This window comes from Betaproteobacteria bacterium (assembly GCA_009377585.1).
GTDB lineage: Bacteria > Pseudomonadota > Gammaproteobacteria > Burkholderiales > WYBJ01 > WYBJ01.
Map to the genome: position 1 here is coordinate 1 of WHTS01000018.1, position 45,342 is coordinate 45,342.

The window sequence follows — 45,342 nt, forward strand, 5'->3', positions numbered from 1 at the left end:
CACGTTGTGCCGCCGCAGCCAGACCCACCATCTGAGCTGGACCCGTATGCGCCGGCTCATCGCGCACTGGTTGCCTCCCGCACGCATCTGCCACCCTTACCCCAACCAGCGTCTGATCGTCACGACCCAAGGCAGGAGCCGTATGCGGTAATCCCGCTCGTACGGATCTGTGGAGGGGGTGATGGGTGACCGTCATTCCTACTCCGACTTACTCGGTCGCCGATCGGGCGATGTCCCCATAGTTGACCACCACGCTGCCGCGAGCCTTCGCGAGGAGGGTGGCGAACGGGTCCTGGACGCGGAACAAGCGTGGCGTCGCCGAATCGCAATCGAATGCGGCGTAAAGCCAATACTTCTCGCGCAGAATGCAGGCACGTGCCCATTCGTTCTCCAACAATTCGATGTGCGTGGCGCCAGTCCGGCCCTTGACCTCGATCATTCGGATCTTCCCATCGGGACGTTTCGAATGCAGGTCGAATCCCGGATAGTCCGAAAGCCCGACGACACGGGCCTTTTCGGGCGTGGATACATCGCGGACATCCGCGCCAAGGCTGGCTTCATGCGCGATTGCCAGCTCCATCGCGATCCGCTCGACCTGCGCATCGCGGGCCTTGATATCTTCGATGGCATTCGAGGGCTGTACCAGCGCGGTCGCGATGATCTCGACCCTGCCAGAGCCGATGAGCTCGACTTCGCGTCGAGCTTGCGCGATGGCAAGCTCGCGTCGATCCGATAGTCCGCGCTGCTGCAGCTTGATCCGATCCAGTTCTTCATCGGCCTTCTTGTCTCCGCCCCGAGACCGATCGGTATAGCGCTTGCGGGCCGAGGCGAGCTCGGATTCCTGGTAATCATAGGCGCGGCGCAGATACGCTTCCGTCTGCTCGAGTCGGCTGCGAGCGCTCAGCGTCTGCAGCTCGCATAGCTGCGCGAGCAGCGCATCGCGCGCGTATTGGTATGCGGCCTCCCGATACGCGTCCCCTTGTGCCAGGAACGGCACGGCCGCCGGATCGACCTTCGTCCCCGGCTTCAGCAGTAGCAGTTGTTCGACCGGCGCCTCTACCATCCGGTTGTCCGCGAACTGGCGGATGCCGATCAATCGCTCGTCCATCACTTCGTCTCGATGCAACGATGCAAAGTCGTGGTCGGCACTACGCACAACGCTCACGCGCGCGACATGAAAGAGATACGGCTGGGTCGCGGACGGATCGGTGAACACCGCGCCCTGCCGGCCTGCCGAGCGGCAGCGCTCGATGGCCAGAACGGACAGGCGATCGAACACGGGTTCGCCGGGGTGGAGAAATATGGCATCGCGCTTGTCGTCGGGCCGATAAACGGTCAGACGGCTGCGTGCCGAGTCGGGGTAGCTCTCGATCAGCGGCAATACGCCATCGAGGGCGCCGCGCGTGCGGGCGCGGAGAAAGAATTCCGAATCGAGATCGCCGATCAGGTCCACTCCGATCTCCGGCGCCGCGTGCTCCAGGTAACGGCGGACGTAACCAGGCAGGAGCCGGCGCATCTCTTCGATATTCAGGGCTTCTTTGAGCCGCGCAAGCTGAGCCACGACCTCGCCGCCCTTACCGTAGATTGCCTCCTCACGCGCTGCGATCGCGCGAACCTGCTCGATCGTCAACTGGCCTGCGAGCTCGATCGCCTCTCGATCCGCCGCGTCATCCGAGAGAATCGCCTTCTGCAAATAGTCGGTGAGAGGAAAATCTTCGAACACCCGTCCGATCACGTCGAAGACTTTGTCGGACCCGAGTGCGACGCGGATATCCTCGAGTTTGTCGAGCAGCGTCTTGACGACCCGGCCTTCGCGCGTTCTGCCCGCGACCAGATTCAGCACGACGACACGGTCCTTCTTTTGGCCATAGCGGTGGATACGGCCCATGCGCTGTTCGAGCCGGGCGGGGTTCCAGGGCACGTCGTAATTGACCAGCACCCAGCAGAACTGGAGATTGATGCCTTCGGCCGCGGCATCGGTCCCGACGAAGAATCGGGCACCGGCCTCCGCCCCGGACGATTCGTGCGGCCGCCGAAATCGCTCGACCTGCGCGTCGCGTTGCTGATAGTCGAGCCCGCCATGGATGAAGGCCACCTGGCCCGCGTGCCCCATGGCTTCCAGCCGGCGCACCAGGAATTCGAGCGTGTCCCGATGCTCGGTGTAGATGATGATCTTCTGATCGGCGAAGCGCGGATCGCGCAGCAGCTCGCGCATCTTCTCGAACTTCGACTCCTGGCTGCGATCGTTGACGCGCTCCGCCAGACGGATCAGCTCGCGGACTCGGCCGCGCTCGTCGATGAGCTCTGCACACGTGGTCGCGATGAACGCGCCCAGCGCCTCGGCTTCGTCCTTCTCGTGTTCCTCGATGCCGCCCTCGGTCGATTCCTCGTCCGCGGACTTGTCGTTCAGGGCATCGCGCAGCTGCCGATCGAGCTTGCGCTGGCGCTCGCGCAATTGCTCCTCGGGGATGCGGCCGGACTGGATGTCGTCGATGAGCGCATCCAGTCGCTCATGGCGTCTGCGGAACGAGCACAACAGCGCCCAGGTGCTGCTTGCCAGACGGCGCTGGAAGACCGTCATCGCGAAGCGCGCGGCGGAGCGATTCAGCAGCCGCGCCTGGTTGTAGTAGTGGCGGATGTACTTGGTGGTTTCGTCGTAGAGCGTCTGCTCGCTGACCGGACCTTGGCTCAAGTCGTAGCTATGGGTGTCGCAGATGCGCACCGGATAGAGCGGCTGGCCGCGCAGGTCGACCATCTCCTCCTTGACCCGGCGCATGAAGTAACGCGGCCGGGCGTCGGCCGGGAATAGCTTGAATGCGGTCTCGGTGCTGAACAGGTCCGGCTCGAGCAACCGCCACAGGCAGTAATAGGGATACTCCTTACCCATGTGCGGCGTTGCCGTGAGGAGCAGCAGATGATGCGCGCTCCAGGGCAGGCGCCAGTCTTCCGGCGTATCGCGCACGCCCGCGAGCGCCTCGGCGAGACGATAGCGGTCGGTCGGCCGAAACGTACCGTCGCTGTCGCGATTGGCCGAGAGCTTATGCGCTTCGTCGAACACGACCAGGTCGTACGGCGGCACGCTTGGCTCGCCAAGGGCCTTGAAGAGCGTGTCGGCGCGCAGGGAATCGACGCTCGCGATGACGAGGTCGCTGTCCGGACCGGCGAACGGATTGGCTCTGCGGGCATCCGCGCTGGTCGCAATGCGGAATCGCAACTGGAAGAGTTTGCGTAGCTCGCGCGCCCAGTTTCCCACCAGGCCGGCCGGGGGGACGATCAGGACGCGCCGAATGGTACGGCGGCTGAGGCTCTCGCGAACGTAGAGGCCCGTCATGATCGTCTTGCCGGCGCCCGCGTCGTCCGCCAGCAGGAAGCGCAGGCGCGGCTGCGGCAACATTCGTTCGTAAACGGCAATGCGCTGATGCGGCAGCGGATCGATCTCGCTGATTTCCGCGCCGAACGCCGGATTGAAGAGATGCCCGTAGCTCAGTCGCTCGCCCTCGACGAGGACCCTGAGCCGATTCGCATCGCCCATGAAGTCCAGTCGCGTCTCGGAGCGCGCGGCTTCGATGATTTTGAGCGGCGGATCAGTGGACGGTGGCGCTCCGTTCTTCTGCAGGGCCTGCAGTTTTCCCAGGGCGAGGCGGGACGGGTGCACCTGGCCGTTTTCCCACCGATTGAGGGTGGCAAACGAAACCCCGAGCAAGGCGGCGAGCGACTGTTGGGTAAGGCCCAGCGCTTTCCGGAGATTTCTTATTTCCGCAGGCATCATCACATGATCGCGTGGTTATTTGGTTTGCAATATAGCAAATGCTATACGCGATGATCAATCGCAAGGCGCCGGCCATAATTGAATGCTGTGGACGAACGGAGTTAGCGACCACTCTCCACAGATCGGAGTCCCATTCGTGCTCAGCGCGTCACCTTGGCACAAACGGCGCGACGACCTCACGTTCCTGGTTCGACGTTGAGGCGCGCTCGCGGAATCCGCATCCACGATCGACTCGCCCTCGTCAACCACGGCCCGGCCGGGCGACAAACTGCCGCGGCGGGCTGGTTCAATGTGGATTGTTTTCGGGCAGTATAGGCGCGGCGCGATGCGGACGATGGCTCGCCCGCGAACGATGGCTACCAAAAGGGGGTTCCGATGAAGGGATTGCTGTTCATCAGCTGGGCACTGTGCGCGCTCGCGCTCGCCCCATCGGCATGGGCCCAAACCAGCTGGAGACCGCAAAAGAACGTCGAGATCATCGTCGGCACTTCGCCCGGAGGCGGTCAGGATCGTTCCGCGCGGGCTGTTCATCGACTGATCGAAAGCAATCATCTCATCGAGGTCGCTTCCACGGTCGTGAACAAGCCCGGCGCCGGCAGCGCGCTCGGCTACGCGTACCTCAACCAGCATGTGGGCGACCCGCACTACATCATGCTGTCGACCACGCCGCTCATCACCAACCCGATCACGGGGCTGCAGAGGATCACTTACGAAGATCTCACCCCGCTTGCGATGTTGTTCGACGAATACATCGTGGCGAGCGTGGCTGCCGGCTCGCCCATCAAGGGCGGCAAGGAGTTGCTCGCGCGCCTCAAGGCCGACCCCGGCTCGCTCACGATCGGCATCCCCGGCGTCGGAGGTGGCGGGCACTTGGGCTTCGCGCTGGCCGCAAAGGCCGCGGGCATCGATCCGAAGCGTCTCAAGACGGTGGTTTTCAAGTCGGGCGGCGACTCTATTACGGCACTGCTGGGCGGGCATATCGATGTCATGAGCTCGACTACGGCTGCGCCGGTGCCGCAGCATCGCGCCGGCAAGGTGCGCATCGTCGCGATCGGCTCGCCTACGCGTCTGCCCGGAGATCTCGCGTCGGTCCCGACCTGGCGCGAACAAGGAGCGAACGCCCAGTTCGCGAACTGGCGTGGAATGGTCGGCCCGCGCGGCTTGACTGTGCCGCAGATCGCCTATTGGGAGAACGTCTTTGCCGCGGTGGTCGAGACATCGGAGTTCAAGCAGGATCTCGAGCGCAATCACTGGAGCGCCAACTTTGCCAAGAGCGCGGAGATGCGCAAGCGCCTGAAGGAAGAGCACGACGAGCTCAAGGCGCTGCTGACCGAGCTCGGCATGGCGAAATGACGTTCATTCGAGGAGAGCGCATCGTGGGATCACTGGACGGACAGGTGGCGATCATCACCGGCGGCACGCGCGGCATCGGGCGCGCGACGGCCGAGCTTTTCGCTGCGTCGGGCGCGAAGCTCGCGCTCTGCGCGCGTGATCAGAAGGCATTGGACGAGACCGCCGCGCAGATCGCAGGCAAGCACGGCACGGAAGTCGTCGGCATCGCGGCCGACATCCTCGATGCGGAAGCGATGAAGGCGTTCGTCGATCGCGTCGGCAACAACTTCGGGCGCATCGATATCCTCGTCAACAACGCCGGCGGCTCGGAGCAGCGCCAGGCTACCGGCTCGCGCCAGCAGGTCTACGCGGTCGATCCGCTCGGCGGCGCGCCGCTGCCGCCGGGCCGCTTCGAGGAGATGGCCGACGAGGAATTTCTGAACGCGTTCCAGCAGAAGGTGCTGGCGCTGGTGCGCACCATGCGCGCGGTGTTGCCGTGGATGCGGAAGCAACGTTACGGTTCGATCGTGAACGTCGTTTCGATGAAGGGCAAGCAGCAGCCGCCGCGCGTGGTGAGCTCGGGCGTTGCCGCTGCGGCTGCGATGAACTTGAGCAAGGCGCTATCGTTCGAGCTCGCCGGGGACGGCATCCGCGTGAACGTGGTCGCGCTCGAAAGCATCATCACCTCGCAAACGGAGAAGAGCCGCGCGCGCTGGGCGCCGGACAAGACGATGGATGAGTTCCTCGCGCCGCGCAACGTGCACATCCCGATGCATCGGCTCGGCACGCCGGAGGAAGTGGCGCATGCGATCCTCTGCTTCGCCGCGCCGCTCGGCGCTTACACCACCGGCCAGGTGCTATGCGTGGACGGCGGCGGTTTGCGCAGCTGGTAGCGGGAGCGGCGTGAGCTTGCGAGGATCGACCGCAAAGCGAACAACGCCGACACGACGCCTTTTTGATCTGACGCAAGGGTTCGGAGGTGCCCGTCAAGCCTTCAGCAGCGCGATACCGACGACGACCAGGCATGCGCCGACGATGCGATGACGCCCGAACGGCTCTTTCAGCAGCCATGCGCCGATGACGGCCGCGAAGATGACGGAGGTCTCGCGCAGTGCTGCCACCGCGGCGATCGGCGCCTGCGTCATCGCCCAAAGCGCGATGAGATAGGCCGCGATGCTCAGCGTGCCGCCGAGGAGCCCGCGCCACCAATGGCGCCGCAGGTGCGCACCGAGCGCCGCGCGCCGCGACCACAACGCGACGCCGGCATACGGCCAGGCGATGAGAAAAAAGAGCCACAGTCCATAGCTCACGGCACTGCCCGAGAGCCGCACGCCGATGCCGTCGATGAGCGTGTAGGCCGCGATGACAAAAGCATTGCCCACTGCGAATGCGGCTGGGCGCATTCGCGTCAGCAACTGCCGTGGATGCAGCCCACCGATCCAAAGCACGCCCAGACTGATCGCGGCGATGCCGCTCCAGAGCCACGCCGAGCGCGGATCGGGCAGGAGCACGATCCCGCCGAGCGCGACCAGCAGCGGCGGCAGCCCGCGCATGAGCGGATAGGCGAAGCTCAGGTCGCCGCGCCGATAGGCCGCGGCGAGCAGGGCGAAGTAGCCTTGATGCACGACCGCGGAGGCGGCGAGGTAGGGCCAGCTCGGGGTCGCAGGCGCCGCCAGCCACGGGAGCAGCAGCGCCGCAACCAGCGCCGCGCCGGCCACCACGAGCGCCGTATCGAAAACCACATCCTGGTTCGCCTTGATGAGCGCATTCCAGGTCGCGTGCAGCAACGCCGCAGCCAGCACCGCCGCCGTCACGCCCAGCGTCATCACGTGGGGGTCAGTTCTTGCTTATTGCGTTCCACTTGGTCCATGACTTTCGTCGAGAAGGCACCACCCGCCGTCGCCGCTGCAAGCGTCAAGAGCTGGTCCCACCGCTCAACTGCGCAAGGCATCGAGCGCGTCGTAACCGAGCGCCTCGGCGACTTCGCGGCAAGTCACTCGGCCCTTGTGCACGTTGAGCCCGGCGCGCAGGTGCGGATCGCGCATCAACGCTTCCCGGTAGCCCAGATCGGCGAGGGCGAGAACATGCGTGAGCGTGGCGTTGTTGAGCGCGTAGGTCGAGGTGCGCGGCACCGCGCCCGGCATGTTCGTAACGCAGTAGTGCACAACGCCGTCGACGACATACGTGGGGTCGGCGTGCGTGGTCGGGCGCGAGGTTTCCAGGCAGCCGCCCTGGTCGATCGACACGTCCACCACGACCGAGCCCGGCTTCATGCGGCGCACGAACTCGCGCGACACGAGCTTGGGCGCGGCCGCTCCGGGGATCAGGACCGCGCCGATGACGAGATCGGCGGCGCTGACCTGGCGCTCGATGTTGTCGCGGTTGGAGTAAACGGTGACGACGCGCGCGCCGAGCAACCGATCGAGCCGGCGCAGCGCCTCGATGTCGCGGTCGATCACCACCACCTGCGCGCCGGTTCCGATCGCGATCTGCGCGGCGTTGAAGCCGACTACGCCGCCGCCCAGCACGGCGATCCGCGCCGGCGGCACGCCCGGAACGCCGCCCAGGAGAATGCCCATGCCGCCGTTCTCGCGTTCGAGGCAGCGCGCGCCCGCCTGCACGCTCATGCGACCGGCGACTTCCGACATCGGTGCGAGCAGCGGCAATCCGCCGCCGAGCGCGGTCACCGTTTCGTACGCGATGGCCGTGATGCCGCTCGCAACGAGCTCCCGGGTCTGCTCGGCATCGGGAGCGAGGTGCAGGTAAGTGAAAAGCGCCTGGCCTTCGCGCAGACGCGCACGCTCGGCTGCCTGCGGCTCCTTGACCTTGACGATCAGCTCGGCGCGCGCGAACACTTCCTCGGCACTATCGACGATGACCGCGCCGGCACGCCGATAATCAGCGTCCGATGCGCTGATGCCCAGGCCGGCTGCATGCTCGACCAGCACCTCGTGGCCGTGACTGACGACTTCGCGGACACTCGAAGGCGTGAGCCCGACACGGTACTCGTGAGTCTTGGTTTCCTTGGGGACGCCGACACGCATCGGTCAGCACCGACCCTGGAGCAGGGTCGATTTCGAGGTCGGCGTAGCGCCCACGCGCGCGAGGCTTCGACCGATGCACATGCGTCCCTCGACGTGCAGCGGCTCGATCACGTGGTCCGCGCGGCTACGCCGTGTGGTCACCGCGGCGAGGCTTTCGAACGGCTTGCGTGCGAGGCTATCTGCATGATTTGATTGAAGCACCGGCTACCTGCCCTTGTCAACGAAAGTGCTTGCCAAGTCGTTCGGTTGGTAAATTCGGCAACGTAGGATGTCAGCTAACACTGGCAAATCCATTCGCTGCCCTATTTATGGAAACAGGGTACTGACGCGCAACAAAGCTTCATGTTTGTTTATCTGCACGGCTTCAACAGCTCGCCGCATTCGTTCAAGGCGCGCGCTCTGGCCCAGCGCCTGGCCGAGCGGGGCCGCAGCGACGATTTCGTCGCGCCCGCGCTTTCGCACTGGCCGCGACAAGCCGTTGCAACGGCCGAAGCGCTGATCGGCCAGCACGCCGCGCGCGACGTTACGCTGATCGGCAGCTCGTTGGGCGGCCATTACGCGACCTGGCTCGCCGAGCGCTACGGAGTGCGCGCGGTGCTGGTGAATCCGGCGATCCGTCCGGCCGATCTGCTGGCGACTGAGCTCGGGGCGCAGCGCAACCTCTATTCCGGCGCGCAATACGAGCTGACGGCGGCGCATCTGGAGGAATTGCGTGCGCTCGATGTCGACGCAATCACGCGGCCCGAGCGCTACCTGCTGGTGATCGCTAGCGAGGACGAGGTGCTCGACAGCCGGGTGGCGCTCGCGCGGTTCGCTCTGGCGCGCCGGATCGTCCATGCCGGCGGCGATCACGGTTTCGCCGAGTTCACCCGCTATCTCGACGCCGTGATCGACTTCGGTCTCGAATGATCGCGGCGCAGGTGCGATCGTCGATCTGCCGCGACAGTACGGCCATGAGGTGAGCAACTCTCGAACGATCGCGGTTTGATCTGCGCGCGCTGGCCGGCATCCGCGCTGAGCGCAACAAGGCGGCTGGTAGAATCTCGCGTCTTTGCGTCTTCGCGGCACCTGTTCCCGATTCCGGATCCCTCGCAGCCTGAATGAATCTCCTGTTCGAAGAGCAAGGCGACTTCAAGGTCGGCACGGTGCTGGCCGACAACGGCACCTCCTTGCAGGTCGAGACCGCATCGGGCAAGCGCACGAAGGCAAAGGCCGCAGCCGTGCTGTTGCGCTTCGAGGCGAGCCCGCTGGGCAATTTTCTCGCCCAGGCGCAGGAGCTGGCGGACGCGATCGACATCGATTTCGTCTGGCAGTGCTGCGGCGAGGACGAGTTCGGTTTCGAGAGCTTGGCCGAAGAATACTTCGGCCAGAAGCCCAGTGCCCTGCAAGCCACTGCGTTGCTGCTGAAGCTGCATTCGGCGCCAATGTACTTCTATCGGCGCGGCAAGGGCCGCTACAAGGCCGCACCCGAGGATGCCTTGAAGGCGGCACTGGCGGCGATCGAACGCAAGCAGCGCCAGGCCGAGCTGCAGCAAGGCTACGTCGACGCGCTGCTCGCCGGCCGCCTGCCGGCGGAGTTCGAGCCCGTGCGCGCGCGCCTGCTCTACAAGCCGGACCGCAACACGATCGAGGCGAAAGCGCTCGAATCGGCCTGCGCCGCGCTCAGACTCACGCCCGCAAAGCTGTTCGAACGCTGCGGCGCGCTGCCGTCCAGCGCGCACTACCACCTGGACCGCTTCCTGTTCGAGCACTTCCCGGAAGGGACCGAGCTCCCAGTCGCGCCGCTGCCGCCGCTTCCGGTCGATCTAGCGCGCGCGCAGGCGCCCGCTTACAGCATCGACGATGCGGACACGACCGAGATCGACGATGCCTTTTCGCTGGTCGAGCGCGCGGACGGGAGCGTGCGGGCTGGCGTGCACATCGCGGCGCCGGTGCTCGGAATCCCGATCGAATCCGAGCTCGACCGGATCGCCCGCCGGCGGCTTTCGACGGTCTATATGCCGGGCGACAAGATCACGATGCTGCCGCCGGAGGCGATCGAGCGCTATACGCTGGCGGCTGGCAAGGCGGTACCCGCGCTGTCGTTCTACGCGGAGCTTTCGCCCGCCCTCGACATCGTCGCGACCGAGTCGTGCGTCGAGCTGGTATGGATCGAGGCCAACCTGCGGCACGATACGCTCGAGCACGTCTTCAACGAAGGCGCGGTGCGCGCGCGCCGCGTCGAACACGCGTTCGGCGCGCAACTGCTCAAGCTGCACGATTGGGCGCAGCGCCTGGAGGCGGACCGTGGCAGGCCGGATGCGACCCGCGAGCCGCGCGCCGAGTACAGCTTCCGCGTCGGCGGCGAGCACGTCGAGATCGTCGAGCGCAAGCGCGGACTGCCGATCGACAAGGTCGTCTCGGAGCTCATGATCCTGGTCAACAGCCACTGGGGCAAGCTGCTCGACGAGCGCGACTGGCCCGGGGTGTTCCGCTCGCAGCAGGAGGGCCGGGTCAAGATGAGCACCGCGGCCGCGCCCCACCAGGGGCTGGGCGTCTCGCACTACGTGTGGGCCAGCTCGCCGCTGCGGCGCTACGTCGATCTCATGAACCAGCGCCAATTGGTCGCGCTCGTTCGGGGCGAGTCTTCGGTCTACGCGCGCAACAGCGAAGATTTGTTCGCCGCCATGCGGGACTTCGAGCTGGCATACGAAATCTATGCCGACTTCCAGCGCCAGATGGAGCGCTACTGGTGCCTGCGCTGGATCGTGCAGGAGGCAGCCGAGACGCTGACCGCGCGGGTCATCCGCGACAGCCTGGTGCGGCTGGAGCGGCTGCCGCTGGTCCTGCGCGTTGCCTCGGTGCCGGAGATGCCGGCTGGCACGCGGGTCGAGCTGGCGGTCGGCGCGGTGGATCTGATCGAGCTGTCGGTGGCATGCGAGTTCCGCCAGCGCCTGGCGGTGGGGAATGCCGCGCCGGTCGTTGCTTAAAAGTCGCCCCTTGCTCTCCTGTTTCGGAATTAAACCCCTGTTTGGCAAGTCATTTGTATGACGGTGAGGTCGAACATGCATACAATGGCAGCATGGGACACGTGGCCAACCGGGTGCCGCCGCCGCGCTTCGATCTGAGCATGCCGTCGCTTTCCGGCTGGTTCCATGCCTCTTCCCTGCGCGATCCGCAGACGCGGTTGCAGGTGGCGCTGCTCGTGTCGCTACTGGTGCACTCGCTGGTGGTGGCGTTGGTCGGCATCCGGCCGCCGAGCAAGCTCGATGCGGCCAGCACGCCGCTGATCGTCAGTCTTGTCAATGCGCGCACCGAGGCTGCGCCTAAAGCGCCCGACATTCTCGCCCAGGCGAACCTGGACGGCGGCGGCAACACCGACGCCGATCGGCGCGTGAAAAGTCCGCTGCCGGTAGTGAAACGGCCCGAGCCCCAGCCCGACGTTTCGATGCGCAGGGAGCGCGCCGAGCCACGCAAGCAGGAACCGCAGCCGGTGATGACCCAGGCGCACGAGCCTGCACCCGCGGTCGCGATGGCGCAACCGAAAGCGCCGAGCGAGGTGCGCCCGGAGCCGCCGACGCCGAGCGCGGCCGATATCCTGAACGCAAGCCGCGAAATGGTGCAGCTGGAGGCTCAAGTGAGCCGCAGCATGGAGGCTTACCAAAAGCGCCCGCGGCGCACGTTCATCGGTGCGCGCGCGAAGGAGTTCCGCTTCGCCCGTTACATCGAAGACTGGCGCAGCAAGATCGAGCGCGTGGGCGAGCTCAATTATCCCGCGGCGGCGCGCGGCATCTACGGCAACCTGCTGGTGTCGGTGGAGATCCGGTTCGACGGCAGCCTCGAGAATGTCGAGATCAGCCGCTCCTCGGGCAAGCAGGTCCTGGACGAAGCCGCCGTGCGGATCGTGCGCCTGGCCGCGCCGTTCGCGCCGTTCCCGCCCGACATCGCACGCGATACCGACATCCTCTCCATCACGCGCACCTGGAGCTTCACCCTGGCCGATCAATTCCAGGCAGAATAGCCGCACTGCCTGCCCGCAGGGCTTCATACAACAAGATCGCCTGATCGTCCCATGCCCGACCGATATGCCGTCATCGGCAACCCGGTGGCCCATAGCAAGTCGCCCCAGATCCACGCCGAATTCGCTCGCCAGACCGGGCAGGACATCGTGTACGTGCGGCTGGCGGCGCCGCGCAGCGGCTTTCGCACCGAGCTCAGCCGCTTCATCGCCCACGGCGGCAAGGGGATGAACGTCACCGTGCCGTTCAAGCAGGAAGCCGCAGCCGCTTGCCGGAGCGTGTCCGAGCGGGCCAAATTCGCGCAGGCGGTCAATACGCTCACCTTCACCGACGGCGCGGTCAGCGGCGAGAATACCGACGGCGCGGGGCTCCTGCGCGATCTCGAGCAAAACCTGCAATTGCGCCTGCAGGGTCTCAGGGTCCTGCTGCTGGGTGCGGGCGGCGCGGCGCGCGGTGTGATCATGCCCTTGATCGCACGCGGTGCGCGCCTTATCGTGATCGCCAACCGCGACATGGCAAGAGCGCAGGCGCTGCAGGAGCGCTTCGGACTTTTCGGCAACGTGCGCGCGCGCGGCTACGACGAGCTGAACGGCATGGGCTTCGAGCTGGTGATCAATTCGACCTCGGCCAGCCTGCAAGGGCTGGTGCCGCCCGTTCCAGGCAGCGTGTTCGCGCCCGAGTGCGCCGCTTACGACATGGTGTATGCGCCCGGCGGCAACACGCCGTTCCTCGACAAGGCGCGCGATTGCGGCGCCGCGATCGCGACCGACGGCCTGGGCATGCTGGTCGAGCAGGCGGCCGAATCGTTCCACGTCTGGCGCGGCATTCGCCCGGATACGCGCCCGGTGCTCGCTATGCTGCGTGCGGCTGCGCGCTGAGCGTCGGGCCAGGGCTGCACGCGCAAGTTCGATGTTCCGCTTGCTCTGGCGCTCGGCTCTGTTCCTGCTCGGGGTCGCACTGGGGATCGTGCTCGTCTACGAGCTGTGGGTGTTCGGTCACGTGTGGTGGTGGGTCGAGCACAATCCGGACACGACGGCGTTCATGCAGCAGCACCTGGAGCGGTTGCGCGAAAAGAACCCGAAAGCGGAGCTGCGCCACCGATGGGTGCCCTACGAGCGCATCTCGACGCATCTGAAGCGCGCGATCGTGGCGGCCGAAGACGCGAAATTCCTCGATCACGAGGGTTTCGACTGGGAGGCGATCCAGGAGGCGCACGCCAAGAACATGAAGCGCGGGCGGGTGGTGGCGGGCGGCTCCACCATCTCGCAGCAGCTCGCCAAGAATCTGTTCCTGTCCAGCGATCGCTCGGCGCTGCGCAAGGCGCAGGAGGCGATCGCTACCGTGATGCTGGAGACGATGATGGACAAGCGCCGCATCCTCGAGATTTATCTCAACGTGATCGAGTGGGGCAACGGCGTCTTCGGCGCCGAGGCGGCGGCGCGGCATTACTACGGCATTTCGGCCGCGCGCCTTTCCGCCCAGCAGGCGGCACGGCTCGCCTCGATGGTGCCCAACCCGCGCTTCTACGACAGCCATCGCCGCTCTTCGTGGCTGCATACCAAGACGCGGATCATCCTCGGCCGGATGGGCTCGGCACAGGTTCCGTAAGCCTGCAACCACCCCGTCCGCGACGTTGTCGCGTCCAGCCCCTCCTTGATGAGGAGGGGAGTCCGAAATCTTCCCCTCCTCGTCGAGGAGGGGTGCTGGCGAAGGAGGCGGGGTGGTCGCATCCAAACTATCGGAACGCCAGGCGCGCCGGCGAGATGAGCACGCCGAACTGCTCGCACCAGATCACCACGTGCGGATAGTCGGCGAGATTCACCCCGGCCGGCACAGGATAGTTCTGGCTGCCCTTGAAGGCCTTGAGCCGGCCGAGATCGACGAATTTCGTCTGTGCCACCGGGGTCGATGTCGTCACGGTCGCCTCGGGCACGAGGTAGACGTGGAATTTCGGTCCTGGGCCCACTTCGAAATCGGATTCCAGGTGCAGCAGGTCCCGGTAGACCGATACGCTGCCCTTGCCGTAGTGGATCGGGTCCGAAGGGTTGGCGTGGATGAACCGGCCCTGCGCCACGAGCGCGCCGGCGCTTTGCCGGTCGAGCGTCTCGGTGGCGACGATGTCGGCGAGAAAGAGATAGGGATAAACGAAGATGCCGAGGGCGAAGCCTGCCGCGACGCCCAGCAAGCCACCCGCGATGAATGCAATCCAGCCGCGCTTCATGAGTCACCTCCCCGTATTTGGTCGGGCGGTCGGCGCACAGCTTACGCGACAACGGCCGCCGATGACGCCGTAATTGGCCGCGCCGGTCGTTGGCCCGCGGGTAATTGGGACGCACACAATTTTCGACTAACGACTGTGTGAAGGACTACGTACGAGGGACGAAATGGTGTGCGTCCCAATTACATCCCCAATTACATCCCCAATTACATCCCAAGGATTCGAAGTCCGATGTTGCATCGACTTGCGGCCCGAGCGATGGCTCGACGGCTGCACCGTGCGCTGAAGCGGGAAGGCTTGCGACGCGGCCCTTCAGTGGCCGACCCGGACGGCCGTAACAAGGGGATCGAAATTCCAGCCGTTTGGCCGCCCGCAATCGCCATGGAAATGACGCAACTGGAACTCGCCCGGCTGGAAGAGCGGGCCGAAGAGAGCGTGCGCAAGCTTGCGCTGCCCTCATGTCCCGGGATTCTGGCCGAGATCTCGCGCGAAGTGCGCGCCGAGGCGCCCAACGTGCGCAGGATCGGCGATCTGGTCACGCGCGATGTCGCCGCGTCGGCTGGCATCCTCAAGACCGTGAACTCGGTGGCCTACGGGCTGCGTGGCGCGGCCCGCTCGGTGCAGCAGGCGATCGGCTATCTGGGCCTCGATCGCACCGCGCTGCTGCTCGCCGGCTTGCTGCTGCGTAATGCCTTCCCGTCTGCCGACCGCCCGGTGCTGGCGCGCTTCTGGCAGGCTTCGGCGCAACTCGCCACCGCGGCGGGCTTTCTCGCGCGCGCTCTCGGTGTGGCCGATCGCGACGAGGCCTACACCTTCGGACTGTTCCGCGACGCCGGCAGCGCCGTGCTCATCTGCCGCTATGCCGACTACGACTCGGTGCTGGCCGCCTGCCCGGAGAGCGCAACGGTGACCGATCATGAGAAGGCGCACTTCGGCGCCGACCATGCCGTGATCGGCGCGGTGCTCGCGCGCGACTGGCACCTGCCGGAAGAGATGAGCGACGCGATCCTGTGGCATCACGCGGACTTCGTGCTCGCCCTGGATGCGGCGCCGATCCGGCTCGAGGCCGTACGCCTGATCGCGCTGGGCGTGCTCGGCGACCGGGTGATCGATCGCTATCGCGGCGAGCATGAAAGCGCCGGCGTGGCCGGGGCCCTGAAGCACGCGCTGCGGCTTCTCGGACTCGCCGAACGCGATTTCGCCGACCTGGAAACCGAAGCGCTGACGCTGCTCGCCGAACGCGACGGGCGTCCCATGCCCACCATGCGCTTGCGTACGTTGCGCGGGCTAGGCTAGGCCACCGAAAGAGCGAAAAAGGGGGCCAGGCTCGATTTTCGAAGGAAAAAGGGGCCAGGCTCGATTTTCAAGTTTGTCGGGCCAGCGCCTGGGTCAAATCTCGAAAAAATCGAGCCTGGCCCCTTTCCAAAAAAACCGAGCCTGACCCCTCTTTCCAGCTGCTAACGTTTGGGCAGGTAGAGATCGGTGATGCTGCCCTCGGCGATTTCGGCGGCGAAGTACACGGTCTCCGAAAGCGTCGGGTGCGGATGGATCGTGAGCGCGATATCGCCGGCCTCGGCACCCATCTCGAGCGCGAGCACCGTCTCCGCGATCAGCTCACCTGCGTTCGGGCCGACGATGCCAGCGCCCAAGAGCCGCCGGCTGCCCCGCTCGAACAGGAGCTTGGTCATGCCGTCCTCGCGTCCCATCGCAAGCGACCGCCCGCTCGCCGCCCATGGGAACACCGCCTTGTCGTACTCGGTGCCGGCGGCATTCAATTGTGCCTCGCTCATTCCCATCCAGGCGATCTCGGGATCGGTGTAGGCAACCGAAGGAATGGTGCGCGCATCGAAGGAAGCCTTGTGCCCGGCGATGACTTCGGCGGCCACCTTACCCTCGTGCGTCGCTTTGTGCGCGAGCATGGGGTCGCCCACGACGTCGCCGATGGCATGGATATGACCGACGTTGGTGCGCAGCTGCCGGTCCACCGGGATGAAGCCGCGTGCATCGACGTTGACCCCGGCTGCGTCCAGACCGAGCGTATGGCCGTTCGGCCGGCGGCCCACGGCGAACAGCACGACGTCGAAGGTCTGCGGCTTGGGCGCGCTTGCGCCCTCGAAATGCGCGGTGAGTCCCTTTGCCGACGGCTCCAGGCGCGCGACCTTGGTCCCGAGCAGAATCTGCTCGTAACGGGCATCGATGCGCTTCCTGAGCGGACGTAAGAGATCGGAATCGGCACCGGGGATGAGGCTCTCCATCATCTCCACGACGCTCACCTTGGTGCCCAGCGCGTCGTACACCGTCGCCATCTCGAGCCCGATGATGCCGCCGCCGATCACCAGCATGCGCTTGGGCAGGCTCGCCAATTCGAGCGCGCCGGTCGAATCGATCAGCCGCTTGTCGTCGTAGGGAAGCCCCGGGATGCGAGCGGATTCGGAGCCGGTGGCGATGATGCAGTGGTCGAAGCCGATGGTCTTCGCGCCGTTCGCCGTCTCGACCCGCAGGCTGTGCGGTGAAGCGAACTTGCCCGCGCCCTGCACCACCTCGACCTTGCGCTGGCGCGCGAGCCCGGACAAGCCCTTGGTGAGCCGGCCGACGACGGATTCCTTCCATCCCTTCAACTTCGCCAAGTCGATCTGCGGCTTGCCGAAGCGAATGCCGGCAGCACCGACCTCGTCAGCCTCGCTGATCACCTTGGCGATGTGCAGCAGCGCCTTGGAGGGTATGCAGCCGACATTGAGGCAAACACCGCCCAGGGTAGGATAACGCTCGACGAGAACGACCTTCTTGCCGAGGTCCGCGGCGCGGAAAGCGGCGGTGTAACCGCCGGGTCCGGCGCCCAGCACGACGACATCGGTTTGGAGATCGGTTTTCTCGCGCTGCGCGGGTGGGCTTTGACGCGCTTGCGCAGGCGGTTGCGCTGGCGCTGAAGGCGCGGCCGCGGGGGCTGCGGCGCGCGCAGCAGGCGCCGGCGCCGGTTGGGCGGGCGCCTTCGACTCGACAGGCCGGGCAGGCTCCGCGCCTTCGGCTTCCTCGACTTCCAGCGTTACGATGACGCTGCCCTTCGAGACCTTGTCGCCGGTTTTGACCTGCACTGCGGCGACCTTGCCGGCCTGCGGAGCCGGCACTTCCATGGTCGCCTTCTCCGATTCGAGCGCGATCAGCGAGTCGTCCTTGGCGACCGTGTCGCCGGGTCGCACCAGCACCTCGATCACCGGGACGTCGTGGAAGTCGCCGATGTCGGGAACCTGGACTTCGATTGCTTTCGCCATCGCGCGGCCCGCCTCTATCTCGATCGGAAAGCGGCTAATAAGCCGCTGCACGCTGTGCGCTCCCCTCTCCCTTCGGGAGAGGGGTTGGGGGGTGAGGCCGGGAATTCGCGGACCATGGTCCGCGCCGGCCGAACGGCATCGGCCTGCATGCCGATGCGCGCACTGCAAGTGAGGGAGCGAGCGCGCAACGCAGCTTCCGCAAGCTCGCTAGCGCCGGATGTGGCCGTCGCCGAGCACGACGAACTTGAGCGACGTGAGGCCCTCCAGCCCGACCGGTCCGCGCGCGTGCAGCTTGTCGGTCGATATGCCGATCTCTGCTCCCAAGCCGTATTCGAAGCCGTCGGCGAAGCGGGTCGATGCGTTGACCATCACCGAGCTCGAATCGACCTCACGCAGGAAGCGGCGCGCGCGCGCGATGTCCTCGGTGACGATGGCGTCGGTGTGCTGCGAGCCGTAAGTTGCGATGTGGACCATTGCCTGTTCGAGCCCGTCCACGATGCGCACGGCGAGAATCGGCGCAAGATACTCGGCGTGCCAGTCGTCTTCGGCTGCTTCCTGCATCTGCGGCACGAGCGCGCGCGCGGTCTCGTCGCCGCGCAGCTCCACGCCCTTGTCGACATAGATCTGCGCCAGGATCGGCAGCACGCGCGCGGCGATGTCGCGATGGACGAGCAGTGTCTCCATCGTGTTGCAGGTGCCGTAGCGCTGGGTCTTGGCGTTGTCGGCGATGCGGATCGCCTTGTCGAAATCGGCGCGGTCGTCGATGTAGACGTGGCAGACCCCGTGCAGGTGCTTGATCATCGGGATGCGCGATTCGCGCATCAGGCGCTCGATGAGACTCTTGCCGCCGCGCGGGACGATGACGTCGACGTACTCGGTAAGGCTCACCAGCTCGCCCACTGCGGCGCGGTCGGTCACCTCCAGCACCTGCACCGCCTGCTCAGGCAATCCGGCCTCGCCCAAACCCTGGTGAACGCAAGCGGCAATCGCCTGGTTCGAGTGCACGGCTTCCGAGCCGCCACGGAGGATCGCCGCGTTGCCCGACTTGATGCACAGGGCGGCGGCGTCGGCGGTCACATTCGGGCGCGATTCGTAGATGATGCCGATCACGCCCAGCGGCACGCGCATGCGGCCGACCTGGATGCCCGAGGGCCGGTAGTTGAGCGCGCTGATCTCGCCGATGGGATCGGGAAGCTGCGCGATCTGCTCCACGCCCGCCGCCATCGTGTCGATCACATCGGGCGCAAGCGTCAGCCGATCGATGGCCGCGGCATCGAGCTTGTGCGCCTTGGCCGACTTCACGTCCTTGGCGTTGGCCGCGGCGAGCCGCTCGGCTCCAGCGCGGATGGCCGCGGCGATCGCCATGAGCGCCCGGTTCTTGGTATCGGTGTCCGCGCGCGCCATCTCGCGCGCTGCCGCCCGCGCCTGGCGCCCGATGCCGACCATGTAGTTCTGGATGTCCATGGCGCTTGGCATTCTACACTGCGCTTCGCGCCCGGGACGCCGGCGCGCGCGCGGGCTTGCTCGCCGTCAAAGCGAGCCCCAGCTCACGCAACTCGTCCCAGGGATTGCCGCGTTCGATGCCCTTGACGATGCGATCGATGTGCGCGCTGCGCAGCAGCGCCGCCTGGGTCTGAGTGGGCGTCCAGCGTTGCGCGGCGCGCTCGATCCAGCCGCGGCGAGGACCGAAGACCTGGCTTTCGCGCAACGCATTGGGCATGGTCTGGCCGCGAGCGAGCGCGGCTGCGACCCGGTGAGTCGCGCGCAATTCGTTCGCCAGCGCCCAAAGCAGCAATGGCAGCGCGGCGCCTTCGGCGGCCAGGCCGTTCACGACCCGCACGTAGTGGGCGCGATCGCCCGCGAGCAAGGCGGCGGTGAGATCGTCGACTTCGAAGCGGGCGACATCGAGCACGGCCTTGCGCACCGCCTGGTCCTCGAGCTTGCCGGCCGGCAACAGCAGCGAGAGCTTCTGCACCTCCTGCCATGCCGCCATCAAATTGCCTTCGACCCGGTCGGCGATGAACTGCAGCGTTTCCGGCTCGGCGTTCTGGCCGTTGCGCGCCAATCGGCCCGAGAGCCACTGCGGCAGGCGTTCGCGCACCACGGCGCGCGCCTCGACCAGAGCGCCGGCGCGCTCCAGCGCCTGCACCCAGCTTGCCTGCGCGGCTTTCCAGTCGAGCCCCGGCAGGTGCACGAGCGTGACGGTATCGGGCGCGAGCCCCTGGCAATAACGCTCGATGGCCTCGGCGCCGGCCACGCCAGGTTTGCCGTTCGGGATGCGCAGCTCGATCAACCGCTGCTGGGCGAACAGCGACAGGCTCGCACCGGCCTGGGCGAGCGCGCCCCAGTCGAAGCCCGGCTCGGCCACCAGCAAGGTGCGCTCGGCATAGCCAAGCGCGCGCGCGCGCGCGCGCAGCCGGTCGCCCGCTTCCAGTGCGAGCAGCGGCTCGTCCGCGACTACGGTGTAGAGAGGGCCGAGGCCGCGGGCGAGATGCTGCGGGAGCTGCTCGGAATCGATCCGCATGCGGCAGAGTCCTAGCCGCCTGCGACCTTGGTCGCTTCCAGCCGGCGCAAGAGCTGCTGGACCGCATCCAGCTGCATGTCGCGGTAGAGCAGCCCTTCCTCGGATTCCTTGGCGAGCACCTCGGAGTCGTTGAAGGAGATGTCGCGCTTGAGCACGATCTCGGTCGGCGGGGTGATCACCCCCTTGGCGTTGGTCACCTGGTAGGCGAGCCGGTAGCGCAGCTGGTATTCGCGCACGCGCCCCTGGCCGCCGAGCGAGAGGATATGGCGCTCGCGCAGCTCGCTCAGGATGCTCAAGGTGGCGGCCGCTTCCTTCGCGTTCTCCGTCAGGCGCACGTCGCTCGCGCGCAAGGCGCGCTTGAGCTCGTGGCCGAACTGCGACACGTTGGAAACGTTCACGTAGAGGCTGGGAAACGGCAATTGCACGGCACCGCGCAGATGAAATCCGCACCCCGCCAGCGTCGCCATGAGGCTGAGCATGAACAGCATTCGCGCGCAGGCGAACGCAGCGTCCTCGCTGCGCCGGCCATTCGCGCCAGGCACGTGCTCGATCGGCAGCCACTCGCGCATGCTCATAGCACCAGGTTGACCAGCCGGCCGGGAACGACCACGACCTTCTTCGGCGTCTTGCCCTCGCAGAACTTGCGCACGGCGGGATTCTCCAGCGCCGCCTTCTCCAGCACTTCGCGCGCCGCACCGTGCGCAACGCGGATGCTGCCGCGCAGCTTGCCGTTCACCTGCACCACGATCTCCTGCTCGTCGGCGACCAGCGCCGCTTCGTCGGCTTCGGGCCAGGGTGCATCCAGGATATCTTCGCCGTAGGCAAGCTCCTGCCAAAGCACGTGGCAGATGTGCGGCGTGATCGGTGCGAGCATGCGCAACAACAGGCTCATGCCCTCGCGCAGCACCTGGGCGCGAACCCCGGCCGGCTGCTTCGGCGCGCGCTCCAGCGCATTGAGCATCTTCATCGCCGCCGACACCACCGTGTTGAGCTGATGGCGGCCCATGTCGTAGTTGGCCTGGCGCAGGTTGCCGTGCAGCTCGCGCCGCACGGCGGCCCAGTGCGAATCGAGCGCCGGGCTCGCGGCCGGCACCGTTTCGAGCGCGTTCACCTCGACCGCGAAACTCCATAGCCGGCGCAGGAAACGGGCCACGCCCTCGACGCTCGAATCCGACCACTCCAGCGACTGTTCCGGAGGCGAGGCGAACATGGCGTAGCAGCGCGCGGTGTCGGCGCCGAACTGGTCGATCAGCGATTGCGGGTCGACACCGTTGTTCTTCGACTTCGACATCTTCTCGATGCCGCCGATGCGAACCGGCTGGTTGTCCGAGACGAGCCTGGCCGCGAGCGGCCGGCCCTTCGCATCGTGCTCGACCGCCACGTCGGCCGGATTGAACCACTGCATCTTGCCGCCCGCCTGGTCGCGAAAATAGGTCTCCGCGACCACCATGCCTTGCGTGAGCAGGTTGGTGAAGGGCTCGCCGAAGGAAACCAAGCCGAGATCGCGCATGACCTTGGTCCAGAAGCGCGAATAGAGCAGGTGCAGGATGGCGTGCTCGATGCCGCCGATGTACTGGTCCACCGGCAGCCAGTAGCGCACGCGCTCGTCGGCCATCCGCGGCGCATCCGGGCAGGCGTAGCGGATGTAGTACCAGGACGAGTCGACGAAGGTGTCCATGGTGTCGGTTTCGCGCCGTGCCGGGCCCTTGCATTTGGGGCAGGTCGTCTGAACGAAATCGGCGCGCTTCGCCAGCGGATTGCCGCTGCCGTCGGGCACGCAATCCTCGGGCAGAACGACCGGAAGCTGATCGTCCGGCACCGGCACGTCCCCGCACTGGTCGCAGTAGATGAGCGGTATGGGCGTGCCCCAATAGCGCTGGCGCGAGATGCCCCAGTCGCGTAAACGGTACTGTACGCGCTCGTCCCCGATTCCAGCTTCGCGCAAGCGCCGTGCCACCAACTCGGACGCCGCGGCGAAGTCCAGGCCGTCCAGCTCGCCCGAATCGAAGCACACGCCGTACTCCTCGTAGGCGCGCTCGAGCGGCAGGTTGAGCAGGAACGCGGCCGGCTTGATGACCGGCTTGATCGGCAGCCCATACTTGTTCGCGAACTCGAAGTCGCGCTGGTCGTGGGCGGGCACGACCATGATCGCGCCTTCGCCGTAGCCCCACAGCACGTAGTTGGCGATCCAGATCGGCAGCCGCTCGCCGCTCAGCGGATGCAGCGCATAGCGGCCGGTGAACATGCCTTCCTTCTCGCGGGTGGCCACCTCGGCTTCCATCACGCCACCCTGGCGGCATTTGTCGATGAACGCGGCCAGCTGCGGATCCGATTGCGCACTGGCAGTGGCAAAAGGATGCTCGGCCGAAATGGCGATGAAGGTCGCGCCCATGATCGTGTCGGCGCGCGTCGTGAAGACCTTGATGCGATCGGACGAGCCGTCGACGCCGAAGCTGAACTCGATGCCTCGACTGCGTCCGATCCAGTTCGCCTGCATGGTCTTCACGCGCTCGGGCCATCCCGGGAGCCCTTCCAACGCCTGCAGCAGCTCCTGCGCATACGCGGTGATGCGCATGTAGTACATCGGGATGTCGCGCTTCTCCACCAGCGCGCCGGTACGCCAACCGCGGCCGTCGATCACCTGCTCGTTGGCGAGCACCGTTTGATCGACCGGATCCCAGTTGACCGTGCCGGTCTTCTTGTAGACGAGGCCTTTCTCCAGCATGCGCAGGAACAGCCACTGGTTCCAGCGATAGTAGTCCGGGCGACAGGTGGCGAGCTCGCGTTCCCAGTCGATGGCGAAGCCGAGCGCCTGCAACTGCCTCTTCATGTAGGCGATGTTGGCGTAGGTCCATTGCGCCGGCGGCTGGTGGTTCGCCATCGCCGCGTTCTCCGCCGGCAGCCCGAACGCATCCCAGCCCATCGGCTGCAGCACGTTGTAGCCGCGCATGCGGTAGTAGCGCGAGAGTACGTCGCCGATGGTGTAGTTGCGCACGTGCCCCATGTGCAGCCGCCCGGAGGGGTAGGGGAACATGGAGAGGCAATAGAACTTGGGCCGGCCGCCGTCCTCGACGACATGGAACGAATTGCGGCTCGCCCAGAATTGCTGAGCGGCAGACTCCACGTCCTTGGGGCGGTAATGCGCTTGCATGGGGGTCTCGGCAGGCGGTCGCCAGGCGACAAAGCCAAAAATTATACTGCAACCCCTCCATCGGCCTTTCAGCGCCGGCCTGTATCCGGTCGCGGCGTGCGCGCGTATATCGATCTGCCTTGCGGCTTTCATGCGCCTGGCCCAGACTGCGCGCGGTTGGCTACGCACCGTGCACGCGCGGGCTTTTGCCCGCGCATCGTGTCAGACGCGGGTTTGCCCGCGCATCGTGTCAGACGCGGGCCTTGTCCGCGGATCGTGTCCGACCGCGCAACCGTTGCCGGGGAGCTTCCGATGGTCCGATCGGTCGTTGCTTTGCTGCTGATATTCGCGGTCGGCCTTGCGCCCGCGGCCGCTCAGCCGTCGGTCGAGGCCGTCCAGTCGCCGGCCTGGGTGGAACGCTCGGGCGTGCGCGAGCCGCTCGCAGTCGGCATGGTGTTGCGAAACAGCGACCGGGTGGTGAGCGGGGCGGACGCGCGCATCGTCCTGCGCATGCCCGAAGGCAGCCTGATAAAGCTCGGCAGCCAGGCTCAGCTCGCGCTCGACCGGCTTAGCGTGCAACGCGAGCCCGAAGGCACGCTCGTCACTGCGGCGCTCGAGGTCCTGCGCGGCGCGTTCCGGTTCACCACCCAGGCGGCCACGCGTTTCCGCGGCCGGCGTCAGATCGACGTGCGCATCGCCACCCTCACCGCCGGCATTCGCGGCACCGATCTATGGGGCAAGGCCGCCGAGGATCGCGACATCGTGTGCCTGATCGAGGGCCGGATCAGCGTGCAGCGCGGGACCGAGGCCGCGTTCGTCATGGATGAGCCGCTGTCGTTCTATATCGCGCCGAAGAATGCGCCGCCTCTGCCGGTGCAGCCGGTCCCGCCGGAGCAGTTGCAGAAGTGGGCCGTGGAGACCGAGATGCAACCGGGCGCAGGCGGCGCGCGCCGCAACGGGCGCTGGCGGGTCGACCTGGCGCTTGCGCCCACGCAGGCCGAGGCCCTGGCCTTGTACGACCGGCTGCGCGAGGCGGGCTATCCGGCGCAGATCCGCCCGGTGAAGGATGCCGAGGGCTACTCGTATGCCGTCGGAATCCGGCACCTGGCGAGCGAAGTCGAAGCCGCGGGGCTGGCTGCGCGCCTCAGAGACGTGCCGGGAGTGGCGGAGCCTCGTATCGTCGGCCGCTAGGCTAGGTGGCTTGCGGTAGATGACTTATGGCTCGTTCCCTCCCTCACTCCCAAGCCCTTGTATGTTTTTTGCATGGGTAAGCTTGTCTTCCCTCTCCCTCCGGGAGAGGGATCGAGGGTGAGGGAAAATAAGCGTCGTAATCGGGACCTTCCCCCCCCCCCCCCCCCCCCCCCTCACCCCCAGCCCCTCTCCCGGAGGGAGAGGGGAGTGAAAGCGCCCGCGGCTCGAGCTGCGGCTGCGGCAACTGGACATCGACACACGCGCCGGCGCCGGCGTTGTTGCTTGCACGGATCGTGCCGCCGTGCGCAGCGACGATCCGCTTGCAAATCGCAAGGCCCAGGCCGGTGCCACCCGTGCCGCTGACCGTCTTCGAGCTCTGCACGAATTCGTCGAAGATGGACTCCAGCTCCTCGGGCGGGATGCCGATCCCTTCGTCCGACACGCTCAACGCCACCACGCTTCCGCCGGCTGTGGGACTGCGCTCGATGCGGACGTCGATGGCGCCGCCGTCGGGGCTGTAGCGGATCGCGTTGGCGATCAGGTTGCGCAGCACCCGGCGCATGCGCTCGCCGTCCAGCCAGATCTTTTCCGGCTCGCAGGCGGCATGGATGCGCAGCGTATGGCGGCCGGCGTGCAGCAGCGGCTCGAGCTCCTCGGCGACCGAGCGCACCAGCGTGCTGCCCGAGATCCATTCGGGCTGGATCAGGACCCGGACCGATTCGAGTTTGGACAGGTCGAGCAGGTCGTTCAGGAGTTTCAGCAGGCGGTTGCCGCTCGCCTCGATGCGCTGGAAGTAGTCGCCAAGGCGGCGCGAATCGAGCTCGGCATGGCGCGTCGCGCCCAGGTGCGCGAAGCTCAGGATCGCGTGCATGGGTGTGCGCAGCTCATGCGACATGTTGGCGAGGAACATCGACTTGCTCTTGTTCGCCCGTTCGGCCATCACCCGCGCCGCCTCGGCATCCTGCATCGCGCGCGTGAGATCGGCGGTGCGCTCCTCGACCAGCATCTGCAGCTGGTTGTGGTGCCGGTGCAGCTCGTCCTGCAGCGCCTTTTGAGCCGAGATGTCGGTCTGGGTGCCCACCACGCGCAGCGGCCGTCCCTCGGTCGAGCGGCGCAATACCTTACCGCGCGCGAGCACCCATTTGTAGGCTCCGTCCTTGCAGCGTATGCGATGCTCGGAGTGGTAGGCGGGCAGGCGGCCGTCGAGATGGCCGTCGAGCGCGGCGCGCGCCCGCGCCCGATCCTCGGGGTGGATCAGCTTTTCCCAGTAGCCGGCTTGCGTGCTGATTTCGTCGGCCGCGAAGCCCAGGGTTTCCTTCCAGCTCGGCGAGCGGTAGATGCGTCCCGCCGCCACGTCCCAGTCCCAGACGCCGTCGCCGCTGCCTTGCAGCGCCATGTTCCAGCGCTCCTCGGTATCGCGCAAAGTTTCCTGCGCGCGCTTGAGCTCGGTGATGTCGGCGAATACACCGCGCATGAGCCGGGCGCCGTCGGGCAGCGATTCGACGCTGACCCAGTCGTCGATCCAAACGATCCCGCCGTCCGCTTGCAGCATGCGGTATTGCAGGCGGTGGTTGCGCCCGGCGTCGGTTTCCTGCTTGCAGTACGCCAGGGCTGCAGCGCGGTCTTGCGGATGCAGATGCGCTTCGAAGAAGCCCGCTTGCAGCCACTGTTCGGTCGCATAGCCCATGCGCGTCGCATGCGGCGAGACGTAGGTGAAGGCGTTGAGCCGGGGATCGAATTCCCACACGATCACGTCGGTGTTTTCCACCAGCGCTCGGAAGCGCTGCTCGCTTGCGCGCAGCGCTTGCTGCTGCTCCTGGATATGGCGGGTCTGCTGCTCCAGCACCCGGGCCGCCGGCTCGAGCACGAGGCATACCGCCAACGACAGGAATGCGAGCAGCAGCGCACTGGCGATGAGGCTGATGCGGGCGATGCCCAGGACCCGGGCATCGGCGGTGAGCGCGAGCGTGGCGATCGCCCGGTCCATCGCGCGCGCGTGCGCGTTCTGGTGCGCCTGGACGCGTTCGAGCCATTGCAGCGCGACGATCGCAGCCGAGTCCGGGCCAGCGTCGCGCGCATTCGCAGCGTCCTCGATACTGCGAGCGGCCGCCGCCAGCGCTTGCACCTGGGTGTGGGCATCGGCCAGTATGGTCACCAGCGACACCCGGGCGTCTCGCAAGTCGGCGGCATCGTGCTCGACTGCGTCGAGCGCAGTTCGCAGCTCGATCGCCAGGCGGGTGAGCCGGTTGCGCTCGGCGGCAACCGATTCCGCGCGCGCGGCGATCTGCGTCACCAGCCTCGCCAGCTCTTCTCCCGCAGTGCGTTGCCGATCGGCGCTTTCGATCAACGCGCCGCGGCCTTTCGCCTGCGTCATCTCCTGCTGAATCACCCACGCGCGACAGACGATGATGAGCGCGATGATCGTCAGGATCGCGCCATAGCCCCAGCGCAGGCGGGCATGCGCTCGCGACAGGTCCGCCTGCCGGGCGAGGAACGAGGGATTTGCGCCGCGCGTGCTCATCCACCACAGCGCCGGTACGGCGATCAGGGAGAGAATCAACGCCTGCACCAGGAGGTAGAGCCATTGCGACTGGTCGGCGCTGAAGGTGAACAGGACCGCGCCCATTCCGACCTGGATCGGCAGCAGGACGGCCAGCACCCCGGCGAGCGGGAACGGCTTCCACCGTGGGGGTGCGGGATCCGGAATCTGCGGGGGGTTGGGCGGCATCGCGTACGGACAATGGCAGGGGGGCTGGCGCCGCGGTGTGCCCGCGAGGACCCGGGTGCGGCCGCACAAACGCATGACCTCTGTGCTCGAGGCGCTTTGCAGCGATTACGGCGCCGGCGCGGTGCGGCTTGAGTTCGGCTCAACGCAGCCCGCGCACGGCCGTAAACAAGCGCAAGACCCCGCTTTCAAGCCCATTCGATGAAGCCCAGCGACTGCACCACACTCCTCGTCGTCGACGACGACGATACCAACCGGATGATCGTGTCCGAGTTCCTCGCCGGTCACGGCTATTGCCTGGAGGAGGCGGAAGACGGCGAGCACGCCTGGCGGCTCCTGCGCGAAATGCCGGAGCGCTTCGATGCGGTGCTGCTCGATCGCATGATGCCGGGCATCGACGGAATCGAGGTGCTGCGGCGGATGAAGGGTCATCCGGCCGCGGCGCGCATTCCGGTCATCCTGCAGACCGCGGCGGCCGCGCCCGACCAGGTGCTGGAAGGCCTGCGCGAGGGCGCGTTCTACTACCTGACCAAGCCGTTCGGACCCGAGATGCTGCAGGCGGTGGTGCGCACCGCGGTGCGCGATCGCTTGAACCAGCGGGCCGTCGTGGCGGAGCTCGAGCGAACGCGTGACAGCTTTCAGCTCATCGATTACGCCAAGTTTCGCTTCTGCAGCCTCGACGAAGCGCGCAACCTTGCTGCCCTCGCGGCGTATTCGCTACGCGATGCAGCCCAGACCGCCCTCGGCCTCGCCGAGCTCATGATCAACGCGGTGGAGCACGGCAACCTGGGGGTGACCTACCAGGAAAAATCGCGGCTGCTGCAGTCCGGGCGCTGGAGCGAGGAGATCGAAAGTCCCTTGCGCGACCCGCGCTACTGCAATCGCTTCGCCACACTCAAGCTCGAGCGCCATGCCGACCAGGTCGAGTTCGAAGTCACCGACATGGGCGAGGGCTTCGACTGGCACAGCTTTCTCGATATCCATCCCAGCCGCGCGATGGACCTGCATGGACGCGGCATCGCGATCGCGCGCCGCGTGTGCTTCGATAGCGTGCAATACCGCGGCTGCGGCAATACGGTGGTCGCGACCAAGGCCCTCTAGGCGGCAGGCAGCGGCCGGATGCCCGCGATCCTGACCGAGCGCACGGCTTCGGCGAGCACTTCGATGGCTTTCTCGCGAGCGAAACTGCGGCGCCACGCGAGCGCAATGCGACGCACAGGCGCGGGCGGCTTGAACGGCACCATCTTGAGCAGCGGACTGCGATAGCGCGCACTGTCGGCGCTGGCGGGCAGCACCGTGATGCCCAGGCCCGAGGCGACCATATTGCGGATCGTCTCCAGCGAATTGCCCTGCAGCACCTCGCCGCCGTGGCGCTGCAGCTCCGGACAAGCTTCGGCAACCTGGTTCGCGAAGCAATGGCCGCTCGATAGCAGTAGCACTTTCTCCGCCGACAGTTCCTGCGCCTTGATCGACGCGCGCTTGGCCCACGGATGCTCGCTCGGGACAGCGACGGTGAAGGGCTCGTCGTAGAGCGGCAGCAGCTCGATATTCGGCGCCGCGAACGGCAGCGCGAGCAACGCACAATCGATGCGTCCGTTGCGCAGCAGCACGTCGAGCTGCGCCGTCAGGTTCTCCTCGACCTCGAGCGGCATCTGCGGCGCCTTGCGATGCAGGATCGGTATCAGCTCCGGCAGCAGGTAGGGCCCGACGGTATAGATGACGCCGAGCCTGAGCGGACCCGCCAGCTGGTCGGCGCCCTCGCGCGCGAGCTCGCGGATCCTGCCCGCTTCCTCGATCACCCGTTGCGCCTGCTCGACGATACGGCTGCCGACCGGCGTCGGCCGCGCGCCCTTGCGCGAGCGCTCGAACAGGCGCACGCCCAGCTCGCCCTCGAGCTTCTGGATCGCGAGCGAAAGCGCCGGCTGGCTGACGAAGCAGCGCTCGGCCGCGCGGTGGAAGTTGCGTTCCTGCGCGAGCGCCACGACATAGCGCAGATCGTTGAGGTTCATGCGGCCTGCATGGGTGGGTTGGCGAAATTCTGGGGCAGCGCGTGAGCGTCGACGGCCGCCCGGCGCGGGCGCCGTTGTGCGCGTGCGATTGCCCGAGCTTATCAAAGTCGGCATCTGTCCGGCGGAGCGCTGGCCGGGAATCGCCGCGGTCCTGGCGTGCGTGGTTGTGCTTGCGAGGGGCGCCATCGGGCGTTTTGCCGACGTGGGGGGCGGATCGCCACACCATCACAGAGGCGGGTCGCCCCGCCGTCGCGCTTGCCGCCGCCAGCGGCTACAATGCCCGCGGCGCAGGAGATTTTCCAGGGATCGCAGGAGAGCACATATGCTGGTGCACGATCTCAAGGCGGAAGAGCAATGGAATCCGGAGCACCATGTCGAGCGGGTGCTGGGCAAGGTTTCCGGGGGCGATGTCACGGTGGCTTGCTGGGAGCCGGGGCAGGTGAGCCCGAACCATGCGCATCCGGACTGCACCGAGATCTATTTCTGCTACGAAGGCGGCGGCCAGATGCGAACGCCGGAGCGCACGGTGGACATCGTCCCGGGCTCGTTCGTCGTGCATCCGCCGGGCGAATTGCACGAGTACGTCAACGGGCCGAAGCGCACGCTGCTCTTCCGCGTGCGCTATGGCACCGGCATGGCGTCGCGCAAGATTGCCGATCGGGGCCATGCGGGGTGGCAGCAGGCGCCCGAGGACGTCGCCTTCTTCGAGCGCCATCCGGAGCTGTTGAGCGCCGAGGTGAAGTAGGCGGGTTTTATTTGCGATCCGGCAAGTAGCGACAAACCGCTTTCCGCCAGTCGGTCCCAGCTCCCTCACTGCAGGGGAGATTGGAGCGTCGCTTACCCGCCCCGGCAGACATGTTGTTCGAGGTAGGCGAAGGTCGACTTCGGCGTGATCGGCTCGGCCTTGAGCCCCGGCCCGGTGAAGCTGTGCACGGCCGTCGCCGTACCCGTTCCACGCGGGCCCGAATACGCCACCAGTCGTCGCACCAGAACCGTATGCTTGCGGCAGTCGATGGTGGCTTCGATCTCGTTCGAGCGCCATTGCGGGGATGTGGCCGGAGGCTTTGCGCCTTCCTCGGGCGGGGCCGGCACATCGAGCAGGTACTTGAAGGTCACCGCCGTTGCATTGCGCTTGAGGCTCGCCGCATCGAGGTAGAGCGGGTCGTGCTGCGGCGCCTTGATGGCGACCAGCTGGCGCGCTGCATTCTGCGTCTCGGCGTGCAGGCTCGAGACCGCAAGCGTGCATGCCAGCGTAACGGCCGCAAACCCTTCCGCCTTCACGTCATCCGCCGCGTTCGTCTCGAACGGGCGATCATACCAGCGCGGCTTGATCCATCAGCACTGAGCCGGCTGCATCGGCGCACTCCACCACACCACCCCGGCGCTGCGCGCCACCCCTCCTCGTGAGAGGAGGGGAGAAGTTACAGCATTCCCCTCCTCATTGAGGAGGGGAGAAGTTACAGCATTCCCCTCCTCATTGAGGAGGGGGCGGGACGCGACAACGGCGCGGACGGGGTGGTCGGCAGCAGCCGGAACAGCAATGCAATGATCGCATCCGTTCGACGCAAGCTCACGCACGAGCGACGCAGGTCCCGCCGGTATAATCGGCGCTCCTGCAGCAACTTCCGCGCGCTGCGCGTCGTGGCGTCGGGCTCGGGAACCGCGATCGATCGAACAACCAACCAATCCATGCAGCCTGCATTCCTGAACGGCCTCAACCCCGAGCAGCTCGAGGCGGTCACCTTGCCGCACCAGTCAGCGCTGATCCTTGCCGGCGCCGGCAGCGGCAAGACGCGCGTGCTGACCACGCGCATCGCCTGGCTGATCTCGACCGGCCAGGCCTCGCCCGCGTCGTTCCTCGCCGTCACCTTCACCAACAAGGCCGCGCGCGAGATGCTCACGCGGTTGTCCGCGATGCTGCCCATCAACACCCGCGGCATGTGGATCGGCACCTTCCACGGTTTGTGCAACCGGCTGCTGCGCGCGCACCATCGCGACGCGGGACTGCCGCAAACATTTCAGATCCTCGATTCGCAAGACCAGCAAAGCGCGGTGAAGCGGCTGCTGAAGGCGATGAACATCGACGACGAGCGCTATCCGCCGCGGCAGGTGCAGTGGTTCATCAACGCCGCCAAGGAGGAGGGCCGGCGCGCGCGCGACGTGGAGAGCTACGACGACTATACGCGCCGGCTCAGCGAAATCTACGCCGCCTACGACGAGCAGTGCAATCGCGAGGGCGTGGTCGATTTCGCCGAGCTGCTGCTGCGCTGCTTCGAGCTGCTCGTGCGCAACGAAATCCTGCGCGAACACTACCGGGCGCGCTTTCGCCACATCCTGGTGGACGAGTTCCAGGACACCAACGTGCTGCAGTATCGATGGCTGAAGCTCCTCGCCGGCGAAGGTGCGCGCGCGACCGTGCCGTTCGCGCTCACGGCGCCGGGCGCTTCGGCCGCACCCGCCCAGGACCAGGGTTGCGCCGTATTCGCGGTGGGCGACGATGATCAGTCGATCTACGCTTTCCGCGGCGCCAACGTCGCCAACATGCAGCACTTCGAGCGCGACTTCCACGTCCAGCGCGTGATCAAGCTGGAGCAGAACTATCGTTCGCACGGCAACATCCTCGATGCCGCCAACGCCGTCATCGCCAACAACCGCAAGCGCCTGGGCAAGAACCTGTGGACGGCCGAGGGCAAGGGCGAGCCGATCCGCATCTACGAGGCGATGAGCGATATCGACGAGGCAAGCTTCGTCGTCGACGAAGTCAAGACGCTGGTGGCCGAGGGCGTGCGCCGCTCCGATATCGCGCTCCTCTACCGCTCCAACGCGCAGTCGCGAGTGCTGGAGCATGCGTTGTTCTCGGCCGGCATTGCGTACCGCGTCTACGGCGGACTGCGCTTCTTCGAGCGCCAGGAGATCAAGCATGCGCTCGCGTATCTGCGCCTCGCGGCCAATCCCGAAGACGACAATGCGCTGCTGCGCGTGGTGAATTTTCCCACCCGTGGCATTGGCAACCGTAGCGTCGAGCAGCTGCAGGATGCCGCCGCCACGGCCGGGAGCAGCTTGTGGGCCGCGGCGAAGTCCCGAGCCGAAGCGGGCAAGCGCAAAGCCGGCGGCGCCGAGGGTGCCGCGGCTACGGCCGCGCCGGCCCGCGGCATCGAAGGCTTCGTCGCTATGATCGAGCGCATGCGCGCGGCGTGCGAAGGACTGACCCTGGCCGAATGCGTCGAGCACGTCGTCGACGCGAGCGGGCTTTCAGCGCACTACCGGGCCGAGCGCGAGGGCGCGGATCGGCTGGAGAACCTGGGTGAGCTGGTGAACGCCGCCGCCTTGTTCGCAGGCGACGCCAGCAACGAGGACACGAGCCTCACCGGGTTTCTCGCGCACGCGGCGCTGGAGGCGGGCGAGCACCAGGCCGAGGCCGGAGTCGAGGCGCTGCAGCTGATGACCGTGCACTCCGCCAAGGGGCTGGAATTCCATACGGTGTTTCTCGGTGGCCTGGAGGAGGGGCTGTTTCCGCATGAGAACAGCCTGAACGAAGACGACGGCCTGGACGAGGAACGGCGCCTGATGTACGTCGCGATCACGCGCGCGCGGCGGCGGCTGTACGTCACCTACGCTCAGAGCCGCATGCTGCACGGTCAGACGCGCTACAACATCCGCTCGCGTTTCTTGCTGGAGCTGCCGCCGCTGTTGCTCAAGCCCGTCGGCGTCTCCCGCGCGCGTGGCGACGCAAGCGGCTCGCGTCCCGCGCTCGCGCGCTCCGAGCGCGGCCTGGCGACGAGCTTCGACATCGCGCCCGCCTCGCCGTGGCGCATCGGGCAGAGCGTCGTGCACCCCAAGTTCGGCCGCGGCATCATCATCGGCTCGGAGGGCCGGGGTGCGGACGCGCGCGTGCAGGTCAATTTCCAGAGCGGCGGCATGAAATGGCTCGCGCTCGAGTACGCCAAGCTGACCGCTGCTTAGCGGTCATTCCCGCGGGCGCGAAAAAAAAAAGGGGCCAGGCTCAACTTTCCTTGTACAACTTTCCTTGTAAGCATCCCAGCGAGGGACGCTGCCAAAAGAAAATTGAGCATAGCCTCTTTTTCCCATGGCCTGGGAGTGAGCCTGGCCGGCGCAGCGCGAGACCGGTTGTTCTTCGGCGTGGGTGGCTTCAAGGCGCGTTGTTCGAGGGCGGCTCGAAAATGTCCATGTAGGAAGCGTAGATCGAGCCGAAGATGATCGACAGCACGACCACCAGCGCAACGATGGTCAGCACGTCGATCAACGGGTTGCGGACCGATCCCGCGATCGGCAAGGTGGCAACCAGCCACAGGAAGAAGATCGCCACGCCGTAGAGCACGAACGCCCCGAGGTTGCGCACGATGGCGCTCAAGCTTTCCTTGAGCGCGGGCAATACCGTCATCCTGCGAAACACGATCAGCAGCGGGGCGAACCAGGTGAGCATGAGCAAGGGCACGAGCAGCGCCATGCCGGCGAGGATGGGGCCCCGCATCTTGCTCAGCTCGTTCTGCAAGGTCGCGACGTCCTCCGGCTTCGGCTCATCAGGCAATCGGGGCAGCCCGCCCGACGAGGTCACGATCGCAATCACGAGCAGCATGCCGACCAGGTAGACGCCGCCGACACTGACCAGCGCGGCTGCATTCTCGCGAAAGCCGGCGAAGAGATAGCCGAACTCGAGTTTCCCGCCTTGTTCCATGGCGCGACAGCCGAGCATCAGGCCGGCGAAGAACACCGGGAACAGCAGGTTGAACAGTAGCGGCCCGAGCATGGGAATGCTGAGCAGCAGCACCCAGATCGCGAGCAGCGTTCCCATCAGCAGGATCCAGCCGAGCGGATTGCGCTTGAAGAAGCCCCAGCCGCTCGAAATCCACTGCAATCCGTGACCGATGGAGACCCGGCGGGGCATGTGACCAGCGTACGAGGCGGGAGGTTGGGGTGCCGGTATTCTACGTCATGCACTGCGCCGTTTCGCACGCGCGTGCTTTTTTCCGCCTCGGATGCGACCGCATCATTCCGCGAGCATCCCACGTGCTCGGTCCTCGGCCTCCATGCGTGCCTGGAGCACGCGTTGAAAATGCCCTGGATCCTTGGCGAAGGTCAGCTCGCCGGGCCGCGGGCAGTGCAGATCGTAGAGCCGGGAGAGCCAGAAGCGCAGTGCGCCTGCCCGCAACAACGTGGGCCAGGCGTCGATCTCGGCCGGCGCAAGCGGCCGCACCGAACGGTACGCTCGCAATAAGGCGCGCGTGCGCCCAGGATCGAGCGCGCCATTGGGATCGATGCACCAGTCGTTGACCGTGATGGCGAGATCGTAGAGCAGCCGGTCGGTGCAGGCGAAGTAGAAGTCGATCACGCCGCCGATGGCGCGGCCGTCGAAGAGCACGTTGTCGCGGAAGAGGTCGGCGTGAATCGCCCCGCTCGGCAGCGCATCGAGTCTTGCCCGTGACTGGTATTCGAGCTCCTGTTCGAGCAGCGCTGCTTCGGCCGCCGGCATGCGGGGCAGCACTTCCAGCGCCGCGCCCCGCCACCACAGCAGTCCGCGCGGGTTCGGCATGGTGTGTGCATAGTCGGTGCCGGCCAGGTGCATGTGCGCGAGCATGGCGCCCACGGCGGTGCAGTGCTCCGAATCGGGCGCCGCCACGTCGTGCCCTGGAAGCCGGCTCACCAGCGTGGCCGGCTTGCCGTTGAGCTCGCTGAAGACGCGACCTTCGTCGTCCGGCACCGGGCGAGGGCACGCAATGCCGCGCGCCGACAGGTGTGTCATGAGCCCGAGGTAGAACGGCAGCTCGGCCGGCTGCAGCTTCTCGAACAGCGTCAGCACGAAGCGGCCGCGCGCCGTCGTCACGAAATAGTTGGTGTTCTCGATGCCGGCCGCGATGCCTCGGAGGCTGCGCAGCGCGCCCACGTCGTAGCGGCCCAGCCAGGCGCTCAACTGGCTGCGGCTGACGCTGGTGTAGACCGACATTCGCTCGATGCTGGTGTGCGGGCCGAGCCGATGGCGGCGCGGCAATTTAGAAGCTGTGGATCACCCACATCGGTACGCGCAGGCCGAAATCGAAGCTTTCCTGGCGCGTGAACGTGCCGTCGCCGCGATTATCGATGAGGTAATACGGCTTCCCGGTCGGCGGAATGACTTTCATCATGTAGAGCCGGCCGGCGATCCGGTATTCCTCCACCGTGTCGATGCCGCGCTTGACGATGGTGACCTCCGGCTCGAGCGCCGGATCGAGCGCCATGCTGGGCAGTGGCGGTGGAGGCTCGGGTATGGGTTGAAGATTGGGCGGCTTCGTGGGTGACTGCGCATTCACGGCGCAGGCCAAGGCGAGCAGAAGCGCCAACAGGTATTTACGCATTGCAGCACCCGGATCGTTTCCCGATTGTAGCGCGAAAGGCGAATGCTCCGACGGCTGCGAACGCCCCGCGCACAGGCTCAGTTGCATTTCTCGCTCCCGGGGGCGAGGGCTCGAGGCCGCGCGCCCGGTGATGGTCGAAGATCGCCCCGACCTGCCATAATGGCGGCTACCCTCCAATGACTTTTCATCCCGATACGGAATGAGCAATAGACGATGAGCTCCGAGCGCATCCTGCTGCTCGTCGACGGCTCTTCCTACCTGTACCGCGCGTTCCACGCCTTGCCGGATCTGCGCACGCGTGACGGGCAGCCCACCGGCGCGATCCGCGGCGTCATCACGATGCTGCAGAAGCTGCGCAGGGAAGTGCCGGCGCAGTACCTGGGCTGCGTGTTCGATGCCAAGGGCAAGACCTTCCGCGACGACGTGTATCCGCAGTACAAGGCGAACCGGGCGCCCATGCCCGACGACCTCACGCTCCAGATCGAGCCCCTGCACGAGTGCGTGCGCGCGCTCGGCTGGCCGCTCATCATGGTCGACGGCGTGGAAGCGGACGACGTGATCGGAACGCTCGTGTGCGAGGCCCGCAAGCAGGGCGTGCGCTCGATCGTCTCCACCTCCGACAAGGATCTCGCCCAGCTCGTGAACGAGGACGTGACGCTGGTCAATACCATGACCAACGAGACGCTCGATAGCGCGGGCGTGGAGAAGAAGTTCGGCGTTGCGGTCAACCGCTTCCTCGACTATCTCACCTTGATCGGCGATGCGGTCGACAACGTTCCGGGCGTGGACAAGGTCGGTCCCAAGACCGCCTGCAAATGGTTGCAGCAATACGGCTCGCTGGACGCGGTGATGGCGCACGCCGGCGAGATCGGCGGCGTGGTCGGCGCGAACCTGCAGAAGGCGCTCGACTGGCTGCCGCAGGCGCGCGAGCTCCTGCGCGTCAAATGCGACGTGCCGCTGCCGGTTGCGCTGGAGGCGCTGGCGTGCTGCGACCCGGACGACGAAAAACTGGCGCAGCTGTTCGAGCGCCTCGAGTTCAAGGCGCACCGGCGCGAGCTGGGCGAGGCCGCTGCGGTCAATTTCGCGCCTGCCCTTGCGGCGTCGCTGCCTGCCTCTGCGCCGGAGCAGGCGCACGAGACCATCGTTCGATTCGAGCAGCTCGATGCGCTGCTCGAACGGATGCGGGGCTCCGAGCACGTCGCACTGCACATGGCGAGCAGCGCAACGGAGCCCATGCAGGCGAGCATCGTCGGCATCGCCGTAGCGCTCGATGCCGGTCCCGGCGCCTACTTGCCGCTCGCGCATCGCCATCCGGGTGCTGCGGACCAGCTGGATCGGGCCCAGGCGCTCGAGCGGCTCAGGCCCTGGCTGGAAGATCACGCGCCGCGCAAGATCGCGCACGATGCCAAGTTCGCGATGCATCTCCTCGCCAATCATGGCATTCGGCTGGCCGGCATCGCGCACGACACGCAGCTTCAATCCTACGTGCTCGAGAGCCATCGCAATCACGAGCTGGCGTCGTTGGCCGAGCGCTATCTCGACCAGTCGACGACCAGCCTCGAGAGCCTGGTCGGCAAGGGTGTGGCGCGCATCGGGTTCGACCAGGTCGACATCGCGCAGGCGGGTGCGTATGCGGCGCAGGCCGCCGCCGTCGTCCTGCGCCTGCAGCAGACGCTGCTGCCCCGAATCGAGGCGGACGAGCGCCTGGCGCAGATCTACGGTGAGATCGAGATTCCGGTCGAGCGCGTGCTGTTCGCGATGGAGCGCCAGGGCGTGATGCTGGATGCGCAGCTGCTCGAAGCGCATGGCCGCACGCTGGGCAGCCGCATGGCGGCGATCGAGCGGCAGGCGTACGGAGTGGCCGGGCACCCGTTCAACATGAATTCGCCCAAGCAGATCTGCGAGATCCTGTTCGAGCGCCTCGGGCTCCCGGTCATGAAGAAGACGCCCAGCGGTTCGCCGTCCACCGACGAGGACGTGCTGCAGCAGCTGGCGCTCGACTACCCGCTGCCCAAGCTGCTGCTCGACTTCCGGGCGCTCTCCAAGCTCAAGTCGACCTACACCGACAAGCTGCCGCGGATGGTCGATGCGAGCGGACGCGTTCACACCAACTACGGCCAGGCAGTCGCGGTCACGGGGCGGCTTTCGAGCAACGAGCCCAACCTGCAGAACATTCCGGTGCGCAATGCCGAGGGGCGGCGCATTCGGGAAGCGTTCGTCGCGCCCGCGGGGGCAGCCATCGTCTCGGCGGACTACTCCCAGATCGAGCTGCGGATCATGGCGCACCTGTCGCAGGACGCCGGCCTGCTCGATGCGTTCGCTCGCGGCGAAGACGTTCACCGGCGCACGGCCGCGGAGGTGTTCGGCACGCCCCCCGACGCGGTCTCGAGCGAGCAGCGCCGCTACGCCAAGGTCATCAACTTCGGTCTGATCTACGGCATGTCGGCGTTCGGGCTGGCGCAGCAGCTCGGCATCGAGCGCTCGGCGGCGGCGAGCTACATGGAGCGGTACTTTGCGCGCTATCCGGGTGTCGCGAACTACATGGAAGCCACCCGCGCGCAGGCGCGCGAGCTCGGCTACGTCGAAACCGTGTTCGGCCGCCGCCTGTGGCTGCCGGAGATCCGTGCCGGCAACCAGGCCCGGCGCAGCGCCGCCGAGCGGGCGGCGATCAATGCGCCCATGCAGGGCACCGCGGCCGATCTCATCAAGCTCGCCATGGTCGCCGTGCAGGGCTGGCTCGAGTCCACCGGGCTCGATACGCACCTCATCATGCAGGTGCACGACGAGCTCGTGCTGGAAGTGCCCGATGTGGAGCTCGAACGGCTGCGCGCGCAATTGCCGGAGCTGATGGCCGGAGTGGCGAAGCTCTCCGTGCCGCTGATGGTGGAGATCGGCAGCGGGCCGAACTGGGAGCAAGCGCATTGAAGGCGCGTGCCGGCGCAGCGTCGAGTTGATCGTTGTTTCGTCGAGCGCGCGTTGAGACGATGGGGCAGGCAGGCGCTTTTGGCGCGCACCGCGGCCCGGGCAGCCGGGATCAGGATCGCCGATGAAACGCTGGATCGTCCGGTCTTTCGCGCTGGTCGTGCTTGCCCTGCCGGCCGCTGTGCTGGCGCTCGCATGGCTGACATTGGACGATCGGCCGCTGGTCGTGCGCAACGTCCAATTGACTCAAGAACAGGTGGCGCGCGCGCAAGCGCTCGCGAAAGCGCACGATCCGCGCACGGCCCGTGCAGGCGCACTGCGCACGATCACCTTGTCAGCCGAGGATGTGGATATCGCCGCCAATTATCTGGTCGCGCCCTACGGCGGCGGTGCCAAGGTGGCGCTGCAACCGGGTGCCGTAGCGTTCTGGGCCACGGCACGGGCACCCGCGAACCCCTTCGGCGCCTACCTCAACGTCGAGGGCGTGTTGCGCGAGACGAGCGCGCTGCCGCAGTTCGACAATCTGAGGATCGGCCGCGTGCCGGTGCCGGCGATGCTCGCGGACAGGCTGCTCGCCCATGCACTCGGGCGGCTGGGTGCGCTCGACACCGCCGCTTCGCCACGCATTGCCGATATGCCGCTGCCACAGGCGGGCGAAGGCAGTGCAGCGGCGGACTTTCTGCATAGCGTGCACATCGAAGGCGGCCAGGTGCAGATCGTGTATCGCTGGCGCGACGAGATGCCGGAGCGGTTTCGCCGCGCATTGTTCGCCGTGGACGACGCGCGCTTGCGCAGCTACCAGCAGCGCTTGGCCGAATTCACCGCCGGCAAGCGCCTGCCGCGGCAAATCTCGCTGCGTATGTTGCTCGAGCCGATGCTCGGGTTGGCCGCGGAGCGTTCCGCGAGCTCCGATCCGGTTGCGGAGAATCGCGCCGCGTTGCTGGTGACTGCGTTCTATGTGAACGGGCGCGGGCTTTCCGCCATCGTGCCGCAGGCCCGCGACTGGCCACGACCCCGGCTGCACAAAGTGACCCTCGGCGGGCGGCATGACCTGGCGCAGCATTTCACCGTCTCGGCCGCGCTGGCCGCGGCCGCCGGCAGTCCGCTCGCCAATGCGATCGGGGTCTACAAGGAAATCGAGGACGCGCGCGGGGGCAGCGGCTTCAGCTTTCCCGATCTGGCCGCCGATCGCGCCGGCACGGTCTTCGGCGCCCAGGCGGCGCGCTCGCCGCAAAGCGCACGTTCGATCCAGCAGCGTTTTCTTGCCGGTGCGGTGGAAGCCGACTTCATGCCCGACGTAGCGGGACTGCCCGTGGCCTCGAATGAAGCCGACTTCAAGCGCCGCTTCGGCGGCGTTGGCGAAGCAGCCTACCGGCGCGTGGAGGGGGAAGTCGAGCGCCGCATCAAGGCGCTCGCACTGTATCGCTGATCCGACTGCACCCGCCTCGCCACGGCAGGCAGGGCCCTGCGCGGTCGAATCACCGTCGCAGCATGTCGAACACCTTCTTGGCAGCACCCGTTGCTGCGCCGGCCGGATCGCGCCGGATGGCGCGCTCTTGTTCGGCGATCGTGGCATACAGGCCGTCGAGCGCTTCGCGCGTCACGTAGTTCTCGATGCGCTCGTCCTTACCGACCAGCCCCAGTTGCGCGCCGCGCTCCACCAGTGAGTTGTATTGCGTCGCGAGACCAACCTTCTCGGTCCACTTGGTCACGATCGGCAAGAAGCGTTGTGTCAGCTGCGACGAGGTCGCGCGGCGGAAATATTCGGTCGCCGCGGTATCGCCGCCGGTGAGAATCTTCTTGGCGTCCTGCAAGCTCATCTTCTTCACCGCGTCGACCAGCAGCGCCTTCGCCTCCGGCACGGCCGCTTCCGCGGCGCGATTCATCGATACCACCAGCTCGTCAGCCTGCTTCTGCATGCCGAGCAGGCGCATTCCGCTCTCGACCCGGCGCAGCGTGTCAGGCAGAGGAATCTTCACCTTCGGGTTTTCCAGAAAGCCACCCGGACGCCCGAGCAGCTCGACGGCCTTGCCGGCGCCTTGAACCAGGGCATCGCGCATCCCGGTGCCCGCCTCCTGGTTGCTGAGACTGGCCAGATCGACGGCATGCGCAGGCACAGGGATGAGGATGACAAGCGCAGCCAAAGCACCGACAATCAATCGCATGGGCACCTCCTGGGAAAAGCGAACATCGAACGATTTCAAGCGGCGCTCGGGCTGGCACTTTATCGTGCTGGGCATCGCCTTGGCAATCGCCGTCGCGGCCGTGCTGTGGTGGCGCTCGCCCGTGTTTGCGCCTGCTGTCACGGTCGTTTCGCTGCAAGGCGAGCGAATCGCGCTCGACGCCCTGCGCGGCAGGGTGGTTCTGGTCAATTTTTGGGCGACCGATTGCGGACCGTGCCGACAGGAGATGCCGGCGATGGCGGAGACCTACCGCCGTTATCGGCCGCACGGCCTGGAAGCAATCTTCATCGCCATGCCGTACGATCGGCCGGATCACGTCCTGCACTTCGCGCGCAGCAGCGAGCTGCCATTTCCTGTCGCGCTGGACATCCAGGGCGAAGCTGCGCGCGCGTTCGGCGGAGTTCGCGCCACCCCGACCGCTTTCCTGGTCGACAAGCGCGGGCGCATCGTGGAACGCATCCTGGGCGTGCCGGACTTCGGCCGCTTGCAGTCGCTGATCGAGCGCAAGCTCGCCGAGCGCGTGTAGCGCCGGTCAGGCGACGCCGGCGCCGTGCGCCTGCTGATCGGCGTGGTAACTCGAGCGCACCAGCGGGCCGCAGGCAGCATGGCGGAAGCCCATCGTCTCGGCCGCCTCGCGAAAGCGCTCGAACGCCGCCGGTTCGACGTAGCGGCGTACCGGCAGGTGGTGCGAGGAGGGCTGCAGATACTGGCCGATGGTGAGCATGTCGACCTCGTGCGCGCGCAGGTCGCGCATGACGGCGAGGATCTCGTCGTCGCTCTCGCCCAGCCCCACCATGAGCCCGGACTTGGTCGGTGTTTCCGGGTGCCGGCGCCTGAATTCCTGTAGCAGTTTCAGCGAATGCGCGTAGTCCGCGCCCGGCCGCGCCTCGCGATAGAGCCGCGGCACGGTTTCGAGATTGTGGTTCATCACGTCCGGCGGCGCTTGCGCGAGGCAATCCAGGGCCGCATCCAGGCGGCCGCGGAAATCCGGCACGAGAATCTCGATCGTGGTCTGCGGCGAATGCGTGCGCACCGCGCGGATGCACTCGGCAAAGTGGCCGGCGCCGCCGTCTCGCAGGTCGTCGCGGTCGACGCTGGTGATCACCACGTAGGCAAGGTTCATCGCCGCGATGGTGCGCGCGAGCTTGACCGGCTCGGTTGCATCCGGCGGCTTGGGGCGGCCGTGCGCCACGTCGCAGAACGGACAGCGCCGCGTGCACAAGTCGCCCAGGATCATGAAGGTGGCCGTGCCCTTGCCGAAGCATTCGCCGATGTTCGGGCACGAGGCTTCCTCGCACACGGTGTGCAGGCCATTGGCGCGCAGCGCCTGCTTGACGGCATGGAAGCGCTCGTTATTGCCCAGCCGCACCCGGATCCATGGCGGCTTGGGCAGCGTCTGCCCGGCGGCGATCACCTTGATGGGGATGCGGGCGGTCTTCGCTTCGCCCTTCTCTTTCGCGTCGCCCTTCTGCTTGTCGCGGACTTCGCTCACGCGCTTACCTCCGCGCCGATGCGCCGGGCGAGCGCATCGACCAGGGCCTGAGCGATCTCGTCGGTCGGCCGGTCCACCCCGAGCGCCTGCAGGCTCGTCACCGGCAGCTTCGGATAGCCGCACGGGTCGATGGCGGCGAAGGGCGTGAGGTCCATGGCGATGTTGAGGGCGAGCCCGTGATAGCAGCGGCCGTGGCGGATGCGAAGCCCCAGGGCCGCGATCTTGGCCTGGCCGACGTAGACGCCGGGAGCATCGGTGCGGCCGTGCGCGTCGGCGATGCCGTAGCGTCCGAGCAAGTCTATCACGGCGCCCTCCAGTAGCCGGACGAAGCCGTGCACGCTCAAGCTGCGGCGCTGCAGATCGAGCAGCGTGTACAGCACCACCTGGCCCGGTCCGTGGTAGGTGATCTGGCCGCCGCGGTCGGTGCGCACGACCGGGATGCCGTTGTCCACCCGCGGCAGGTGCTGGTCGCGGCCGGCCACTCCGACCGTGTAGACCGGCGGATGCTGCAGCTGCCACAGCTCGTCGGGCGTATCGGGCGTGCGTGCGGCGGTGAACTCGCGCATGGCGCGCCAGGTGGGCGCGTAAGGCGCCAGGCCGAGGCGGCGCACGATCACAACACCATCACCACCTGCGGATGGTCGCACAGAGCCTGGTACAGGCTGTCCAGCTGCTCGCGCGAGGTCGCTCGCACCGTGCAGGTGAGCGAGAGATAGCGATTTTTCTTGCTCGTCCGCATCTCCACGCTGCCGGGGTCGAAATCGGGCGCGTGGCGCGTCACCACGTCGATTACCGCCTGGGCGAAGCCGGGCTCGGTGCGGCCCATGATCTTGATCGGAAATTCGCACGGATATTCGATCAGCGATTCGCGCTCCATGCGCCGGCTCCGAGTGCGGATACTCCCTATTGGTCAGCCGCGACGCATGACGGTTCGCTTGTAGGCCTGATAGAGCTTGTGGACGCGCCGGAACACGGGCCCGGGCTTGCCGGTGCCCACCGCCTTGTCGTCGAGGCGCGTGACGGCGAGCACTTCCTTGGTGGCGGAGGTGAGCCAGATCTCGTCCGCGCAGCGGACCTCGTCCTCGGGGATCTCGCGCAGCTCCAGGGGAATGCGCGCCTTGCGCACGAGCTCGATCACCACGTCGTTGGTCGTGCCGGGCAGCACCAGGTGGTTGTTGGGCGGGGCGGCGACCGTTTTGCCGCGCACCACCAGGACGTTGCTCGACGAGGCTTCCGACAGAAAGCCGTCGCGGAACATGATCGTTTCCAGGCAGCCGGCCTCGGCCGCGCGCTGGCGCATGAGCACGTTGCCGAGCAGCGACGTGGACTTGATGTCGCAGCGCAGCCAGCGATTGTCGGTCGCGCTCACGCAGGCGCAACCGCCGCTAACGAGCTTGCGCGCGGGAACGCTCATCGGGTTGCTCATCATGAACACCGTCGGCGTCGCGTCCGCCGGAAAGGCGTGATCGCGCTTGGCTACGCCGCGCGTGACCTGGAGGTAGACGGCCTGGTCCTTGCCCTCGTTGAGCGCGATCATCCGCTTCACCAGGCGGCTCCACTGCGCCGTGGTCATGGGATTGGCGAGCCGGATCGCATCCAGGCTCGACTGCAGCCGCTTCAGGTGCTGTTCCATCCGGAAGGGGTAGCCCGAGTAGACGGGAATCACCTCGTAGACGCCGTCGCCGAAGATGAAGCCCCGGTCGAGCACCGGAATGCGCGCCTCCTCCGCCGGCATGAAGCGCCCGTTCAGATAAACCGTTGCCGCTGTCGGTTGTTTTGGCATGGCTTCGTAGTGTCCTGAGTCCGAAATTCGCCGCGCAAAAGATGCCGAGAATCGACGCCATACATTGTCGCGAATCCTCGCCAGGTGTCCAACCTGGCTGTGGTTCGCTTCGCGTCTGGCGCCGATTTCGACACTTTTGCCCGCTTGGCGTCAAGGCAAATGTTCGATTTCTGCGACGAACCTCGGACTCAGGACACTAACTCGCGTTATTGGAAGAAAAGGCGCATCGCGTCCCAGCCGCGCGCGAAGATGTTGCCGAGCTCGACGGTTTCGATGGCGACCACCGGCACTTCGGTGAGCGGCTTGCCGTCGAGCGTGATGCGCATCGTGCCGACCCGCTGGCCGGTCGTGACCGGTGCAACCAGCGGCTGCTGGCTCTCTAGGGTGGCCTTGAGCTTTTCCGCCTGGCCCTTGGGCAGGGTGAAGTAGAGGTCGCGCTCGAAGCCGGCGTTGACCGTATCGGTGCTCCCCTTCCACACGCGCAAGTTGGCGACCTGCTGGCCCTTCTGGTACAGCCGCACCGTATCGTAGAACTGGAAGCCGAAGTTGAGCAATTTCTGACTTTCGGCCGCCCGCGCCCTCGATGAGCTCGCCCCCAGCACCACGGAGATCAGGCGCCGTTCGCCGCGCCTGGAGGAGGTGACCAGGCAGTAGCCGGCGTTCTTGGTGTGGCCGGTCTTCATGCCGTCCACGCTGGGATCGCTCCACAGCAGGCGGTTGCGGTTCGGCTGCTTGATCTTGTTGTAGGTGAATTCCTTCTGCGAATACAGCGGGTAGTATTCGGGATGATCGCGAATGATCGCCGCGGCGAGCTTCGCCATGTCGGCTGCCGTCGAATAGTGCTGCGGATCGGGCAGGCCGGTCGAGTTGGTGAAGTTCGTGTTGGTGAGGCCCAGCCGCTTCGCCTCCTTGTTCATGAGCAGAGCGAAGCTCTCCTCGGAGCCTGCCACCGCTTCGGCCAGCGCGATCGACGCATCGTTGCCCGACTGCACGATCACCCCGTGCAACAGCTCGTCCACGGTCACGGGCATGCGCGGCTCGATAAAGGTGCGCGATCCCTCGGCCTTCCACGCGCGTTGCGATACCGGCACGTTCTGATCGAGCTTCAGGGTCTTCTGCTTGAGCGCGTCGAAAACGACGTAGGCCGTCATTAACTTGGTGAGCGACGCCGGCTCGATGCGCTCGTCGGCATCGTGTGCGACCAGCATCTGGGTCGACTGGAAGTCGTAGAGCAGGTAGGACTTCGCCGCGATTGTCGGCGCAGTCGGCGTGCCTTGCGCGTGCGCGCCGGAGGCGGAGAACAGCAGCAGAAGCAGGATCGGAAGCAGGGGCAGGCGGATCGGACGAATCATCGAACCTCGTGCGAGCGGAAGTGAAAGGCGCGCGGGCAGTACGCGCAGGGA

At 66.6% G+C, this 45,342-nt stretch carries 36 protein-coding genes; 15 read left to right on the forward strand and 21 right to left on the reverse strand.

The features are described 5' to 3' along the window. Positions 1-208 precede the first annotated feature (208 nt). A complete protein-coding gene (locus tag GEV05_08535; protein ID MPZ43432.1) occupies positions 209-3,769 on the reverse strand; it encodes a helix-turn-helix domain-containing protein in 3,561 nt (1,186 codons plus the stop codon). A 375-nt stretch (positions 3,770-4,144) separates the two neighbouring features. On the opposite strand from GEV05_08535, the gene GEV05_08540 reads away from it, so the two are divergent. Together GEV05_08540 and GEV05_08545 are read left to right on the forward strand one after the other, a co-directional pair. Then, positions 4,145-5,122 carry a tripartite tricarboxylate transporter substrate binding protein gene (locus tag GEV05_08540; GenBank protein MPZ43433.1) on the forward strand — a complete coding sequence of 326 codons (978 nt, stop codon included), beginning with the start codon at positions 4,145-4,147 and terminating at the stop codon, positions 5,120-5,122. After that, positions 5,119-5,994, forward strand: coding sequence for an SDR family oxidoreductase (locus tag GEV05_08545; protein MPZ43434.1), 876 nt, complete (start codon positions 5,119-5,121; stop codon positions 5,992-5,994). Before GEV05_08540 ends, GEV05_08545 begins: the two co-directional genes overlap by 4 nt. A gap of 93 nt (positions 5,995-6,087) precedes the next feature. Here the strand turns inward: GEV05_08545 and GEV05_08550 are convergent, their stop codons facing one another. Further along, on the reverse strand, positions 6,088-6,927 hold the full coding sequence (locus GEV05_08550) for an EamA family transporter (GenBank protein MPZ43435.1): 840 nt from the start codon (positions 6,925-6,927) through the stop codon (positions 6,088-6,090). A gap of 108 nt (positions 6,928-7,035) precedes the next feature. Then, positions 7,036-8,145 carry an alanine dehydrogenase gene (gene ald, locus GEV05_08555; protein ID MPZ43436.1) on the reverse strand — a complete coding sequence of 370 codons (1,110 nt, stop codon included), beginning with the start codon at positions 8,143-8,145 and terminating at the stop codon, positions 7,036-7,038. A 342-nt stretch (positions 8,146-8,487) separates the two neighbouring features. Here ald and GEV05_08560 point away from each other — a divergent pair, with 342 nt between their 5' ends. The 5 genes from GEV05_08560 to mtgA all read left to right on the forward strand — a co-directional run bounded on the left by GEV05_08560 (position 8,488) and on the right by mtgA (position 13,751). Further along, positions 8,488-9,054, forward strand: a complete 567-nt coding sequence (locus GEV05_08560; protein MPZ43437.1) for an esterase — start codon at positions 8,488-8,490, stop codon at positions 9,052-9,054. A 191-nt stretch (positions 9,055-9,245) separates the two neighbouring features. Continuing rightward, a complete protein-coding gene (locus GEV05_08565) occupies positions 9,246-11,114 on the forward strand; it encodes an RNB domain-containing ribonuclease (GenBank protein MPZ43438.1) in 1,869 nt (622 codons plus the stop codon). A 140-nt stretch (positions 11,115-11,254) separates the two neighbouring features. Then, positions 11,255-12,145 (forward strand): TonB family protein, encoded by an 891-nt coding sequence (locus GEV05_08570; protein MPZ43439.1) that lies wholly within the window; start codon positions 11,255-11,257, stop codon positions 12,143-12,145. Between the two features lie 51 nt (positions 12,146-12,196). Beyond that, the gene (gene aroE, locus GEV05_08575; GenBank protein ID MPZ43440.1) at positions 12,197-13,021 is read left to right on the forward strand and encodes a shikimate dehydrogenase; all 825 of its coding nucleotides are present in this window, start codon (positions 12,197-12,199) and stop codon (positions 13,019-13,021) included. Between the two features lie 40 nt (positions 13,022-13,061). Beyond that, entirely contained in the window at positions 13,062-13,751 is a 690-nt protein-coding gene (gene mtgA, locus GEV05_08580) for a monofunctional biosynthetic peptidoglycan transglycosylase (protein ID MPZ43441.1), read from the forward strand. A gap of 127 nt (positions 13,752-13,878) precedes the next feature. On the opposite strand, the gene GEV05_08585 is transcribed toward mtgA, so the two are convergent. After that, the gene (locus GEV05_08585) at positions 13,879-14,364 is read right to left on the reverse strand and encodes a hypothetical protein (protein MPZ43442.1); all 486 of its coding nucleotides are present in this window, start codon (positions 14,362-14,364) and stop codon (positions 13,879-13,881) included. 228 nt (positions 14,365-14,592) lie between these two features. On the opposite strand from GEV05_08585, the gene GEV05_08590 reads away from it, so the two are divergent. Next, a complete protein-coding gene (locus tag GEV05_08590) occupies positions 14,593-15,657 on the forward strand; it encodes an HDOD domain-containing protein (GenBank protein MPZ43443.1) in 1,065 nt (354 codons plus the stop codon). A gap of 161 nt (positions 15,658-15,818) precedes the next feature. Here GEV05_08590 and lpdA read toward each other — a convergent pair whose 3' ends face one another. The 5 genes from lpdA to GEV05_08615 all read right to left on the reverse strand — a co-directional run bounded on the left by lpdA (position 15,819) and on the right by GEV05_08615 (position 23,305). After that, the gene (gene lpdA, locus GEV05_08595; GenBank protein ID MPZ43444.1) at positions 15,819-17,630 is read right to left on the reverse strand and encodes a dihydrolipoyl dehydrogenase; all 1,812 of its coding nucleotides are present in this window, start codon (positions 17,628-17,630) and stop codon (positions 15,819-15,821) included. Positions 17,631-17,837: 207 nt separating this feature from the next. Next, positions 17,838-19,094: a glutamate-5-semialdehyde dehydrogenase gene (locus tag GEV05_08600; protein MPZ43445.1), complete on the reverse strand. Its 1,257-nt coding sequence runs from the start codon at positions 19,092-19,094 to the stop codon at positions 17,838-17,840. 13 nt (positions 19,095-19,107) lie between these two features. Continuing rightward, a complete protein-coding gene (locus tag GEV05_08605; GenBank protein ID MPZ43446.1) occupies positions 19,108-20,148 on the reverse strand; it encodes a DNA polymerase III subunit delta in 1,041 nt (346 codons plus the stop codon). Between the two features lie 17 nt (positions 20,149-20,165). Next, a complete protein-coding gene (locus GEV05_08610; protein MPZ43447.1) occupies positions 20,166-20,642 on the reverse strand; it encodes a hypothetical protein in 477 nt (158 codons plus the stop codon). An 83-nt stretch (positions 20,643-20,725) separates the two neighbouring features. Continuing rightward, entirely contained in the window at positions 20,726-23,305 is a 2,580-nt protein-coding gene (locus GEV05_08615; protein MPZ43448.1) for a leucine--tRNA ligase, read from the reverse strand. Between GEV05_08615 and GEV05_08620 the strand changes: the two genes are divergently transcribed. Next, the gene (locus GEV05_08620) at positions 23,231-24,475 is read left to right on the forward strand and encodes a hypothetical protein (GenBank protein ID MPZ43449.1); all 1,245 of its coding nucleotides are present in this window, start codon (positions 23,231-23,233) and stop codon (positions 24,473-24,475) included. The two genes, GEV05_08615 and GEV05_08620, sit on opposite strands and share 75 nt — an antisense overlap. A 43-nt stretch (positions 24,476-24,518) precedes the next feature. Here the strand turns inward: GEV05_08620 and GEV05_08625 are convergent, their stop codons facing one another. Next, entirely contained in the window at positions 24,519-27,278 is a 2,760-nt protein-coding gene (locus tag GEV05_08625; protein MPZ43450.1) for a PAS domain-containing protein, read from the reverse strand. 123 nt (positions 27,279-27,401) lie between these two features. On the opposite strand from GEV05_08625, the gene GEV05_08630 reads away from it, so the two are divergent. After that, a complete protein-coding gene (locus tag GEV05_08630; protein MPZ43451.1) occupies positions 27,402-28,301 on the forward strand; it encodes a response regulator in 900 nt (299 codons plus the stop codon). Here the strand turns inward: GEV05_08630 and GEV05_08635 are convergent. Then, a complete protein-coding gene (locus GEV05_08635) occupies positions 28,298-29,209 on the reverse strand; it encodes a LysR family transcriptional regulator (GenBank protein ID MPZ43452.1) in 912 nt (303 codons plus the stop codon). The genes GEV05_08630 and GEV05_08635 overlap by 4 nt on opposite strands. Between GEV05_08635 and GEV05_08640 the strand changes: the two genes are divergently transcribed. Further along, the gene (locus GEV05_08640) at positions 29,208-29,954 is read left to right on the forward strand and encodes a cupin domain-containing protein (protein MPZ43453.1); all 747 of its coding nucleotides are present in this window, start codon (positions 29,208-29,210) and stop codon (positions 29,952-29,954) included. The genes GEV05_08635 and GEV05_08640 overlap by 2 nt on opposite strands. Positions 29,955-30,046: 92 nt before the next feature. Here the strand turns inward: GEV05_08640 and GEV05_08645 are convergent, their stop codons facing one another. Next, on the reverse strand, positions 30,047-30,490 hold the full coding sequence (locus GEV05_08645) for a hypothetical protein (GenBank protein ID MPZ43454.1): 444 nt from the start codon (positions 30,488-30,490) through the stop codon (positions 30,047-30,049). A 408-nt stretch (positions 30,491-30,898) separates the two neighbouring features. Here GEV05_08645 and GEV05_08650 point away from each other — a divergent pair, with 408 nt between their 5' ends. After that, complete coding sequence (locus GEV05_08650) at positions 30,899-33,172, forward strand: AAA family ATPase (GenBank protein ID MPZ43455.1); 2,274 nt, start codon at positions 30,899-30,901, stop codon at positions 33,170-33,172. Between the two features lie 187 nt (positions 33,173-33,359). On the opposite strand, the gene GEV05_08655 is transcribed toward GEV05_08650, so the two are convergent. The 3 genes from GEV05_08655 to GEV05_08665 all read right to left on the reverse strand — a co-directional run bounded on the left by GEV05_08655 (position 33,360) and on the right by GEV05_08665 (position 35,559). Further along, positions 33,360-34,115 carry a hypothetical protein gene (locus GEV05_08655; GenBank protein MPZ43456.1) on the reverse strand — a complete coding sequence of 252 codons (756 nt, stop codon included), beginning with the start codon at positions 34,113-34,115 and terminating at the stop codon, positions 33,360-33,362. 102 nt (positions 34,116-34,217) lie between these two features. Then, positions 34,218-35,171: a homoserine kinase gene (locus GEV05_08660; protein MPZ43457.1), complete on the reverse strand. Its 954-nt coding sequence runs from the start codon at positions 35,169-35,171 to the stop codon at positions 34,218-34,220. Positions 35,172-35,217: 46 nt separating this feature from the next. After that, positions 35,218-35,559, reverse strand: a complete 342-nt coding sequence (locus GEV05_08665; protein MPZ43458.1) for a DUF2782 domain-containing protein — start codon at positions 35,557-35,559, stop codon at positions 35,218-35,220. A gap of 213 nt (positions 35,560-35,772) precedes the next feature. On the opposite strand from GEV05_08665, the gene polA reads away from it, so the two are divergent. Together polA and GEV05_08675 are read left to right on the forward strand one after the other, a co-directional pair. After that, positions 35,773-38,484 carry a DNA polymerase I gene (gene polA / locus GEV05_08670; GenBank protein MPZ43459.1) on the forward strand — a complete coding sequence of 904 codons (2,712 nt, stop codon included), beginning with the start codon at positions 35,773-35,775 and terminating at the stop codon, positions 38,482-38,484. A gap of 121 nt (positions 38,485-38,605) precedes the next feature. Then, positions 38,606-39,910, forward strand: a complete 1,305-nt coding sequence (locus tag GEV05_08675) for a hypothetical protein (protein MPZ43460.1) — start codon at positions 38,606-38,608, stop codon at positions 39,908-39,910. A 49-nt stretch (positions 39,911-39,959) separates the two neighbouring features. Here the strand turns inward: GEV05_08675 and GEV05_08680 are convergent, their stop codons facing one another. Next, positions 39,960-40,646: a DUF4197 family protein gene (locus GEV05_08680; GenBank protein ID MPZ43461.1), complete on the reverse strand. Its 687-nt coding sequence runs from the start codon at positions 40,644-40,646 to the stop codon at positions 39,960-39,962. Between GEV05_08680 and GEV05_08685 the strand changes: the two genes are divergently transcribed. Next, complete coding sequence (locus GEV05_08685) at positions 40,645-41,190, forward strand: redoxin domain-containing protein (protein MPZ43462.1); 546 nt, start codon at positions 40,645-40,647, stop codon at positions 41,188-41,190. The two genes, GEV05_08680 and GEV05_08685, sit on opposite strands and share 2 nt — an antisense overlap. Positions 41,191-41,196: 6 nt before the next feature. Here the strand turns inward: GEV05_08685 and lipA are convergent, their stop codons facing one another. The 5 genes from lipA to GEV05_08710 form a co-directional block, all read right to left on the reverse strand. Continuing rightward, positions 41,197-42,156: a lipoyl synthase gene (gene lipA, locus GEV05_08690; GenBank protein MPZ43463.1), complete on the reverse strand. Its 960-nt coding sequence runs from the start codon at positions 42,154-42,156 to the stop codon at positions 41,197-41,199. Beyond that, positions 42,153-42,773, reverse strand: coding sequence for a lipoyl(octanoyl) transferase LipB (gene lipB, locus GEV05_08695; protein MPZ43464.1), 621 nt, complete (start codon positions 42,771-42,773; stop codon positions 42,153-42,155). The genes lipA and lipB overlap by 4 nt, the downstream gene beginning before the upstream one ends. Next, the gene (locus tag GEV05_08700; protein MPZ43465.1) at positions 42,770-43,033 is read right to left on the reverse strand and encodes a DUF493 family protein; all 264 of its coding nucleotides are present in this window, start codon (positions 43,031-43,033) and stop codon (positions 42,770-42,772) included. The genes lipB and GEV05_08700 overlap by 4 nt, the downstream gene beginning before the upstream one ends. Positions 43,034-43,066: 33 nt before the next feature. Next, the gene (locus tag GEV05_08705; protein MPZ43466.1) at positions 43,067-43,939 is read right to left on the reverse strand and encodes a D-amino acid aminotransferase; all 873 of its coding nucleotides are present in this window, start codon (positions 43,937-43,939) and stop codon (positions 43,067-43,069) included. Between the two features lie 206 nt (positions 43,940-44,145). After that, positions 44,146-45,291 carry a D-alanyl-D-alanine carboxypeptidase gene (locus GEV05_08710; protein ID MPZ43467.1) on the reverse strand — a complete coding sequence of 382 codons (1,146 nt, stop codon included), beginning with the start codon at positions 45,289-45,291 and terminating at the stop codon, positions 44,146-44,148. Positions 45,292-45,342: the final 51 nt, after the last annotated feature.

Coding starts and splice junctions, on each gene's coding strand:
- GEV05_08535 (MPZ43432.1), bottom strand. CDS start 3,769: ATGATGCCTGCGGAAATAAGAAATCTCCGGAAAGCGCTGGGCCTTACC.
- GEV05_08540 (MPZ43433.1), top strand. CDS start 4,145: ATGAAGGGATTGCTGTTCATCAGCTGGGCACTGTGCGCGCTCGCGCTC.
- GEV05_08545 (MPZ43434.1), top strand. CDS start 5,119: ATGACGTTCATTCGAGGAGAGCGCATCGTGGGATCACTGGACGGACAG.
- GEV05_08550 (MPZ43435.1), bottom strand. CDS start 6,927: ATGACGCTGGGCGTGACGGCGGCGGTGCTGGCTGCGGCGTTGCTGCAC.
- ald (MPZ43436.1), bottom strand. CDS start 8,145: ATGCGTGTCGGCGTCCCCAAGGAAACCAAGACTCACGAGTACCGTGTC.
- GEV05_08560 (MPZ43437.1), top strand. CDS start 8,488: ATGTTTGTTTATCTGCACGGCTTCAACAGCTCGCCGCATTCGTTCAAG.
- GEV05_08565 (MPZ43438.1), top strand. CDS start 9,246: ATGAATCTCCTGTTCGAAGAGCAAGGCGACTTCAAGGTCGGCACGGTG.
- GEV05_08570 (MPZ43439.1), top strand. CDS start 11,255: ATGCCGTCGCTTTCCGGCTGGTTCCATGCCTCTTCCCTGCGCGATCCG.
- aroE (MPZ43440.1), top strand. CDS start 12,197: ATGCCCGACCGATATGCCGTCATCGGCAACCCGGTGGCCCATAGCAAG.
- GEV05_08585 (MPZ43442.1), bottom strand. CDS start 14,364: ATGAAGCGCGGCTGGATTGCATTCATCGCGGGTGGCTTGCTGGGCGTC.
- GEV05_08590 (MPZ43443.1), top strand. CDS start 14,593: ATGTTGCATCGACTTGCGGCCCGAGCGATGGCTCGACGGCTGCACCGT.
- lpdA (MPZ43444.1), bottom strand. CDS start 17,630: ATGGCGAAAGCAATCGAAGTCCAGGTTCCCGACATCGGCGACTTCCAC.
- GEV05_08600 (MPZ43445.1), bottom strand. CDS start 19,094: ATGGACATCCAGAACTACATGGTCGGCATCGGGCGCCAGGCGCGGGCG.
- GEV05_08610 (MPZ43447.1), bottom strand. CDS start 20,642: ATGCTGTTCATGCTCAGCCTCATGGCGACGCTGGCGGGGTGCGGATTT.
- GEV05_08620 (MPZ43449.1), top strand. CDS start 23,231: ATGGAACGAATTGCGGCTCGCCCAGAATTGCTGAGCGGCAGACTCCAC.
- GEV05_08615 (MPZ43448.1), bottom strand. CDS start 23,305: ATGCAAGCGCATTACCGCCCCAAGGACGTGGAGTCTGCCGCTCAGCAA.
- GEV05_08625 (MPZ43450.1), bottom strand. CDS start 27,278: ATGCGTTTGTGCGGCCGCACCCGGGTCCTCGCGGGCACACCGCGGCGC.
- GEV05_08630 (MPZ43451.1), top strand. CDS start 27,402: ATGAAGCCCAGCGACTGCACCACACTCCTCGTCGTCGACGACGACGAT.
- GEV05_08640 (MPZ43453.1), top strand. CDS start 29,208: ATGCGGCCTGCATGGGTGGGTTGGCGAAATTCTGGGGCAGCGCGTGAG.
- GEV05_08635 (MPZ43452.1), bottom strand. CDS start 29,209: ATGAACCTCAACGATCTGCGCTATGTCGTGGCGCTCGCGCAGGAACGC.
- GEV05_08650 (MPZ43455.1), top strand. CDS start 30,899: ATGCAGCCTGCATTCCTGAACGGCCTCAACCCCGAGCAGCTCGAGGCG.
- GEV05_08655 (MPZ43456.1), bottom strand. CDS start 34,115: ATGCCCCGCCGGGTCTCCATCGGTCACGGATTGCAGTGGATTTCGAGC.
- GEV05_08660 (MPZ43457.1), bottom strand. CDS start 35,171: ATGTCGGTCTACACCAGCGTCAGCCGCAGCCAGTTGAGCGCCTGGCTG.
- GEV05_08665 (MPZ43458.1), bottom strand. CDS start 35,559: ATGCGTAAATACCTGTTGGCGCTTCTGCTCGCCTTGGCCTGCGCCGTG.
- polA (MPZ43459.1), top strand. CDS start 35,773: ATGAGCTCCGAGCGCATCCTGCTGCTCGTCGACGGCTCTTCCTACCTG.
- GEV05_08675 (MPZ43460.1), top strand. CDS start 38,606: ATGAAACGCTGGATCGTCCGGTCTTTCGCGCTGGTCGTGCTTGCCCTG.
- GEV05_08685 (MPZ43462.1), top strand. CDS start 40,645: ATGGGCACCTCCTGGGAAAAGCGAACATCGAACGATTTCAAGCGGCGC.
- GEV05_08680 (MPZ43461.1), bottom strand. CDS start 40,646: ATGCGATTGATTGTCGGTGCTTTGGCTGCGCTTGTCATCCTCATCCCT.
- GEV05_08700 (MPZ43465.1), bottom strand. CDS start 43,033: ATGGAGCGCGAATCGCTGATCGAATATCCGTGCGAATTTCCGATCAAG.
- GEV05_08705 (MPZ43466.1), bottom strand. CDS start 43,939: ATGCCAAAACAACCGACAGCGGCAACGGTTTATCTGAACGGGCGCTTC.
- GEV05_08710 (MPZ43467.1), bottom strand. CDS start 45,291: ATGATTCGTCCGATCCGCCTGCCCCTGCTTCCGATCCTGCTTCTGCTG.